Raw genomic sequence first — 40,592 nt, 5'->3', positions numbered from 1 at the left:
TCGTCAGGCCGTTGCCTGCTGATGTTTCCCGCTTCGTTCGATTTGGGAGTGCAAAGGTGGCGGTTTGTTTTGGGAAAGTCAAGTAAAAAGTAAAAAACTTTTTTCGAGCTGGTTTCGCAAGTCCAATCGCCGGGATGTTGAGAAGGGCGGGCCGTTGCCTGCCGGTGTTTCCCAGATCGGCGTGTTTCGTTCGATTTGGGAGTGCAAAGGTAGGGCGAAAAAGGGGCGGTTGTCAAGCCCGGCGGCCAAAATAGTGGGAACCGCCGGGCGGGCGGGCAGGTAAGTAGCTCATCATACGCTACTTACCCGTTCATAATTTTTTAAACTTTTTTGGACCTTCGTTCGATACAGGGTCTATTCAGCCCGGATCAGGCCCGTCAACTGCTTCAATTTGGCAGTCCCGCCACGCGGTGCCGGCATATTGGGCCTCCCAGACTGTATATTGCATACTTTACCTGTGGCTACGTTTCTTACTCCCGTAGTCACAACCCATGTATGAAGATACTCCACACCGCTGACTGGCACCTGGGCAAACGCCTGCAGGACTTTCAGCGTATTCAGGAACAAAAAGAAGTGCTGGCCGAGATTGTCGCGCTGGCGGAACAGGAAGATGTAGACCTGGTTGTCGTGGCGGGTGATCTGTTCGACACCTTTAATCCTTCAGCCGAAGCCGAAGATCTACTATATAGTACACTGAAACGGCTGGCAGCAGGCGGAAGACGCCCGGTAATCGCTATTGCCGGTAATCATGACAATCCCGAGCGTATCGAGGCCCAGGACCACTTTGGGCGTGAATGCGGCATTATATTCGTTGGCTACCCCAGGACGCAGGTACACACACACGTTCTGAACTGTGATGCGAGCCTGTTACAGACCCAGCCCGGTTTTCTCGAAATTCAGCTTCCCCGACACAGGGCACCCGTTCGATTGCTGGTAACTCCCTACGCCAATGAGTCGCGGATGCGGTCATACTTTGGTGTTCAGCAAACCGACGATGCCCTCCGGCAGGCGTTGCAGGCGCACTGGACATCGCTGGCCGATGCTTATATGGATGCGCAGGGCGTCAACCTGCTTGTTGCGCACCTGCTTGTTATGAAGCGGGGGGGCGAGGTACCCGAAGAAACGGGCGATGAACGCAGTATTCTGCAGGTGGGGGGAGCGTCGGTGATTTATTCCGATATGATTCCGCCCCAGGTGCAGTACACGGCGCTGGGGCACCTCCACCGTCAGCAGTCGATTGGCGGGGGGCACGCGCCGGTTGTCTACAGCAGCAGTCCGCTGGCCTATAGCTTCGCCGAAGCCGATCAGGAGAAGTACGTGATGCTGATCGAAGCGGAACCGGCCACGCCCGTTGTGGTAACCCCTATTGCGCTTAAGGCGGGCAAGCGCCTGTTGCGAAAACGTTTTACGCATGTCGATGATGCCATAGACTGGCTGCAACAGAACCCAGACTGCTACCCCGAGATCACGCTGCAGACCAGTAGCTACCTAACGTCGGAAGATCGGCGTCGGCTCGCGCAGGCCCATGACTCGCTGTCGACGGCCAGCATCATTCCCGACATACGCGATGTCGACGCACCCAGCAACACCAAAGGCCAGACCGTTGATCTGACTCAGTCGATGGAGGCCCTGTTTGTTGACTACTTCAAATCTAAAAATAAAGGTCAGGAACCCAACGAGCGGCTGCGGCAGCTGTTTGGCGAGATTCTGGCTACCGACCCCGAATGATTCCGCTTAAATTATCCATCCAAGGACTGTATTCATACCAGACATTACAGGAGGTCGATTTTCGGCAGCTGACCAGCGCCAGCGTTTTCGGTATTTTCGGAAAGGTAGGTTCGGGTAAAACATCGCTGCTGGAAGCGATGAGTTTTGCCTTATATGGTCGTACCGAGCGCCTGAACATGCAGGACCGGCTTCTGTATAATATGATGAACCTGAAATCGAAGCACCTCATCATCGATTTCGAGTTTCAGGCCGGCCCCGACGGGGAGCAGTATAAGTTTGTGTACGCAGCCAAGCGACATGCCAAGCGGCATCAGGATATTCTGGCCGGGGAGCGCCGGTCGTTTAAGCGGCAGGGCGATAGCTGGACGCCCATCGGTAACGAGAAGGAGGACATCAGCATACTGTCTGAGCAAATACTGGGCCTCAACTACGACAACTTCAAGCGAACCATCATTATTCCGCAGAACCAGTTTCGGGAGTTTCTGGAGTTGAGTCCCACGGATCGGACCCGGATGATGAATCAGCTTTTCCGACTCGATCAGTACGATCTGGCCAGTCGAACCAGCAGGCTGAAAACGGCCAACAACACGCAGCTCTCCGAGCTACGGGGTTTGCTGGCTCCGCTTGCGGCCATCACCGAAACCAGCATTACCGACGCCAAAACGCAACTGGCCGACCTGCTGACTAAACAGCAGCAACAGACAGCACTGACGTTGACGCTGGAGCCCGCCCGCCAGCAGCTACTGCAGGCGCAGAAACTGCACATACAGCTCGACGCGGCTACCCTGGAACTGCAGGAACTGGATCGGCAAAAACCTCAGTTCGACGCGTTGCGGCAACACGTCCAGCGCTACGAACAATGTCTGCTGCTGTTTAAGTCCGATCTGGCGGCCCTCGACAAGAACAGCCAGCAACGCCAGCAGGCAATCACCGTCTGGCAGCAGGCCACTCAGCAACATGAACGCCTGATCGGTAGTCTGCCTCGCCTGGAGACCGACTATAAGGCTGCCCAGCAGGCTTATGACACGCGCGATCAGTTGCTGCAGCAGCGCGATGAGCTGGATACAGTTGCGCAAATCCGGAACTGGCAGATGATTGTCAATACGCAGTTGGACCGCTACCAGAAGCACAAGACCTCGGCCGCCGATTTTCAGAGCCAACTGGACCGGATGCGACGGGAGAGGGAGGAGCAGCAATTGCGGCTTCAGACGCTGGCTGTCGACGACTCGGCGCTTACCCGCCTGTATGAAGCCAAAGAATGGTTCACAGTCTATGAGTCGCTGAAAAAACGGACCGACAGCCTGAAGGCGCAACTCGACGACTATGATAAAAACATTAATCAGCTAAAACAGGCGAAAGACGCAGCCCTCGTTGGATTCAAAGAAGACTGGCAGCAGCACTCACTCAAAGACTTACCCAGCCACATTCAGGATGCCATTGAGCAGCTGGAGCATATCCGGGCCGAACGGGCCGAAGCCTACCGGGCCATCAGTGTACAGGCCGAGCTACAGGCCTACGCCAACGCACTTCGGGATGGAGCCCCCTGTCCGCTGTGCGGATCGGCCCATCACCCGGCCGCAGCCCACCTCATGGCCGACGATGCGGCCGTAGCGCGGGCCAGAGAATCGCTGCAAAAGGTCGAGGAGCGCATCAAGGCGATGCAGCAGCTACAACTTACCATCAATACCCTGCTTCAGCAATTGCGGGCCGAACTGTCGACGGGCAAAAAGCTGATTCAGGAACGGGGTGAACTGGTGGCCGAGCAAACCCGACACGAGGACGCGTTTGTATGGACCGAATTTTCGAAAGAGCCCGATGGTAGTCTGACCAAGGCCATTGCCAACCTGACCGACCGAAAAAACCAGTACCGACAGGCCCAGCAAACCATCACCGACCTGACCAGCCAGATCGAGCAGATCGACCAGAAGCGGCAGGAAGAGGAAACGAACATGACCAGAATCGAAACGGCTGTCTCGGGTCTCAACGGGCAGATCAAGGATCGGGTCGAATCGCTGGAGCATTTTAAATTCGACGAAGTGGCGGAGTGGGATGAAGCGCAGCTGACCGACCTGCGCAATAACCTGACCCGCGATTACGACCGCGCCAAAGCCATTTTCGAGGCAGCTAACAAAGCCCGGCAGGAAGCCTCAGCCGAATTGGCCCGCCTTACCGAGCTAACCAAACAGCTACAAATTCGACTTGATGAACTCGACCGGGATCAGCTGGCTCTTGACAAAGCCGTAGCGCATAATCTGGCGCACACAGGCATGGACCGCGACGACGTTGTTCAGCTGCTTCAGCAGGCTATCGATGTGGAGGCCGAACATAAACGACTTAAACAGTTCGACGATGGGCTGGCCGGTTACCGTAAACAGGTAGCTGATTTGAGCAAAGCGCTGCAGCAGAACCCATATGATGCCGACGCCCTGCGTACCCTCGAGGCCGAACTGGCCAAGCTAAAAGGAGAGCAGGATGCCCTGAATCAGCTGATCGGGCAGGCCCACCAGACAGTCGAATCGCTAACCCGCCAGTGGGAGCAGAAAAAGACGTATCAGGCCGAGCACGATAAACTGGATCTGCGCCGGCAGGACCTTGAGGATATGGAAAAGCTGTTCCGCCAGGCAGGTTTTGTCAATTATGTCTCGTCGGTATATCTGAAAAACCTGTGTGAGTCGGCCAACGAGCGCTTTTTCAAACTGACTAATAATCAGCTACGGCTCGAACTGGACGAAAAAAATACGTTCCTGGTTCGCGATTTCATGAACAACGGCGAACTCCGGTCGGTGAAAACCCTGTCGGGTGGACAAACTTTCCAGGCGTCATTATCGCTGGCGCTGGCTCTTTCCGACAATATCCGGCACCTGACCCAGGCCACGCAAAACCTGTTTTTCCTCGACGAGGGCTTCGGTACCCTCGACAAAGATTCGCTGCAAACCGTGTTCCAGACGCTGAAAGCCCTGCGCGCCGAAAACCGGGTTGTTGGCATCATCTCCCACGTGGAGGAACTACAGCACGAGGTCGATCACTACGTACGAGCCGAAATAACCGACGAAGGCAGCCGCATCCGCTGCAGCTGGGAGTTGTAAACAAAAAGTCGGGGCTGGCCAGGTAATATGGTTACCCAGCCAGCCCCGATTCTTGAATGAAGCTATTCTATTCCTTGGGCTCCTGATTGACCATGTCCATTACGGCTTCCGAAATCCCGGTCATCGAGAAACCACCGTCGTGGAACAGGTTCTGCATGGTCACCATGCGGGTCAGGTCAGAGAACAGCGTTACGACGTAATCGGCACACTGATCGGCTGAGGCATTGCCCAAGGGCGCCATTTTCTCGGCAAAATCGTAGAAGCGGTCGAACCCACCGATACCGCCACCAGCGGTTGTCGGCGTCGGCGATTGCGATACCGTGTTGACCCGAACCTTGCGGTGCTGGCCGTAGCGGTACCCAAAGCTGCGGGCAATCGACTCCAGCACGGCTTTCGCATCGGCCATGTCGGTATAGAAGGGGAAGGTACGCTGAGCCGCCATGTAGGTCAGGGCCACTACCGAACCCCACTCGTTAATAGCGTCGAGTTTGTAGGCCGTCTGCATCATTTTATGAAACGACAGCGCCGAGATATCGATGCTTTGCTTAAACCAGTCGTAGTTCAGATCGGTATAGGCTTTACCTTTCCGGATATTGGGGCTCATGCCAATCGAGTGGAGCACGAAATCGACTTTACCACCCAGCACCTCCTGCGATTTGGTGAACAGGTTTTCGAGGTCTTCAACTGACGTGGCATCGGCCGGAATGATTTCGGCTTCGCACTGTTCGGCCAGCTGTTTGATAGCGCCCATACGCATGGCAATAGGCGCATTGGTAAGCGTGAACGTAGCGCCTTCTGCCTTTGCTTTCAGGGCTACCTTCCAGGCGATTGATTTTTCATCGAGGGCACCCGAAATGATGCCGCGTTTTCCGTTTAATAATCCGTAAGCCATACCTGCTCTAGCACAATTTTACGGGCAAAGATGCCCTTTTTTTGGGGATTGCCTGCTGTCAACGAAAAGCGGTAACCGAAAATCTATACTCATTGGCAGGTGAGCCGGCTGAGTATCAGCGGACTGCTGCGGCCGGGTGGGGCGAGCCGGATGTAACCGGCATGTGCAAAACCTGCTCCATAAACCGCGCCGTGGCCGTGTAAACGCCAGCCAGATCGCCCGAGGTGAAATGCGAGGCAATCACGTGTTCGCCCGCCTGCGGAAACGCCTGTTTTTGCTTCAGCGCAGCGGGGGTACCCAGCTGATCGAACATCGTCAGCATGGCGGGTACCGACACCACCTTGTCCTGGTGGTCTTCGTCCTTATAGTAATAGCCCATAAAGACCGGCTGCCTGATGCGGCCGAACTGCTCCGGCGTCATCCAGGTTTCGAGCATGGTCTGCAGCGTCAGCAAGCCGTTGGTGTGGTAACTCGTTAGCCAGTAACGGGCCCGGTCGGGCTTATAGGTTGTCACCTCCACGTGCTGGTTTGGAAAAACACGCTCGATCAGCTGTTGCCCCCAGTGGCCAGTGGCTAGTTTGAGAGCTGGGTTGGCCACGGCAATGCAGGGCGAGTAGAGCACAAGGCCCTTTATTTCGGGATGATGAGTGGCCAGATACAGCGTCAGCATACCGCCGGCCGACGTACCGATTACGACTACCGTATCGCCCAGGGCTTTGCCGATGGCCAGCGCCCGTTCGGCCGAATTGGCGAAGCGGTCGGGGCTCATGTCGCGCAGGGCATCGGGCGAGTCGACGCCGTGGCCATAGGTCCGGGCCAGATACAGGTTGCAGCCAAACCGCCGGGCCAGCTGCCGGTGTACGGGGTCGCCCTCGGCCCAGCTGGCTGAAAAGCCCGGAATATATACCAGGCTGTAGGGAGTTTTCTGCTTGCGGCTGCTGTCGGCCCACACGATACGGGCGGCATTATCGGGACGCAGATTGGCCCGTTGCTCGACCAGCGCCAGCTCGCGCTCCATGGCGGGCAGGTCGGGGTTCAGCGCTACAGGCCTGGGCGTTACCGGGTCGAAGTGTACGACAGGCCCCGCCATAAAGGCAATGGTGAGCCCTACCACCAGCAGGGCCGCTACAGTCAGCAATCGTTTCATACATATTCGCGAATGTCCATTCGGATGCGCCAGTCTTTCGGCAGGTAGTTGTTGACCCGTTGCCCAACGCCTTTCATCCAGCCCAGGTTGAGGCCGTTGAAGCGGGCCAGCAGCCAGCCCCGCGCGGGTTCATCGAGTATCAGGTTTTCCTTTTTGAAATAGTGGAGGGCCTGTTCGTACGATAACTCGACGCCGGGCAGGTCTTTCCGGATGGCCGTGCTGAGCGCCAGCGTATGCGACGGCACAAAATCGTCGCCTTTGAATTCACCCAGGTCGAAGCCGAAGCCTTTGTTGTGCAACGCCACATCGAGGAACAGAAACGTTTTTTCGAGAGATTTGGGGAGGGCCATCACGCTGCCGTTTGGTTTCTCCCAGTACGTAAAATCGCCCGGCGTTTCGAGCCATTTGCCAACGGCGGCCGTCTGGCGCGGTCGCAGCGCCCGAATACTGCGAAAGGTGCGGGCATCGAGTTTAACCGACGCCGTAAAGCCCGTTTTCTCAAACACCCCGATGAAAAAGCCTTCGCCCTTTACCCGGTGTGGGTAACACTGGTAACCAACCGCCCCGTTTACCGTTTTGGCAACCACCTGCCACTCGGCGGGCAGCTCGAGCGGCCGACTGCGAAAGCCCTGTTCGGCCAGATACCGCAGGTTGTCTTCGTTTTCCTGATCGTTATAGGTACAGGTGCTGTAAATGAGTATTCCGCCTGTGTCGAGCAGGGGCGTAGCGGCCGCCAGAATCCGCTTCTGCCGGGCCGAGCACAGCTGTACGTTGGCTTCCGACCATTCGCCGATGGCGTCGGGGTCTTTGCGAAACAGGCCTTCGCCCGAACAGGGAGCATCGACCAGCACCACATCGAAAAAGCCCGCCAGTTTCTGCAGGTCTTCGGGATCGTGGTTGCTGACAACCACGTTGGGGTAGCCCCACTTGTCGATATTTTGCCGCAGCACCGCCACCCGGCTCCGAATTACTTCGTTGCAGATCAGCAGACTATCGGCCGACAGCATGGAAGCCAGTAACGTGCTTTTGCCACCCGGCGCTCCGCACAGATCGAGCACCCGCAGGGGTCGATTCAGATTGACCGTTTGCCGCACTGCCTCGTAAAGCAGCATCGACGAAGCCTCCTGCACGTAGTAGGCACCCGCCTGAAACAACGGATCGACGGTAAAACTGGGGCGCTCGGGCAGGTAGTAGCCGGTGGAGCACCAGGGTACGGCCTCCAGCCCGGCCGTATCGACCCCCGATTTGCGGGGGTTGAGCCGAATACTGACGGGAGCGGGTGTCGACAGCGCCTGCCGAAAAGCCGGGAAGTCTGGGCCCAGCTGAGCCTGCATTTCCTGTTCGAAGGCAGGGGGCAGAAGGAGTTCATTCATGCCGTAAAAGTAGCCATTTGATGCCGTCTTTTGTTGCCCCGATGCCGGCTGGCCAGCCGGTGCCGATTTGGTTACGCGTTTCTCTATATTTGCTTCATGTCCTTACAAAGCCCCCCGTTTTCGCGCATCACTACGTTCATCTTCGATATTGATGGCGTTTGCACCGATGGCCGTGTGTACCTGCCCGCTTCGGGCGATGTGTACCGAACCTTCGATATCAAAGACAGTTACGCCATTGCCCAGGCGCTCAAAGCTGGCTATCGCGTCGGCATTGTCTCGTCGGCCCATTCCGACGGGGTGCGGCAATGGCTCCAGACCCTGCATGTGACCGATATCTTCATGGGCGGTCCCGACGATCAGAAGCTGAACGCCTATTTGGGTTACGTCAGCCGCGACCAGCTCAGCGAAAGCACCATTCTGTACATGGGCGATGATCTGCCCGACCTGCCCATCCTGAAACGCCCCGATTTGCTGGCTACCTGTCCGGCCGACGCAGCCTCCGATGTACAGGCCGTTTGTCAATACATTTCGCCCAGCCCGGGCGGGAGCGGGGCCGTTCGCGATGTGATCGAGCAGGTCATGCGTAGTCAGAACAAGTGGCCTGTCGCTTAACATCACCTCAGCTAATACACCATGAAACTCGCCCTGTTTACCCTTTTTCTGGCTGGTGCTGTTCTGCAGGCCCGTGCGCAGCCCAAAGCCCCCATCACCCTGGTGATTCACGGTGGAGCCGGCACCATTACCCGGCAGAATATGACCCCCGAGAAGGAGAAAGCCTACCGGGCCGTGCTCAACCAGGCCCTGCAAACGGGTTATGCTATCCTGAAGAAAGGAGGCAGCAGTATGGACGCAGTGGAGGCCACCATCCGGGTTATGGAAGATTCGCCCCTGTTCAACGCGGGGAAAGGCGCGGTGTTTACGCACGACGGCAAAAACGAAATGGATGCCGCGGTTATGGATGGTAAAACACTGAAAGCTGGATCCATTGCGGGCGTTACCACTATTCGAAATCCCATCAGCACCGCCCGACGCGTTATGGATAAATCGGAACACGTGATGATGGTAGGCCCCGGGGCTGAAGCCTTCGCCAAATCGCAGGGCATGGAGATCGTCGACCCATCCTATTTCTACACCGAAACGCGGTGGCAGGGGCTTCAGAAAGCGCTCAAGGATGAAAAAGTGGAGCTCGATCACTCGGCCCGGCCGGCGGTCGATACAATCCGCAAAACAGGCTCCCTGCTCCGTGAACAGATTTTTACGGAAGGCAATAAGTTTGGGACCGTTGGCTGTGTAGCCCTCGACCAGGCCGGCAATCTGGCGGCCGGCACGTCGACAGGTGGTATGACCAACAAGCGTTACGGCCGCGTGGGCGATGCCCCGCTTATCGGCGTGGGTACCTATGCCAACAACGCGACCTGCGCTGTTTCAGCAACGGGCCACGGCGAATATTTCATCCGCTCGGTGGTTGGCTACGACATCTCGGCACTCATGGAATACAAAGGCTTTTCGGTGCAGAAAGCCGCCGACGAGGTGGTGATGAAGAAACTCGTTGAACGCGGGGGTGAAGGGGGCGTTATTGCGCTCGACCGCAAGGGCAACCTGGCCATGCCCTTCAACTCCGAAGGCATGTACCGCGGCTACATCAAAGCCGACGGCAGCAGCGAGGTGCTTATCTATAAGGATTAGGTATCGGCAGCGAACAGTAACTATAAAGGCGCTGGCAGACGCAGACGGGTTCGACCTGCCTCGGTTGCCAGCGCCTTTTGACTTTGCCTGATTTACCAGTTTCGGATCAGTTCACTGATCTGCTCGAACAGGAAGCGCGTTTTGGGCCCTACCTGCCCGTCGCCGACAGGGTGGTCGCCAACTTGGGTAATGGGCAGTACTTTCTTGATGGAACTGGTCGTGAATACCTCGTCGGCCTCGTAAATTTCCGTCAGGCGTACAGGCCGTTCGACCACGCTGAAATCGGCCTGCGCCAGTTGCATGATGGTTCGGCGGGTGATGCCGTGCAGTATATTCCGGCTGGGCGTTATCAACTCGTCGCCCCGAATCAGAAATACATTGCTGCGGCTCAGTTCGCTGATTTCTCCGTCTTTGTGATACAGTACATCGGCCGCCCCCGCCGATCGGATGGCTTCGGCCAGCAGAATCACCCGTTTGTAATCGGTACTTTTCACCTCGGCCATTTCGCGAACGTATTCGTCGAGAATGACCTTAATTCCCTGCTCGTACTGGATGGGCGGCACAGCGTGTACGGGCTCAGACAGAATCAGCAGGTTTGGTTTCTGAATGCTGATACTATCGGGCGAATACCCTCCTGTCAGCACGAAACGAATACCCGCGTCGGTCCCACCATTGGCTTCCAGCAGCTTCTGCACGATCCCGTAGGTTTCCTCTTTCGAGACCGGCAGGGGCAGGTGCATCCGCATGGCCGAATTCTGGAATCGCTCCCAGTACCAGTCCCATTGGAACGGTCGTCCGTTATAAGTCAGGAAATAATCGAACAGCCCATAGCCGCGTAGCAAACTCAAATCGGTGATACCGATGGCGAGCTGCTCGGTAGGGGCGATGGTGCCGTTGAGATAGCCGTGGTACATAAGCCTAGCGGTATTGATAACGAGGAACAAAAATAGCGCAAACACCCGAATCGCACCGGACTTCGGTACTGCCCCCGTCTGATTCAAAACCAGCCAAACGGGCTTTCTGCCTTACTTCTTAAAAAAAACCGGGGCCAGATCCTGCGATCCGGCCCCGGTTGGTCTAGCCCAGTTTTTTGTACTTGATGCGGGTTGGCGTGGCGTCGGTACCGAGTCGTTTCCGGCGATTCTCTTCGTATTCGGAGAAGTTGCCTTCGAACCAGTACACCTGCGAGTCGCCTTCGAACGCCAGAATGTGGGTGGCAATCCGGTCGAGGAACCAGCGGTCGTGGCTGATGACCACGGCACAGCCGGCGAAGTTTTCGAGGCCTTCTTCCAGCGCCCGCAGCGTATTCACGTCGAGGTCGTTGGTCGGCTCATCGAGCAGAAGCAGGTTGGCGCCTTCTTTCAGCGTCATAGCCAGGTGAACCCGGTTGCGCTCTCCCCCCGACAGCGTACCGATCTTTTTCTCCTGATCGGCGCCAGCGAAGTTGAATCGACTGACATAAGCGCGGGCATTGCTTTGCTTGCCACCCATCATGATCCACTCGTTACCCCCCGAAATGGTTTCGAATACCGTTTTGCTCGGGTCCAGCCCGTCGTGCTCCTGATCGACGTAGGCAATCTGCACGGTGTCGCCCACGGCAAAGGTGCCGGCATCGGGCTTGTCGCGGCCCGTAATGAGTTTGAAGAGCGTTGTCTTACCGGCACCGTTGGGTCCGATCACGCCCACGATGCCCCCCTGCGGGAGCCGAAAGCCCAGATGCTCGAACAGCAGCCGGTCGCCGTAGGCTTTCGCCACATCATCGGCCTCGATAACCTTGGCGCCCAGCCGGGGGCCGGCCGGAATAAAGATTTCCAGCTTCTCATCGCGCTGTCTGGCGTCTTCGTTGAGCAGTTTTTCGTAAGCACCCAGGCGGGCTTTCGACTTGGCCTGCCGGGCCTTTGGCGCCATCCGAACCCATTCCAGCTCACGCTGCAGGGTTTTCTGCCGTTTCGACTCCGTTTTTTCTTCCTTGGCCAGACGCTGTTGCTTCTGATCGAGCCACGACGAATAGTTACCTTTCCAGGGGATACCTTCGCCCCGGTCGAGTTCGAGAATCCAGCCAGCCACGTTATCCAGGAAATAGCGATCGTGGGTTACGGCGATAACCGTACCGCTATACTGCCGCAGGTGTTCTTCAAGCCACAGTACCGACTCCGCATCGAGGTGGTTGGTGGGTTCATCGAGCAGCAGTACGTCGGGTTGCTGCAGCAGCAGCCGGCATAGGGCTACCCGGCGTTTTTCACCACCCGACAGGTTGTCGATGATGGCGTCGGCGGGCGGACAGCGTAGCGCGTCCATAGCCCGCTCCAGTTTCTGATCGAGTTCCCAGGCGTTGTAGTGGTCCAGTTTCTCCTGCACCTCACCCTGCCGGGCCAGCAGTTTATCAAAATCCGCATCGGGGTCGCCGAATGCTTCGTTGATCTCGTCGAACTCCTTGAGCAGCGAAACAACTTCCTGTACGCCTTCTTCAACTACTTCACGCACGGTTTTACCAGACGTAAACTGCGGCTCCTGTTCGAGCATGCCAACCGAGTAGCCAGGCGAGAAAACCACTTCGCCGGTGTAGCTTTTATCGATGCCGGCAATGATGCGGAGCAGTGTCGATTTCCCCGATCCGTTGAGTCCCAGAACTCCGATTTTAGCGCCGTAAAAAAAGGACAGGTAGATGTTCTTTAGGATTTGTCGGTTGGGCGGAATACTTTTACTGACGCCCGCCATCGAGAAAATTATGGTTTCCTGACTCATTAATTTCTAATAGATTTGTGTTGGCAACTACCCCAAAATTAACCCGCAGCGCAGCCTTAACCAAGAAACAAGAATGGAAAACGCTTCACTGGTAGATGAATACGGTTACGTCAAAGACGGAAAGGTATTTTTGAAAGGCTACCTGGAATACGAAGATCGCCAGATCGGCGAAGTCAAACGCACCGAGCAGGAAGCGCTCGATTATTTTAAGAATCGCTTCGTTATTGCCGAGAGTAAGGTAAGCCAGCTGGAGAAGGACATCGAGGAGGCTCAGAACAAAGGGTCGTATCTGACCAAGCTGGTACAGCTGCGCAAGAAACTCATCGGTTTCGATGCGCTGGGTGATTTTCCGCCCCTGCTCGAACGGCTCGATGCCCAGCAGGCTATTCTGGCCGACCTGATTACGGTTAACCAGCGCAAAAATCTCGAGATCAAGAAGGCACTCATCGCCGAAGCAGCCGCTCTGGTCGACAGTACCGAATGGCGCGAAACGGCCGATGCGCTGCAGGAGATCAAAAACAAGTGGATCAAGACGGGGCCGGTCGACAAAGCGGTCGAGCTGGAAGTTGTCAATGAATTCCAGGCGCTGCTCGATGGTTTCTTTACCCGTCGGCGCGAGTTCTTCAATGAACAGAACAAGATTATTCAGGAGCGGCTCGATAAATACGACGAGCTGATCCGGCTCGCGTTCCGGGCCAACCGCCTGGGTGATCTGGACGCAGCCTTTCAGGAAGTTCGCAAACTCAACAACGCCTGGAAACAGGTGGGCGAAGTTCCGATCAAGAAGAGCGGCAAACTCTACAAGCAGTTCAAGAAAGCGACTACTGCTTTCTACGCCAAATACAACGATGCTAAAGGTATCGTCATCGAGAAGAAAATCGATCCCCGCATCGAAGCCCAGATGAAAATGGCCGACGAGGCAGAAGCTCTCTCGCGGCAGCAGGACATCTTTGCGGCTGCCGAGCGCGCCAAGGTGCTGCTCAACAGCTGGAAAGAAATTCGGGTACCGTTCAAACTCCAGGACAAGTCGATCAACGACCGTTTCCGGGCTGCCTGCGACAAGATTTTCGAACTTAGCTACCTCGGCCGTGTGCTGGCGCGCAAGTATCCCGCTTTCGACCTCAAGAGCCAGAGCGAACAGATCCGGACCAAGATCCGGGAGATGGAGTACCTGGTGAAACGGGAGAAAAACGATTTGCAGTTTGCCCTGCAGGATGCCGAAGGCCTCGACCCCAACAACGATGCCGATAAGCAGATACTGAACAAGATCAACACCCAGAAGCGCAAGATTGCCATGAAGGAAGTGATTCTGCGCGAATTCCAGAAACAACTCGAAACGGTCGGCTACTAACCTACCCGACACACTACGCAAAAGGCGGATCGGCAACTACCGATCCGCCTTTTTTGTTAGTATAGTATGATTACGAAACCGCAACCAGCCAGCCCATCGGAAGCCGATTTTCGGGCGGCTATCATACCCGGCAAGTTTGTCCGGATCGAGTACCTGACCGATCTGAACGAGTTCATCAAGACCGATGTGCTCCTTAAAGCCCACCAGGTCGAGAACGGGGTAGACATCCTCGAACTGAGCACGGGCGAACGGGTTCCCCTCGACCGTGTCGTTAGCCTGAGCGGTCAGCTATCGCCCAATTTTCCCGGCTACGGCAACTACTCCTGCGACTGTTAGTCGAGTCGGTCGAAGCCGCAGTAGGGTACCAGCACCGCCGGAATCCGAATCCCGTCGGCCGTCTGGTTGTTTTCCAGAATCGACGCCAGAATGCGGGGCAGCGCCAGGGCCGAGCCATTGAGTGTATGCAGTAGCTGCATTTTGCCGTTGCTGTCTTTGGCCCGTAGTTTCAGGCGGTTGGCCTGGTAAGTTTCAAAGTTCGACACCGAACTTACCTCGAGCCAGCGCTGCTGCGCAGCCGACCAGACCTCCATATCATACGTGAGTGCCGACGTAAAGCCCATGTCGCCCCCGCATAGCCGCAGCACGCGGTAGGGGAGTTCGAGCTTCTGGAGCAGCCCCTGCACGTACAGACTCATTTCTTCGAGGGCCGCGTAGGAGTTCTCGGGCCGCTCGATCCGGACAATCTCGACTTTGTCGAACTGGTGGAGCCGGTTGAGCCCCCGCACGTGCGCCCCCCACGAACCCGCTTCGCGCCGGAAACAGGGCGTGTAACCCACATTCCGGACGGGCAACTGCTGCTCGGTCAGGATAACATCGCGGTACAGGTTGGTGATGGGCACCTCGGCTGTCGGAATCATGTACAGCTTCTCCTCGCCAATGTAGTACATCTGCCCTTCTTTGTCGGGCAGCTGCCCCGTTGCGTAGCCCGATTCTTCGTTGACGACGATTGGGGGCTGCACTTCCATGTAGCCCGCGGCCAGAGCCTCGTCGAGGAAGAAGTTGATGAGGGCCCGCTGAATCCGGGCGCCTTTGCCTTTGTACACGGGGAAACCCGCGCCGGTAATCTTGACGCCCAGTTCAAAATCGATCATCGGCCCACCATCACCGCCGTATTTTTTGATCAGCTCCCAGTGAGGCTGGGCACCCGCGTACAGTTCGGGCTTCGATCCGTGTTCAAGCACGACCTCATTGTCGTCGGCCGAGCGGCCTTCGGGCACGCTGCTGTGGGGCAGGTTCGGAATCGTGAACAGCAGACTGTTGAGTTGCTGCTCGATGGCGCGCAGTGCCTCTTCGGCCGCTTTCGAGCGGTTTTTCAACTCGGCCGTCTCGGCTTTGGCTGCGTTGGCCTCGGCCTGCTGACCGGCTTTCATGAGCGCCCCGATTTCTTTGGCTTTGGCGTTCGACTGCGCCAGCGTATCATCGAGTTCACGCTGGGTATCGCGCCGTTGCTGATCGAGTGTCAGCACCTGATCGATCACGTCGGCGGCATTGGCAAAATTGCGCTTGCGCAGCCCGGCCAGCGTTTGTTCCTTGTTATCGCGTATGAACGAAAGTTGAAGCATAATAGATCACAATAAAAGTCGGTTGACGTGCTTTACGGGCCGATTCAGGCCGTAAACAGGCCATTGTTCAAGGCATTCAGGGCATCGGCTTTGTATTTGCCGTGTACCAGCAGCGACAGGTTGCTTTCGGTACCCCCGTACGACACCATTCGGATAGGGATGTTTTTCATGGCGTTGAATACCCGCACCGCCACGCCTTCGTTGTCGGCACTGAAATTACCCACAATGCAGATAATGGTCTGGTCGTAGTCGGGTTCCTCGAGCGTGCAGAACTGGCTCAGTTCATCCGAAATTTCCTGCAGCCGCTCGGTATTGTCGATCGTTACCGACACCGATACTTCCGAGGTGGCCAGCATATCGACCGGCGTTTTGTATTTCTCGAAAATCTCGAAAATCCGGCGCAGAAAGCCATAGGCATTCAGCATACGGGTCGAGTGAATGTACAGCGCCGTAATGCCATCTTTGGCCGCTACTGCCTTGAATACCGGGCCACCCTGGCTGTTGCCTTCGGCAATGAGCGTGCCGGGAGCCGCCGGTTCCATGGTATTTTTCAGCCGTACCGGTACGCCAAACATCCGGGCGGGCGTAATGGTCGACGGATGCAGGATCTTAGCCCCGAAATAGGCCAGCTCGGCGGCTTCATCGAACGTGAGCTCGCGCACCGGAAACGTATTCTTTACAATGCGGGGGTCGTTGTTGTGCATGCCGTCGATGTCGGTCCAGATCTGGATTTCATCGGCTTTGATAGCCCCCCCGATCAGTGAGGCCGTATAGTCGGACCCTCCACGCTTGAGGTTGTCGACCTCGCCCCGCGGGTTGCGGCAGATAAAGCCCTGCGTCACTACAATCTGTTTGTCGGCATGGGGTTCGAGCATGGCGGCCAGCTGTGTCTGCGTAAACGCGATTTCGGGCTCGTTGTCGGCATCGATCCGCATAAAATCGAGCGCGGGCAGCAGTGTCGACGCTACGCCTTCTTCTACCAGGTAAGCCTGAAACAGCTGGGTGCTCAGCAGTTCACCCTCGGCCACCAGTTCTTTTTCCTGCTTCAGCGTGAACGGCTTGATGCGGCCCAGCGAGCGGATAAATGAAAACTCAGTGTCGATGATTTGCTGCCCGGCGACCCGACCGGCCTCTGTCTTATACAGCTCACCGATAAAGCTATCGTAGTGGGCTTTTAGGGCATCGATACGGCTGTTGGCATCGGCATCGTTGTTGGCTTTCAGCGATTCGCCAATGGCCAGCAACGCGTTGGTCGAACCCGAGAGCGCCGACAGCACAACGATTTTCCGAACATTATCTTCCGTGATCAGGGTGCGGATCGACTGCATGCGTTCGGGTTTGCCAACCGAAGTCCCGCCAAATTTCCAGACTTGCATTGTATGAAAGCGAAAGAGTGAATGAATGAAAGAGCGATTTTCTGGCCGATGGGCACAGCGAATGGGTAAACAGCGATACCTGACGCCTGAAGCAGCTTTATAGTCTGTTCCCCCGCCTGGGCATTACAACCGGCTATACACCTGTTTTTGCAGGCCCAGCATTTTGATGGCCGTGATGGCAGCCTCGTCGCCTTTGTTGCCGTGGATACCACCCGCCCGGTCCATGGCCTGCTGCTGGGTATTGGGTGTCAGTACGCCAAAGATGACCGGCTTACCGGTTTTGAGACTCACATTGGTGAGGCCCTGCGCCACGGCATGGTTGATGTAATCGTTATGCTTGGTTTCGCCCTGAATGACGCAGCCAATGGCAATAACGGCATCAATGTCATCGCGCTGGGCAAACCACTGCGACGCCAGCGTAAGCTCATAGCTGCCCGGCACATTACCCCGAATGATGTGATCGGCCTGGGCGCCGTGGGTCAGGAGGGTCTGGTAAGCGCCTTCGTATAAGGCTTCGGTCACCTCCGTGTTCCACTCGGAAACAAGAATCGCAAACCGGCGGTGACTGATGTCGGGCAGGTTGCCGGTGGTGAATTCGCTGAGATTTTTGAGTTCGGATGCCATGGAATAGAGAATAAAAAAAGGACAAAACCCCGATTGGCTTTGTCCTTCTGCAGTATTGATAGGTTCAGATACGCTTACGACTCGCCAACGGTAGCTTCCAGCATCGATTTATACTTGCGGGCACTGGCAGCCTCCGACGACTGACCATACTTTTCGATGATCTGTTCGTAGGTACTGATGGCTTTGTCGGTTTGTTTAGCCTGTTCGTAGGCAATCGCCAGCTTGTTGAGGTAGCCGGGCGTAAAGTATTTGTTAGGCTTGTAGTCGGCAGCCTTCTGGTAGTAGTCGGCGGCTTCGTCGAAGCTCTTTTTCTCCATGTAGGCATCGCCGATCAGGGCGTAGGCACGCGCCTGCACCAGCAGATCCGACGAGCTGAAGGCTTTCAGGTGGTCGATCGCTTCGTCGTACTTGCCCGATTTGAGCAAGCCCATACCAGCGTAGAACTCGGCCAGGTTGCCCGCGGGGGTCGAGCCATAGTTGTCGGCTACGGCCAGCAGACCGGGCGTTTTGCCATCACCGTTCAGCGCCTTTTTCAGCGAGTCGGTTTCAACCTGGTAGATCGAGGGAAAAAGTTCAGCCTGAGCCGTTTCGTCCTGGCTGCTGATATAATACCGATAGCCGAAGTAGCCAACGACCGCCAGTACGATAGCACCCACGATACCGAGCACGATGGTGCGGTTCTGCTGGAAATAATCGCCTACTTCTTCAAATTTGCCTTCTAGTGCATCTGGATCTTCAAGAAAATCCAATCCGCCATTCTTTTTGCTCATTTGCTTGCAATTTGGAGTGCAAAAGTAGGAATATTTGCCATCGCTGAAAAGCGTAAGGCTCAAAACTTTACGCAGGCGTTTTTTCGCAGACTACTCGGCCAAATCGCGGACGGCCATGACTTCTGAGGAACGAACACTCCGGATTTGGTGGGGGAGCAGCGTTTCGACGGCTACAGCCTCACCCGTCAGCGTGACAAACTCTACTTCAAAGGCTTTTCCTTCGTTGTATACGGTTAAAATAGTGCCGACATCGCCAGCTTTCAAACGGCCTCCTTCGCTGTCTTCCTGGAGTACCACAAGGTCAAATTCCTGCATACGCTACGCTACTGATTCTCGGTTGAAAACGTAAAAATACGGGTCTTGTTATGTTAATTTTAGCTTAACTTTGCCCCGCTAATCTTCTAAGGGGTGCCTTAATACAACGGGCTGAGATTATACCCATTGAACCTGATCCGGGTAATGCCGGCGAAGGGAACTGGACTAGAACTGTACATTTTACTGGTTTTACCTAAAGGTAGGTTTGGCCCCTTTGCCTATCGTCATGCTTTTTCGTGATGAAAAAAACGACGTTTGGGCGGTTTTCCGGCTGCCTGTTTTGTATCGCTGTGCTGCTCGGTCTGTCGGCCGGATCGGCGCTGGCTCAGTTAGCATTGTCGGGGGTCGTGCGCGATGCCGACGGGGGTGGACCCCTGCCCGGAGCGGCCATTACGGTAGAGGGCTCCTTCGCGGGCACGTTCGCCGATGCCTCCGGTGCGTTCCGGCTCACAAGTCTTAAAGCAACGCCTTTGTCCCTGCGCATTTCGCTGCTGGGCTATCAGACCCAAACCCTCACCGCCAACCCGGCCCAGAGTAGTGCGCTCACCATACAGCTTCAGAAAGCCGCTGTAGCGGTCGACGAGGTGGTCGTCAGCGCAACCCGCGCTAACCAGAAGTCGGCCATCGCCTATACCGACGTGACCCGGCGCGACCTCGACAAGCTGAACCTGGGTCAGGACATTCCGCAACTGCTCAACTTTACCCCCTCGATTGTCACTACCTCCGACGCAGGCGCCGGGGTGGGCTACACCGGCATCCGGATCCGGGGCTCCGACGCGACCCGCGTGAACGTGACGCTCAACGGGATTCCGTACAACGATGCAGAGTCGCAGGGGACATTTTTTGTCAACCTGCCTGATTTTGCCTCGTCGGTTAGCACGGTGCAGATTCAACGGGGCGTGGGCACATCGACCAACGGGGCCGGTGCTTTCGGTGCCTCCCTCAACATCCAGACTACCAAACTTGAAAGCAAGCCATACGCCGAGACTAATTTGTCGGCGGGTTCGTTCGGCACCCGCAAAGTCAACGTGCTGGCGGGTACGGGACTGCTCAACAACCACTTTGTGCTCGATGCGCGCCTGTCGTCGATCTATTCCGATGGGTATGTCGACCGGGCCTTTTCCAAACTAAAGTCGTTCTACCTGTCGGGCGGCTACTATGGCGCCAAAAGCTTTGTCCGGCTCAACGTATTTTCGGGCGTCGAACAAACGTATCAGTCGTGGGGCGGTGTACCGGAGAGCCTGTTGCGTACCAACCGCACCTACAACGTGTACACCTACGATAATGAAACCGATAATTACCAGCAGGACAACTATCAGCTGATTACGTCGCACGAGCTGAGTCGTAACTGGCGGCTCAATCTGTCGGGTTTCTACACCAAAGGGCGGGGCTATTATGAGCAGTTTCGGCCCAACGACACGTACAGCAACTACGGGCTGCCCAATGTCGTGATCGGCGACTCGATTATCAGCCGCACCGATATTATCCGGCGCCGGTGGCTCGACAACGATTTCTACGGCACCGTGTTTTCGCTCGATTACAATGGTTTCGGGAAGCTGACAGCCAACATCGGCGGGGGCATCAACGAATACAAGGGGAAGCACTACGGTGAGCTGATCTGGGCCCGTGTGGCGGGGGCAACCGATATCCGGCAGCGCTACTACGACGATGATGCCACCAAGCAGGATGTAAACGTGTACGCCAAGGCTTTCTACCAGTTCACGCCCCGCCTGAACACCTTTGCCGATCTGCAGGTCCGTCGGGTCAACTACTCGTTTCTGGGTTTCAACAGCCAGCTCCAGAACACCCAGCAGGAAGCCAGCCTGACGTTTTTCAACCCCAAGGCCGGCCTGACTTACAGCATCGACGACCAGCATACGGTTTATGCCTCGGTTGGCGTAGGCAACCGCGAACCCAACCGCGATGACTATACCCAGTCGACTCCGACCAGCCGACCTAAATCGGAGCGGCTGATCGACTATGAAGCTGGTTACAAACTCCAGCGCGACAAGGTAGCCCTCACCATCAATGGCTACTTCATGGACTACAAAAATCAGCTTGTCCTGTCGGGACAGCTCAACGACGTGGGTGCCTACAACCGCATCAATATACCCACCAGCTACCGCGCGGGGATCGAGATCGAGTCGGCGCTGAAACTAAGCCGAACGCTGCGCTGGAATGCAAACCTGACGCTGAGCCGCAACAAGGTTCGCAACTTCACCGAGTTCCTCGACAACTTCGATACGGGATCACAGGAGTCGCGGGCCTACACGCAAACCGATATTTCATTTTCACCGGGCGTCATTGGTGGTTCGCAGCTGCTGCTGACGGCAGCCAAAGGACTGGAGATTGGTCTGCTGTCGAAATACGTGGGCAAGCAGTACCTCGACAATACCTCGTCGGACAGCCGTAAACTGAACCCCTATTTTACCAACGATATTCGGCTGATTTACACGCCCCGTATACGGTTTGCGCAGGAACTGGCCTTCACGCTGCTACTCAACAACGTACTGAACGAACAGTACGAATCGAACGGCTATACCTACGCCTACATCAGCGAAGGACGCGTGACGGCCGACAATGGCTACTACCCGCAGGCAGGCCGCAACTTTCTGGCGGGGGTTCGGCTCCGGTTCTAGCCCATCCGTACGGAACAATCAGCCGGGGGGCTGCTCACTGACCAGCTGGTCGGTGGGCAGCCCCCCGGCGTTTGTGGGGGGTCAGGTACAAGAAAAAAGCCGGAGCAATGCTCCGGCCCTTTCGTGCGACACCAATATGAAAAGTAATAGGGTTGATTATCTGTCGTAGTTGGTATTCTGCGGATCGAAGTTCGTCCAGCCTGCCAGCCAGTTCTCGGTATTGAATGCGCCGATATACGGGGCTGCCGTGAAGAACGAGTCACCGATCTTACCACCCGTGATTGCATTCGTAGCCACCAGCAGCGGAGATCCCGATTGAGGCAGGAAGTTGGGCGTAGTCAGATTGAAGGTACTGGCATTGAGCAACAGCGAAGCGATGCTGCTCGAAGGAATAATCTGGTTCTTGCGAGCGGCCGTGTTGAAGTACGCCTGCGCAGCTGCCGTCGTCACGTCCCCGATACCCCGCACAACCGTGGTCGAGTTTGGAATCTCTGAGTTAGCCAGTACAATGCCCTGCAGCTCGAGGCTACCGTTGTTGATATTGGCCAGCGTACCATCGGCAGTACCCTCCAGCCGCAGCCCTTCGGGGAAACCGGCCATAACCGAGTTGAAGATGCTGATGGCCGTGTTGCGACGCAGGTGCATAGCAGCCCGGTATGCGCCCGAACCACCCGCCGTATTCGCATTGCTTGGCGTGGCGCTGAAGGCAAACGCACTGAAGTTGGCAAACACAGGAGCCGTCTTGGGCAGACCAGCCGTTACGGGTACGCCCGGATCGAAGTTATCTGACTCGAATGCTTCCGAACCCGACTGGTCAGCAACATTCGGATCGCGCAGGGCTACTCCAAACTGAACTTTACCCGTATAGCCGTAATCGGTATCAAAATCATCGTCGAACGTTCTGTGCGCAACCAGGTATTTGGCATTGACCGTACCGCCGAACCATTCGAAAGCGTCGTCGCCACTGTAAGAAACCTGAATGTGGTCGAGCGTCGTACCCGAGCCTACCTGATACAGGGTCAGGCCGTTGATTTCACTGTTTGGTGTTGCCGACAGGGCAACGCCCGGAAATTCGATCCGAACGTATTGCATCACGCCCGAATTGTCGTCGGCTACGTTCAGGTTTGAATCAAATGTACCGGCAATACCGCCTTCAAACGAACGAGACGAGCCTTGGTTTACAGGTGCACGACCGATGAGTACGATACCGCCCCAGTCGCCATACTTCCGCGACCCGGCCGCCTGACCCGATGTAAAGATGATCGGATTCTGCGCCGTACCACGCGCATCGATCTTAGCCCCGCGCTCGATGATCAGCGTACCGGCGTGATTTTGATTTTCAGGGTCCTGGCTCTGGTTGCCTCCCCGAATAATCGTTCCGGCCGGGATAGTCAGCGTGACACCATTCCGCACGTATACATAGCCCCGTAGTTGATAGATTGTATTGGCCGACAGTGTGGTGTTGGCGGTGATCGAGTTGGGCAGCGTCTGTACCGGCCGGTTAGAAATGCTGAAGGTCGCCGTCGATGGCGACTGCACCGTTACACCGCCCGAGGTCACCGCAATCTGGCCGTTCTGCGCGTTTGCCGGTACAATAACCGTCAGCGATGTCGGGGTCGCTCCCGTAACCTGTGCCGTAGCATTGCCACTAAACACTACCGTGTTGCTGGCGGGCGTTGAACTGAAGCTGGTACCCGTAATAACCACCGACGAGCCTACCGGAGCCGACGACGGATTGACAGACGTAATGGAAAGCGGGTCTGGTGTGGGCTGACTGTCGTTGTTACAGGCGGAGAGCACCACGGTCATCCCCATTGCTAGATACAGGAAGGGCCGGAATCGGTTGAATAACTGCATAATAAACCTGGTTTTTAATTAATTGTGGGCATCGTTAAGGTACTCGTCAAGGCACAACAACACGGCGGCCGAAGGTGTACACGCCCGTCAGGGTTACGTACTGACCGCGCCGGTAGTTAATGTAGTTCTGATCGGCATTGGCACTGCGCGATGTTACGTCTGGTCCAATCTTCCGGTCACCGTTGAAATCCTGGGCGTACCGGAAGGGAGCATTGAAGATGTCCTGGATACCAAGCCGCAGTTCAAACTGCTTTTTGATGGTTTTGCTGATATTAAAATCCACCACATGCCGCGGCATTTCGTAGGTGGTTGGATCATCGATGTTACCCACCAGGAAAATCCGGGGACCCGCTACGTTATACAGCAGGTTATACTGCCAGCCCGAGGTTGGGTGTGCGTAGTACAGACCCAGGTTGAGAAGGTAAGGCGATTGGTTGGCCAGCGCACGATTCCGGTCGGTACTGTTACCAAACCGTTCTACAGCACCGCTAGGACCGGTTGCCTCGATGATGTCACCCGTTGTTACCCGGCTGTTGATAAGCGATGCGTTACCTACGACCTGTAAGTTTTGTAAAAAGGCACTCCCCGAACCGGCAAATCCTTTTCTGAACTCGACCTCCACCCCGTAGTTCCGGGCGGAAATCGCATTGGTAAACGTAAACTGGAACGCACCTGGAATCGGGATCAGGAACGACTCGATCGGGTTGGTAAAATGCTTATAGAAGCCGGTGATCGAGATCAGTTCATTTGGGGTGGGGTAAAACTCGTACTTCAGATCGAAGTTCTGAATCGTAGCTGTTTTGAGGGCCGTGTTTCCCCGTACTTCGAGTTGACGCGCAAAATCGTAGTAGCGGAAAGGAGCCAGTTCGCGTAGTTCGGGACGGTTGACCGTTGCCGAGTAGGCCACACGAAGATTTTGCTGCTCGGTTAGCTTATACGTAAAGTTGACCGATGGCAATGGGCTGAAAATGTTGTTGTTGACCAGTGCCCGGTTTGCGTTGGCCAGGCGCAACGTCTGGTTGTAAAACTCGCCCCTGAAGCCAAGCGTCAGATTCGCCTTAGCACCAAAGTTTACATCGCCCGACACATAGCCAGCAGCATACGTGCTCTGACCGTTGTACGAGTCATTGTCGACGGTACCATCCTGCAGGCTGAAACTTCCTTCGCGGCCGGTTACGTTTTCGGGAGCAAATGCTTGTCCAACGCCCAGTGCACTGATACTGTTGATCAGACCGACACGTTCGTAGCCGTAGAAGCGGGCGGCAAAATCGCGGTTACGATGTTCACCGTAGAAACCGGCCCGGATGCGGTTTGGCTCCCGGTCGCTGGGACTACCCAGCGTGTGTTCGTAATTACCAATCAGCGAACCGACCTGCTCGTTGAGTGCCGAGTAGAACCGACCTACGTTGAGTGGGTTTGGCTGAACCGGAACGTTGAGCCGAAACGGATCGGGTTGCCCGTCGGCGCCGATAGATCCCTGAGTGCGGGTGTACTGAGCCCGTTTCCAGTCGGGCTCCCAACGACCTGAATAACTATAAGCCGCAATCCAGTTTACTTTCGTCAGCTCGCTCAGGGTATGCTCGCCAGACACCTGTGTGTTTGCGATGCTGCGGTTTTCAAACCGTTCCGAGTAACTCAGAATATCGACGCCATCGATAACGTAGCTGCCATTACGAACGACGGTTTCGGTCGAACTCAACTGGTTGAAGAGTGTTTTCCACTCCAGCGTGAACGCCGGCGAAAAGCGGAACGTCCAGTTGTGCAGCAGACCGACGCGGGTAGAGCGGGCGTAGCTGGCATCATTGTACTGCTGCTGAACGTCGTTGGCCGTCGTATTTTCGTACAGTCTCAGATCGACGTTGGTAGCCTGGTTGGTGACGGCGTAGTTTAAACTGGTCAGGTTGCTGACACGTACATTGCCAAGGTCGAACCGGCGACCGGTATTCAAGGCGAACCGAACGTCAGGCAACGCCGAAACCTGCCTGATACCCCAGTTATTGGGTAACAGACGAGCATATGAGGCCCGCCGGACAGTACTCAGATTGTTGAAGTCGTTGGCACGCTGCGGAAAACTGCTTGGAATCTGCTGATCTTTTCCCCACAGCCCTAACAGGTTCAGACCGCTGCGTTCGTGCGACTGGACCTGCTGCCCGGTTGTGCCGGGGCGGTAACCGATCGTCAGCCCAACGTCCGTGAAGTTCTGGTCGGGTCTGCGCTTGGTGTAAATCTTGATAACGCCACCGGCGAAATCACCAGGCAGTTCGGCCGAACCGGACTTATAGACAATCATCCGATCGAGGATGTTGCTCGGCACAATATCGAATGAAAATGAACGCGACTCTACTTCGGTCGACGGGGCGATAACGTCGTTGATCAGTACGTTGTTATACCGTGTTCCCAGCCCGCGGATCAGTACGAAGCGGTTGTCGACGATACTGACGCCGGGCACGCGCCGGATGGCGGCTGCGGCATCGCGATCCTGCGATTTCTGAATCTGCATGGCCGAGATACCCACGGCAATCGGCTTCAGCTGTTTGATTTCGGTGATGACGGCAATCTCGGTGTTGGTTGCCTTGTTGGCCCGCACCACTACTTCCTGCAGGGCGGTGCCTTCTTCGTCGAGCTCGGTGTCGATCACCGTGGTGTTGCCCGATTCAACCCGAACGTTGGGAATTTCTTTGGTCTTGTACGAAACGTACGAGATAACCACTTTTTTGGTACCTGCCGGTACATTGGCAATTGTGAATGCCCCCTCGATGTCGGTGGTGCCGCCCAGCTGCGTGCCGTCGATGCGCACCGTACAGCCAATCAGGGCTTCTTTGGTTTTACCGTCTTTGATCGTGCCCCGGACAGTGCCGGTCTGTGCCCAGAGGGCGGAACCCAGTAGCGTAAAGAATAGTGTTAATACAGAACGTGTCATCGGTTTCATTTTGGTATCGCTTTCGCGTCGCAAAACTACCCGCCCAATATTACGCCAACATTAACGTCCTATTAACCATGGGTTACCATTTACTCATTCGGCAATTCGCTATTAATCAATTAATTAACACAAAAACCAGAAACCAGTATTAATTTTGTTTTAATAGAGATTGACCCCTCAACGTTCGGCCTCTGACGAGGTTGACCCCTCATTTATTCGGTCACCCCGAAGCGCTCCGTATTGGTAAAGCGTGGGCCCTCGGTCCAGAAGCCGTTCACAAACCAGTACCGAATCTGATCGCCTTCTTTCAGCAGAAACGTGGGTACCTGCCCCAGCACCAGGGGTTTAGCCGGCGCCTGCGCCGTGCGCATAACGTGAACGGGCAGATCGGGGGCTACCGCCCGCGCCGATGTTGTTCGTACCAGCAACGTACCCTGTTGTCGCAGCGAATCGAGGTCGAGCTGGCGCAACTCCGCTTCTGACGCAACCGGACTGCCGTGTACGCCGGCGGGGGTCAGCGTCAGGCCCGTCGCGTCGATTTCGTCGAGACCGTAAAACGTTGAGAGGTCGCCGATCTCCTCGACAACGCTCCGGTAACGAAACTGCCGGGCTTTATCGGTATTCACTTCATAACGGTTGATTCCTACATCGACCCGCACCGGCCGGCCGTTGCGCAGGGTAGTGGCGTTTCGGATCAATACATCGAACAGCGTACGGCCATTTTCGGGAATAGCCGCGTAGTCGGCCGGGCTTTCCTGGCGGTAGCTGTCGTCGGTAAGCGCCTGCAACGCCGTCAGAATAGCCACAAAGTTCAGCTGCCGGATAATCATTTTTTCCGGGTCGCCCTTGTAGCCGCCCGATTCGATCAGCACCAGCGTGGTGCCCCACTTCTGAATGTTATCGCCGAAGGCCCGGGGCTCGAACTCATCATCGTAGCGGGCTACCTGGCCCGGCACAAACTGCTGCAACGCCCGGTTCATACCTACAATGAGCTGCATCGACCGCCGGCGCACCTCGTTGACCGACCGGGCCTGATCGTAGGCCGTAGCCAGAAACGACACAACTGCCTGTTTGCCGGTGTTGCCGACACTGTAGCGCGGATTCTGGTCGTGCAGGTTGAAGCCGACGAGTGGTTTCAGGGTCTGCTGCAGGTTTTTCAGCAAGGCACCCTCGGGGGTTTGTAGCCGGAGGGCATCGCGGTTCATGTCGATATCGCTGGCCGTTCGGCGTTGAAACCGCTCGGCGCCATCGGGATTCAGCATAGGCACCGCGTACAGCGTCAGTTTGCTCAGGATTGCCTGCCGCAACGTATCGAACGCATCGCCATCGGCGCTCAGAAACCGGAACAGGTCGAACAGGGCCATCGTCGCCGTTGCTTCATCGCCGTGCATCTGCGACCAAAGCAGCACGTTGATGGGCCCCGTGCCGGCCTTCACCTGATAGATAGCCCGTTTCTCAAGCGACGCTCCGATCTGGGTAATGGTGAGGGGCGCCTGGTTCCGCAGCGAATCGAGCAGGGGCACCATGTCGCTGTGTTTGAACCGCCGGTGCGTCAGCGCCGACTCCTTATATATACTGTGGGCATCGAAAAGCCGACGCGCCATATCCTGAGCCGAAGCTGCCGTTGCTGTCATAAAAAACCACAAAAAAACTGCGCTCATCGGCCGCGCTAACTGGCTTGCCTTGCGGGCCATCGGAGCGACAGACAGAAGCAGTTGCATACAAATCGGTTAGAGTTTGGTACTGAGCCACAGGCCCATTGCCGATGCCAGCAGGCAGAGCAATACATTGAGCGCTATGTTGAGCAGAGCCGCCACCAGTCGCCCCTGTTGCAGCAGAAGCACCGTGTCGTTACTAAAGCTGGAGAACGTGCTGAGTCCTCCGCAAAAGCCAACCCCAAGCAGCAGCCGCAGGGTATCGCCCCCGGCGCGGCTGGCCGCCCAGCCGGTTACCAGCCCGAGCACGACACTGGCCAGCACATTGACCGCCAGAATAGCTACCGGAAACGGCGAAATCAGGAGCGAAGCCGGTAGCAGCCGACCCGTCAGGTAACGGAGTAGACTACCCAGCCCCCCGCCAGCCATCACCAGCACGTACGGATGCGCGAGTACACTTCTCATGCGGGCAAACTTACGAAAAAGCCCTGCCCAGCCAACGTACGGGGCGCAGCAAGGTCCTTTTTCGCTATCATTGCAGCCTTACTCCTCCTGACCTCCCGGCCATACGCGGCTGGTTTCCTATGGCCAAACACGGACTGAAACGATTACTGGGTGTAGGCTTCGGCATTGCCGTTACCATCGGCGGCACCATTGGCACGGGTATCCTGCGCAAACCGGGGGCCATTGCCCAGCAGATCAGCAGCCCCACCCTCATTATTGGCGTGTGGCTGCTGGTGGGCGTTTATGCGCTGGTCGGGTCGCTGTCCGTTATCGAGCTGGGTACCATGTTGCCTCGGGCGGGTGGCTGGTATGTCTACGCCCGGCGGGCGTTCGGCAACTACGCCGGGTTTATCATCGGTGTGAGCAGCTGGCTGGGCAGCGTAGCGGCCATGGCCTTCGGGGCATCGGTTATGAGTGAGTATATCGGCCTGCTGATGCCGGTGCTGGCCGGCCGGGAGAAACCCATTGCCATTGCCATTCTGCTGGCCTTTGTAGCCTTCCACTGGGCAGGGGTTCGGCTGGCCAGTCGGGCGCAGGAAGTGATGAGTCTGCTCAAAGGGGCGGGCCTGCTGGCCTTCGTGATCGTGTGTTTTCTGGTTACACCCGCCACACCAGCGCCCCCGGTCACGGCACAGACCGTGGCCGAAAACGGGCTATGGCTGGGCATCCTGGCGGCCCTCCAGGCCGTTTTTTACACCTACGACGGCTGGCACACGGCGGCTTATTTTACCGAAGAAGACGTTGATCCGAGCCGCAACCTGCCCCGGTCGATGATCAGCGGGGTACTGCTCATTATCGGTATCTACGTGCTGGTCAACCTGGCCATTCTGCATGTGCTGTCGATCGATCAGCTGGCGGGGGCCAAACTGGCCGCGGCCGATGCTATCCAGTTGCTCTTTGGGCCCGGTAGCGCCAAGGTGGTGACGTTTCTGCTGATGGTCTCGATCATGGGCATTATCAACGCCCAGATCATGTTCAACCCCCGCGTTATCTTCGCCATGGGGCGCGACGGGCTGTTTTTTCGCTTTGTTACCTACGTCAATGCCGGCGGTACGCCCGCGTCGGCGGTGCTGCTGACGGCGGGTATGTCGATCGTGCTGATCCTAACCAACACCTACAGCAAACTCTCCGACATCGCCACGTTTTTCTTCGTACTCTGCTATGCGTCAGGCTTTGCGTCGCTGATTCGGCTGCGGCAAACCGAGCCCGAACTAATCCGGCCGGTGCGGGCCTGGGGCTATCCGTTCTCGACCTGGACCCTGCTGCTGGCGTCGCTCGCTTTTCTGGTGGGCGTTATTATCGGCGACTTTTCGAGTTCACTCTATGCCGTCGGGTTTATCGTCGTCAGTTACCCGATTTACCGGCTAATCGAGGCCCGTAGCACGCCCACACCGCGCTAAACTGGCATTCAGAAGGCTTCGTGTATGGCACGCAGCAGATCTGCCGTGCGTCGGCGCATCTCGCCGACGGGCTGGGTAAAGTTGTTGTTCATGATGCTGAAGGTCAGCAGTCGCCCCCGCCGGGTCTGGATGTAGCCACTCAGGTTATACACCCCACTCATGGAGCCCGACTTGGCCCACACGTACGGCGCGCCCGGCCCCGACCCCATACTACGCAGCGTACCCGACTGCCCGGCGGCCGGCAGCAGGCTGAAAAGCCGCTGCTGCGGCACCCGGGCCTGAATACGAGTCAGCAGGTCGATCAGGGTATTGGGCGTAAACAGATTATACCGCGACAGGCCCGACCCGTCGACCCATTTGGCCCGGCCCGCTGGTACCCGCATCACGCTGTCGAGCAGGTAGCGCCGGATAGCGGCTCCATCGAGTTTAGTATCGCCCCGCTCGGCCGAAGCCATCAGCAGCACCTGCTCGGCAAACTGGTTATCGCTCACGTGGAGCATGCGTCGATAGAGCGAATCGGTGGCCGACCCGCGCCGTATTCGGGCATCAGCCGGTTTCGGCCGGTCGATCACGCCTACCGGCCGATGTAGCGTATCGCTCAGTAGCTGTGCGGCCAAACCAGCTGACCATCGGAACGGTACATCCTGCCGAAAGGGCCGCACGGCCGCAGGCCGCCGAAACTGGTTCCGGTCTTCGGCCCGCCGAACGCCCTCGGCCGTCCGCATCGACGCCACTACCTGCGTGCTGTCGGCAAAGCGCCGGGGCCGCACGTACACAGCCGATTGCCGATCGGGCGAATCGAACCGAACTACGTTGCCGTAGATTGGCAGCGACGCCAGTTCGACCGAATAGTCGTCGTTATAGTCGTCCCACGCCCAACCGGGACCCAGGCGGGGGCCATCGTAGGTTGCCGGCGAGAGAAACAGCTGCCCGGGCTGGCTGCGCAGAAAGGCCAGCACACTGGTGTCGGGCAGGTCGGGGTGGAGCAGGAGCGGGTTGCCCAGCCCCCATACCAGCAGCGAATCGGCCCGGCGGGCGTAGGCGATGGTGGGCAGCGAGTCGGGCAGAAACAGCAGTCCGGCGTAGAAACTAACTAGCTTGGTGTTCGACGCGGGTATAAAGGGCCGGTCGGCCTGGTGCTGCAGCAGGCTCTTATGGCGAACAGGGTCATACAGCGCCACCCCCATCAGATGATCGGTATAGGCCGGCTGCGTGCGTAGTAAGCGGCTGATTTGCCGGGCGGGCGAGCAGCCTGCCAGCAACAAGGCAGCGACAAGAAGAAGACCGTAGATACGTGTCATAAACAAAGCGGGGGCCGATCGTCTGTACAAAACCTGTACGATCGGCCCCCGATGGCTATAGTTGAGCGATTGACTATCTGGCAATAATGACTTTCTGGGTCAGCGTGGCGTCGCCGGTACTCAGCTTCAAAAAGTACAGGCCCGAAGGCAGGCCCGTCAGATCAAGCTGTTCGCTGATCTTGGTTCCGCTCACCTTCAGCGTCTGTTGCCGCAGGGTTTGCCCCGTGGGGCCCGCAATGGTCAGGCCCGCTGCACTGACCGATTTTGCCAGCACGGCTTCGATCCGCATCAGGCCGGTTGTTGTGACGGGGTTGGGATACACGGTAAAGGTGCCGGAACTGACCGGCTCAGCCGCCAGCACTGGCGGTGGCGGGGGCACCTGAATTTGTAAATTGTCGATAGCCCAGCCCCAGCCATGAGCCAGCTGGTCGGAGAACAGCCGGAATCGAATCAGCACCTGATCGTTGGCCCGGAAGAAGCCCGAGCTCTGCAGAAATATCTCCCGTGGTTTATAGAGCGTTGGCGTACCCACCGTGGTCGAGTTGGTTTCGCCGGTGGTCTGGTTCGTCTGCGTCGATCGGTTGTAGGCGGCCAGCCAGTCGGCCTGGTCGCGCGAGTCGTAGCCATCGATAAACGGTTTCCAGGTACGGCCAAAGTCAGTTGAGCCCTCTACAATCACATAATCGTAGAAGTTGTCGCTCCCGAACGTCGAACCTGCGTCCCCCGGCTCGACCAGTACAATCTCGTTGAAGCGGATGGTGGCACTGTCGGGACTGGTTTTAAGCCGGATTGGGGCCAGCAGTACATATTCGGCATTGGCCTGATAGCGGAAGTCGGTACCGTTCTGATACGGGTGTTCGGAGTGGATGGCCGGGTCGGTAAAACCGGCCGGCGTAGCCAGTCCGAAGCGGTAGCCGGCAAAATCGCTGGCAGTGGCCTGGTCGGCAAAGGTATTGGTGTAGCGGTCGCGGACGGCCAGCGGTGCCACCACGCTCAACTCATAGAAACCGGTTTTAGGGCTGACAACCTGATTGCGGGCCCGCGATGAGTCGAAAGCAACCACGCGGTAGGCAATTTTGTCGCCCGCCTTGAGCGAATTGGCCGGAAATACCACCCGACCCGTGTAAATGCTGTCGTACTGAATACCATCGACTACTGGCTGCGTAAAGCGCAGCGGCAGGGCCGGCCGCGCCACGCCGTTAACCTGATATTCTACATAGGCGGTATCGACACCCGTGATGCGATCGTCGGCAATAAACGCCCGCACCACGAGCGAATCAGCGACGGCCGGGTTGATGATAAAGTTTTTGGGCTGGTTGAACTGGATAACGGGCGGTACATTGTCGGGGCCAAACTGAACGCGGTGGAGCAGCTGCGCATCGGCGGGCGACTTACCGGGGTTGGTAAAGGTTCGGCCAGAGGCATCCTGAGCCTGAAAATAATACCAGATGTCGCCCGTGGCCGTAGCTGCAGGCATGGTGTAGGTGTAAGTATCGGTAGTACCCGCCACCAGCGCGGGGCTAACCGAAGTAAACGTATTGTCGGTACTGGTGGGCGGTCCTTTGCGGTAAAACAGCTTGATGGAGTTCGGTACCAGCGTGGTGTCGCTCACCACCCGCGTTCTGAATACCACATCCTTCACGTCTTCACTACTCACCAGCGGCTCATGCAGCACCGACGTTGTTTTCCACTCCATATCGGCGAAGAAATTAATGACCAGCGGGCCGGGCGTATGAATGGCTTCGGCATTGCCAATCTGGGGCGTCATAAGTGAGTTGGTATCCTTGGCCAGATACGTCGCTTCGTCGAGGTGGTAAATACTCGACCCCCGGTCGAATACCGACGGAGCATAGATCCTGGCCTTTGTCTTTGCCTTCTGCTGTAGCACCGGCCCGTTGATAAACAGGTTGCCGCCCGTCAGCTGCCGGTAGAGGGCATTGGACCCAATGGGGTACTTGTCGGTGCTCGACACCAGCTTTTCGCCGGCGCCATTCTCGATAAAATGGTCATACACAGCCGGAAAATTAGTTACGAAATCGGCCGTAGTGCCCGTCGTTGCGTAATAACCGATGAAGCCCAGCCCATGCCCGATCTCGTGCAGCACCACCGTTACCAGATCGGTCTGGTTGGCCGGCGTTTTACCGTCGAGGCCGAAATACCAGTTGTTGTTGCGGCTGAAGCGGGCGTTAATATCCGACGAATCGGGGTTGTTGAGGGGTCGGCGGGCAATTTTTTCAGCCAGCGCAATGGGGTAGATGCCCCGCCCTTTTTGCGTGCCATCGCTGGCCAGCCGGATTTCGGCCGGTCCGGCCGACCCCAGTATGCCGGGGCTCAGCGAAACCCATTCCGCCTTGATCCGGATGGGTACGGGCGATACGATGATGCTCGACCAGATATCGACGGCATACTGAAACGCTTTCTGAGCCTCGGCCGTAAAGCCCGTGTAAGTAACGATAAAGGTAGAGGTAGCCGCAGCCCGGCGCGCGCCGGGGTTATTGTAGTTTTTGAGGAAGGTTTCGGGAGGCAGCACCCGCGTAAATTCATCGCGGTTGCTTTTGTAGCAGATCGTTGTTGGGGCCTTGAGAGGCTGCCGGGTGGCCCGAACAAACTGTTCGTAGGCCGTGGAGCGGGGCGATTTGCCGACCGGCTGGGCAATGCCGATACGCGTCAGCAGCAGTGCCAGCAGCAGCAGCCCGCTTACCCGGCGCGTCCGGGTCATTAATTGGCAGAAAAGCATGAAACAGTAGAGTTAGGCAGTCGATATGCAGTTAAGTCTGTACTGGAGCGTCGGAATGACGTCCATTGGCGTTGAGCTGGTTTCTGTGGCTCCGGCCGTATAGCCGACCTAAAGTAGCCACAGAAACCATCAAAAGAAAGCCTGTTTGCTGCATTAACGCTGCCGGCGCTCTATTCTGTACGATCGGCCCGTTTCAGCACCAGCGAAACCGAATTGAGGCAATAACGCAGGCCTGTTGGCGGGGGACCATCGTCGAATACGTGACCCAGGTGGGCATCGCAGACATTGCACAGCACTTCGATGCGCGACATACCGTGGCTATAGTCCCGTTCGAGCCGAATGCGCTCCTGCTCAATGGGTTCGGTGAAACTGGGCCAGCCCGTACCCGACTCAAATTTGGTGGTCGATTCGAACAGTTCGGTGCCGCAGCATACGCAGGCGTAGAGACCCGGGTCGTGGGCTTCGCAGTATTCACCCGTGAAGGCCCGCTCGGTACCTTTGCCCCGGGCCACCCGGTATTGTTCGGGCGTGAGCAGCTGCCGCCACTCCTCGTCGGTTTTGATTACTTTCTGAATCATATCGTTGACTGAATTAAGGCATAGTGCCTGTAAACGTAACCCAGACCAGGGCCGATTTGTGTACCCCTGTGCGTAAATTCGCCCTTACGATCTGCCCGCTGCTGACGCCGGGCCGGTCGTTACGTTATGACCACCCGACAAATTTTACAGCAATTCTGGGGTTACACTTCCTTCCGCCCTCTGCAGGAAGACATTGTCGACGCCGTACTGGCGGGGCAGGATACCCTGGTGCTGATGCCCACCGGTGGGGGCAAATCGATCTGCTTTCAGGTGCCGGCGCTGGCCATGCCCGGTGTTTGCCTGGTGGTTACGCCCCTCATTGCGCTCATGAAAGATCAGGTCGGGCAACTGAAACGACGGGGTATTCCGGCCGCAGCCATCTACGCCGGCATGCACGCCCGCGAAATCGATACCACCCTCGATAACTGCATCTACGGCAACACCAAATTTCTGTACCTCTCGCCCGAACGGCTGCGCACCGAACTCGTTATCGAGCGCGTAAAGCAGATGTCGGTATGCCTGCTGGCAGTCGATGAAGCGCACTGCGTATCGGCCTGGGGCTACGATTTTCGCCCGCCTTACCTGCAGATTGCCGAGTTCCGGGAACTGATACCGGCTACCCCCCTGATTGCCCTTACGGCCTCGGCCACCCCCGACGTGCAGGCCGACATCGTCGACAAGCTGGCCATGCGCCCCCACGACGGGCAGGGCACCCGCATATTCCGACAAACGTTTGCCCGACCCAACCTGTCGTATTCGGTGTTACAGACCGAACAGAAAGAAGATCGACTGCTCCGGATTCTGAACCGGGTGCCGGGCACGGGCATCGTTTACGTACGCAGCCGCCGGCAAACCCAGCGCGTAGCCAGCTGGCTGCAGCGTCAAGGCATTGCGGCCGACTACTACCACGCCGGACTCAGCACCCAAGAACGCTCGGACCGGCAGGATGCCTGGCTGCAGAACCAGACGCGGGTCATTGTCTCGACCAATGCATTCGGCATGGGCATCGATAAACCCGATGTGCGCGTGGTGGTGCACCTCGACCTGCCGGATTCGCTCGAAGCGTATTACCAGGAAGCCGGCCGGGCCGGACGCGACGGGCAGAAAGCCTACGCCGTGATGCTCTACACACCCGGCGATCTGGAGCAGCTGCGGCAGCGTACCGAACAACTGTACCAGCCGGTGGAGATGCTGCGCCGGGTGTATCAGGCTCTGGCCAATTACACGGCCGTGCCGGTGGGCGGGGGGCAGTTTGCCAGTTACGATTTCGATATGGCAACGTTTACCCACACCTATAGCCTGCCGCCGACCGAGACGCACTACGCCCTCAAGCAACTCCAGCTGGAAGGCTTCGTTCAGCTCAACGACAACTACTACCATCCATCGAGGCTGACCATTCTGCTCGACAACCGGCAGCTCTACGAGTTTCAGGTCATGAACCCCAGGCTCGACCCGTTTCTGAAAATGCTGCTGCGCTACTACGGGGGCGAGCTGTTTACCGACTTTATCACCATTTCGGAGTCGGCGCTGGCGCGGACGTTTATGATCAACCAGCCCGAGATTGTGGCCCTGCTCGAACAGCTGCATCAGCGGGGCGTGGTTGTCTACGAAAAACAGAAAGACAAACCCCAGCTTACGTTTCTGACCCCCCGGCTGGATGCACCAACGCTACCCGTAAACGCGGCCGAACTGAACCGGCGCAAAGAACTGGCCCTGCGCAAGGTCAATGCAGCCATTCTGTATACCGAGCACCCTACCCAGTGCCGAACCCGTCTGCTACAGGCCTACTTCGGCGAGCGCACGCAGGATCGGTGCGGCATCTGCGACAACTGCATCAAGCAGAAAAAGCAGGCGGGCACGGTCGACAATGCCGTGCGCGATGCCGTGCGGGCCTACGTAGCACTTGCCAACGGACCCGGTGTGTCGCCCAGGCAACTGGCCAGTCATTTTGCCCAGACGGGCGAAGATGTGTTGCAGCAAACCATTACCCTGCTGCTGGCCGAAGAAGAAATTCGCTACAACAAAGTGGGAAACCTGACCCTGAATAGTGCCTCCTGAGCCACCAGATTGGTAGTCAACAGGTACCGGGTCGTGCCATTCATCCCATACGCGTGCGGTTTGTCCCACGCTGTTGCGCAAGCCATCCCAAATAGCCTATGTTTGTCGGACCGGAGTAACCAGCCGGTTTCGCACTAAACCTGTTTACCCTATGAAAGCATTACTCGCTACGTTTGCCCTCCTGTTTACCCTGACCACGTGCTCACTGGCCGCTACGGTGCCAGCCGATTCGACCGGCAAAGTAACCGTCACCATCAATGGAATCACCAAACGCACGGGCAAACTACTGGTCGGACTGGCCACCGACAACAAGACCCTGATGGGGCAGGCCGCCATCAACCAGGTAATCGACGTACCGGCCGAAGGCAATGCTACGGTGGTGTTCCCCAGTCTGAAGCCGGGCCGCTACGCTGTGCGCATCGTTCACGATCTGAATAACAACGGCACCATGGACTTTTCGGGTCAGATGCCAACAGAGCCCTTCGGCTTCTCGAACGTAACCATGCTGATGGGACCACCCGAGTTCGATCAGTGTGCGTTCGATGTGCGGGACGACAAAACCGTTCAGGTAACGATGATGGAACTGTAAGACCCAGTTTGCCAATAACGCAAGACGGGCGCCGGTGGAAATCCACCGGCGCCCGTCTTGCGTTATTGCCCTGTGTTCCCGCTATCAGGGATACATGTATTTTACAGTGTTGATGTCGGCTGCCGACAGGGCCGTGCGCTGGGCCACAAACGTCGACCCGTCTTTTTTGGTCAGCGTAGGCAGTCCATTGGCCGAGAAATCGTACGAGCTGTAGAGCATGATCGAGTTGAAATCAAGACCGCCCTGGTAGTCGAAGCCATCAATTTTCCGCTCTACATACGTCTGAAAATTGATCTCGTAGCCTGAGGTCACATTGTTCATATTGACCGTTACGTAGCTGTTCCGGTCGGCGCGGGTGTGCTCATGGTACAGCCCGATGGTGTGGCCGATCTCGTGGATGGTGTTGCCCAGCGAGCAGCCCGTAGCCAGGTTTACATACTGAACGGTGCCACTGTACCCAACATTGGCCGAACAGCCCGAACCAGCCCGGAACACCACGTACCCAGCCTGATTGGTGCGTAACACAAAGCGCATGGGTGTGTTGGCCTGCCAGTGCGCAATGGCGTTCTTTACCCGATCCTGGTTGATAGCAGGCAGGGCCGGATCAATGGTGTAGTACACAACCTTACCTGGCCAGCGGCTGCTGGTCCTCGACCGGCCGGTGCCCTGTACGATTATGTCCGGATCGCTCTGCAGCTGCGACGACATCAGCAGCATGTCGCTGTCGAGTACATTTTCGCCCCCTACTTCCTGATACTGGATGGGCTGGCCATCCAGATAAGCCGTTTTTAAGACGCCTTTCTGACCCGGAAACGCTTCTTCAGCCTTCGTTACGGTTTGTTTCTGCGCAATCGGGTCGGCCCCTTCTCCATGGTCATACCATTCGGTAGTACAGGCACTCATCATCAGCGATACAACACTGGCAGTAGTAATCAATAGACGTGCGTTCATGACTATAGGGGGAAAAAATAGTTAGATAAAGCGTTACTTCGACCAAATATATGAGTCATCGATTTAATTAAACAATATGTTACCGAAAAGTTTTATCAATTAACTACATGATTTTCAACATGATAGGTTCTATAATACTGATAGACTTTACACGCAATGAGCCTGCCGCTGCGCCACACATTTTCGATTAAGTGTCTATACACCAATACATTAAAAGCGCATTAACGTCTGCCAATCGATCGGTATCTAGCCTCTGGGCAACAAAACAGTTGCGCACCCGGTTAAACCGCCAATCGATCTGCACCTATCCAACGGTACCGATCGCTTTACCAACTAACCGAGCGACTAGCCATGAGTACCACTCCCTTTCGCCCTACATCCAAAGAAATACCCGGTCAGCAGCAACCCTATCCGGCCAAACAGTCGGCCATGGACCCCGCACCGGCTACGGAACTGAACTTTTACAAGCCTGCGGGCAAACTCGCCAATAAGGTTGCCCTGGTTACCGGTGCCGATTCGGGCATTGGACGCGCCGTGGCAACTGCCTTTGCCATGGAAGGTGCCAAAGTAGCCTTCGTGTATAACCAGAACACCGACGACGCCAACGAAACCAAGCGCCTGATCGAATCGAAGGGGGGCACCTGTCTGGTTATCCAGACCGACGTTCGGGTAAAAGCCAACTGCGATGACGCGGTGAAGCAAACCGTCGACGCGTTTGGCGGGCTGAACATTCTTGTCAACAATGCTGCTTTTCAGATGGCGCAGCAGAAACTCGAAGACATTACCGAAGAGCAGTTGCGCCGGACGTTCGACACCAACATTATTGCTTACTTCTTCATGGCGCAGGCAGCGTTGCCCCACCTGAAGAAAGGCGATGCCATTGTCAATACCGGCAGTATCGTGGGTATCGTGGGGAACCCCATCCTGGTCGATTACACGGCTACCAAAGGAGCCATTCATGCATTCACCAAGTCGCTGGCCATTCAGCTGGGCGAAAAAGGCATCCGCGTAAACTGCGTGGCCCCCGGCCCCATATGGACCCCCAATATTCCCGGCACGATGCCCGTAGACGAGGTGGAGAACTTTGGCCACGAGGTCGCTCTGGCGCGCCCCGGACAGCCCGAAGAACTGGCACCCGCCTACGTGCTGCTGGCCTCGAACGATGGTAGTTTCATGACCGGTGCCATCGTTGAGGTGACGGGTGGTAAACTAGGCTAGTCTTTTCAACTCCTCTTTTCATGCACGATCATTATCCCAGCGGCACCGTACGGGCGCTGCTCCAGACCGACCAGGTAACCGACGCCACGCGGCAGGCCCTGACCGAACGACTAACAGCCCCGGCCCGACAGCCGACGTTTTTCACAGCCGACGAGTTTGCCCTGCTGCGGCAGGTTACCGACCGGCTGATTCCGCAGGATGAAGCGCGTATCGATCTGGCCGGCGGTATCGACGAGCGGCTGAGCGCCAACAAGTCGGATGGCTGGCGATACGATGTCATGCCCGCCGATCAGGACGCTTACCGACAGGGGCTGGCCGGAATCGATGAGAGTGCAACCCTGCTGTTTGGTGCCCCCTTCGGCCAGCTCGATGCGGCTCAACAGGATGCCGTCCTGACTGCCGTTCAAAACGGCACCGCACCGGGTACCGGCTGGCAAACGCTGCCGGCCGTCCGGTTCTTTGAGGAACTGCTGGCCGAAACCGTGTCGAACTATTACAGTCATCCGCTGGCGCAGGAAGAAATTGGGTACGTGGGCATGGCCGATGTACCTACCTGGCAGCGGATCGGGCTCAACGAGCGTGAAGACCGCGAACCCCTGCCCAACGCCTGACCCGTCGCCGTTCCCGACCAACCGGGACAAATCCTCCTACCTCAAGGGTGCCGGCTGGCGCCATCCGATATGACAACCAACGCGTTCAAACTTACCGACACGGTCGATGCCGTGGTTATTGGCACGGGGGCCGGTGGTGCCCCGCTGCTGGCCCGGCTGGCGGCCGCCGGCCTGCGGGTCGTGGCCCTCGAAGCCGGCAAACACTGGAACCCGGCCCGCGACTTTCCGACCGACGAGAAAGCCCAGGATAAACTGTTCTGGAACGATGAGCGCCTGAGTGCCGGCAACGATCCACTGCCGTTCGGCAGCAACAACTCCGGCACGGGCGTGGGGGGTTCTACACTGCATTATACGGCCTACACCCCCCGCGTTCAGCCCGATGATTTGCGTATTCATTCCGATTTCGGCGTGGGCGTCGACTGGCCGTTCGGCTTCGACCAGATCGAACCGTATTACGACGAAATCGAGCAGTTTCTGGGCATTTCAGGACCATCGCCTTACCCATGGGGGCCACCCCGCAAAAAAGCCTACGCGCTAGGTCCACTGCCCGTCAACGGAGCGGGGCAGCTTATGGAGCGGGGTTGCAAAAGCCTCGGCATCAAAACGTCGACCGCAGCCAACGCAGCCCTGTCGGCCGGGTACTATCAGGAGGGCGTTGGCCACCGGCCCGCCTGTGCTAACCGGGGCTTCTGCCAGGCAGGCTGTAATATTGGCGCCAAAGCCAGTATGGATGTTACCTACATTCCGCTGGCACTCGGAAAAGGGGCCGAAATCAGACCGGAGAGTTTTGTAACCCAGCTTGTGCGCGATGCCCGGGGCCGTATCACGGAGGTCGTTTATATCCGCAATGGGCAGGAAG

General features: G+C 57.0%; 31 protein-coding genes and 1 riboswitch (1 of these 32 only partly in view). Of the genes, 13 read left to right on the top strand and 18 right to left on the bottom strand.

Features of this window, described 5'->3' with window-relative positions; all coding sequences use genetic code 11:
- Positions 1-495: 495 nt before the first annotated feature.
- Together ACYVAC_RS16970 and ACYVAC_RS16965 are read left to right on the top strand one after the other, a co-directional pair.
- Positions 496-1,728: a metallophosphoesterase family protein gene (locus tag ACYVAC_RS16970; protein WP_461098950.1), complete on the top strand. Its 1,233-nt coding sequence runs from the start codon at positions 496-498 to the stop codon at positions 1,726-1,728.
- The gene (locus ACYVAC_RS16965) at positions 1,725-4,814 is read left to right on the top strand and encodes an SbcC/MukB-like Walker B domain-containing protein (protein WP_461098949.1); all 3,090 of its coding nucleotides are present in this window, start codon (positions 1,725-1,727) and stop codon (positions 4,812-4,814) included. The genes ACYVAC_RS16970 and ACYVAC_RS16965 overlap by 4 nt, the downstream gene beginning before the upstream one ends.
- A gap of 67 nt (positions 4,815-4,881) precedes the next feature.
- Here ACYVAC_RS16965 and ACYVAC_RS16960 read toward each other — a convergent pair whose 3' ends face one another.
- The 3 genes from ACYVAC_RS16960 to ACYVAC_RS16950 form a co-directional block, all read right to left on the bottom strand.
- The gene (locus ACYVAC_RS16960; RefSeq protein WP_461098948.1) at positions 4,882-5,706 is read right to left on the bottom strand and encodes an enoyl-ACP reductase FabI; all 825 of its coding nucleotides are present in this window, start codon (positions 5,704-5,706) and stop codon (positions 4,882-4,884) included.
- Between the two features lie 115 nt (positions 5,707-5,821).
- Positions 5,822-6,853: an alpha/beta hydrolase gene (locus ACYVAC_RS16955; RefSeq protein WP_461098947.1), complete on the bottom strand. Its 1,032-nt coding sequence runs from the start codon at positions 6,851-6,853 to the stop codon at positions 5,822-5,824.
- Positions 6,850-8,226 carry a methyltransferase RsmF C-terminal domain-like protein gene (locus ACYVAC_RS16950; RefSeq protein ID WP_461098946.1) on the bottom strand — a complete coding sequence of 459 codons (1,377 nt, stop codon included), beginning with the start codon at positions 8,224-8,226 and terminating at the stop codon, positions 6,850-6,852. Before ACYVAC_RS16950 ends, ACYVAC_RS16955 begins: the two co-directional genes overlap by 4 nt.
- A 96-nt stretch (positions 8,227-8,322) precedes the next feature.
- Here ACYVAC_RS16950 and ACYVAC_RS16945 point away from each other — a divergent pair, with 96 nt between their 5' ends.
- Both ACYVAC_RS16945 and ACYVAC_RS16940 read left to right on the top strand, forming a co-directional pair.
- Positions 8,323-8,838, top strand: a complete 516-nt coding sequence (locus ACYVAC_RS16945; protein WP_461098945.1) for a KdsC family phosphatase — start codon at positions 8,323-8,325, stop codon at positions 8,836-8,838.
- A gap of 21 nt (positions 8,839-8,859) precedes the next feature.
- Positions 8,860-9,912, top strand: coding sequence for an isoaspartyl peptidase/L-asparaginase family protein (locus tag ACYVAC_RS16940; protein WP_461098943.1), 1,053 nt, complete (start codon positions 8,860-8,862; stop codon positions 9,910-9,912).
- Between the two features lie 92 nt (positions 9,913-10,004).
- Here the strand turns inward: ACYVAC_RS16940 and ACYVAC_RS16935 are convergent, their stop codons facing one another.
- Both ACYVAC_RS16935 and ettA read right to left on the bottom strand, forming a co-directional pair.
- Positions 10,005-10,826, bottom strand: coding sequence for an aminotransferase class IV (locus ACYVAC_RS16935; RefSeq protein WP_461098942.1), 822 nt, complete (start codon positions 10,824-10,826; stop codon positions 10,005-10,007).
- A gap of 163 nt (positions 10,827-10,989) precedes the next feature.
- A complete protein-coding gene (ettA, locus tag ACYVAC_RS16930; protein ID WP_461098941.1) occupies positions 10,990-12,657 on the bottom strand; it encodes an energy-dependent translational throttle protein EttA in 1,668 nt (555 codons plus the stop codon).
- Between the two features lie 73 nt (positions 12,658-12,730).
- Between ettA and ACYVAC_RS16925 the strand changes: the two genes are divergently transcribed.
- Together ACYVAC_RS16925 and ACYVAC_RS16920 are read left to right on the top strand one after the other, a co-directional pair.
- Positions 12,731-14,008 carry a DUF349 domain-containing protein gene (locus ACYVAC_RS16925; protein WP_461098940.1) on the top strand — a complete coding sequence of 426 codons (1,278 nt, stop codon included), beginning with the start codon at positions 12,731-12,733 and terminating at the stop codon, positions 14,006-14,008.
- A gap of 66 nt (positions 14,009-14,074) precedes the next feature.
- A complete protein-coding gene (locus tag ACYVAC_RS16920; RefSeq protein ID WP_461098939.1) occupies positions 14,075-14,344 on the top strand; it encodes a hypothetical protein in 270 nt (89 codons plus the stop codon).
- On the opposite strand, the gene serS is transcribed toward ACYVAC_RS16920, so the two are convergent.
- From serS to ACYVAC_RS16895, 5 genes are all read right to left on the bottom strand, one after another.
- Positions 14,341-15,630: a serine--tRNA ligase gene (serS, locus tag ACYVAC_RS16915; RefSeq protein WP_461098938.1), complete on the bottom strand. Its 1,290-nt coding sequence runs from the start codon at positions 15,628-15,630 to the stop codon at positions 14,341-14,343. The genes ACYVAC_RS16920 and serS overlap by 4 nt on opposite strands.
- A gap of 44 nt (positions 15,631-15,674) precedes the next feature.
- Positions 15,675-17,006, bottom strand: coding sequence for an aspartate kinase (locus ACYVAC_RS16910; protein WP_461098937.1), 1,332 nt, complete (start codon positions 17,004-17,006; stop codon positions 15,675-15,677).
- Between the two features lie 123 nt (positions 17,007-17,129).
- Positions 17,130-17,630, bottom strand: a complete 501-nt coding sequence (gene ribH / locus ACYVAC_RS16905; RefSeq protein WP_461098936.1) for a 6,7-dimethyl-8-ribityllumazine synthase — start codon at positions 17,628-17,630, stop codon at positions 17,130-17,132.
- A gap of 74 nt (positions 17,631-17,704) precedes the next feature.
- Positions 17,705-18,400 (bottom strand): tetratricopeptide repeat protein, encoded by a 696-nt coding sequence (locus tag ACYVAC_RS16900; RefSeq protein WP_461098935.1) that lies wholly within the window; start codon positions 18,398-18,400, stop codon positions 17,705-17,707.
- A 90-nt stretch (positions 18,401-18,490) separates the two neighbouring features.
- On the bottom strand, positions 18,491-18,715 hold the full coding sequence (locus ACYVAC_RS16895; RefSeq protein ID WP_461098934.1) for a DUF4926 domain-containing protein: 225 nt from the start codon (positions 18,713-18,715) through the stop codon (positions 18,491-18,493).
- Positions 18,716-18,794: 79 nt separating this feature from the next.
- A riboswitch (TPP riboswitch) is annotated at positions 18,795-18,893 on the top strand.
- A gap of 61 nt (positions 18,894-18,954) precedes the next feature.
- Between ACYVAC_RS16895 and ACYVAC_RS16890 the strand changes: the two genes are divergently transcribed.
- On the top strand, positions 18,955-21,354 hold the full coding sequence (locus ACYVAC_RS16890; RefSeq protein ID WP_461098933.1) for a TonB-dependent receptor: 2,400 nt from the start codon (positions 18,955-18,957) through the stop codon (positions 21,352-21,354).
- Between the two features lie 156 nt (positions 21,355-21,510).
- On the opposite strand, the gene ACYVAC_RS16885 is transcribed toward ACYVAC_RS16890, so the two are convergent.
- From ACYVAC_RS16885 to crcB, 4 genes are all read right to left on the bottom strand, one after another.
- On the bottom strand, positions 21,511-23,211 hold the full coding sequence (locus ACYVAC_RS16885) for an IPT/TIG domain-containing protein (protein WP_461098932.1): 1,701 nt from the start codon (positions 23,209-23,211) through the stop codon (positions 21,511-21,513).
- A gap of 46 nt (positions 23,212-23,257) precedes the next feature.
- Positions 23,258-26,131 (bottom strand): TonB-dependent receptor, encoded by a 2,874-nt coding sequence (locus tag ACYVAC_RS16880; protein ID WP_461098931.1) that lies wholly within the window; start codon positions 26,129-26,131, stop codon positions 23,258-23,260.
- Positions 26,132-26,343: 212 nt separating this feature from the next.
- Complete coding sequence (locus tag ACYVAC_RS16875; RefSeq protein ID WP_461098930.1) at positions 26,344-27,765, bottom strand: M14 family zinc carboxypeptidase; 1,422 nt, start codon at positions 27,763-27,765, stop codon at positions 26,344-26,346.
- 96 nt (positions 27,766-27,861) lie between these two features.
- Positions 27,862-28,251: a fluoride efflux transporter CrcB gene (crcB, locus tag ACYVAC_RS16870; protein ID WP_461098929.1), complete on the bottom strand. Its 390-nt coding sequence runs from the start codon at positions 28,249-28,251 to the stop codon at positions 27,862-27,864.
- 119 nt (positions 28,252-28,370) lie between these two features.
- On the opposite strand from crcB, the gene ACYVAC_RS16865 reads away from it, so the two are divergent.
- Positions 28,371-29,690 (top strand): APC family permease, encoded by a 1,320-nt coding sequence (locus ACYVAC_RS16865; RefSeq protein ID WP_461098928.1) that lies wholly within the window; start codon positions 28,371-28,373, stop codon positions 29,688-29,690.
- An 8-nt stretch (positions 29,691-29,698) separates the two neighbouring features.
- On the opposite strand, the gene dacB is transcribed toward ACYVAC_RS16865, so the two are convergent.
- The 3 genes from dacB to msrB form a co-directional block, all read right to left on the bottom strand.
- Positions 29,699-30,991: a D-alanyl-D-alanine carboxypeptidase/D-alanyl-D-alanine endopeptidase gene (gene dacB / locus ACYVAC_RS16860; RefSeq protein ID WP_461098927.1), complete on the bottom strand. Its 1,293-nt coding sequence runs from the start codon at positions 30,989-30,991 to the stop codon at positions 29,699-29,701.
- Between the two features lie 73 nt (positions 30,992-31,064).
- Positions 31,065-33,728 carry a T9SS type A sorting domain-containing protein gene (locus tag ACYVAC_RS16855; RefSeq protein ID WP_461098926.1) on the bottom strand — a complete coding sequence of 888 codons (2,664 nt, stop codon included), beginning with the start codon at positions 33,726-33,728 and terminating at the stop codon, positions 31,065-31,067.
- A 170-nt stretch (positions 33,729-33,898) separates the two neighbouring features.
- A complete protein-coding gene (gene msrB / locus ACYVAC_RS16850) occupies positions 33,899-34,306 on the bottom strand; it encodes a peptide-methionine (R)-S-oxide reductase MsrB (RefSeq protein ID WP_461098925.1) in 408 nt (135 codons plus the stop codon).
- A gap of 126 nt (positions 34,307-34,432) precedes the next feature.
- On the opposite strand from msrB, the gene ACYVAC_RS16845 reads away from it, so the two are divergent.
- Together ACYVAC_RS16845 and ACYVAC_RS16840 are read left to right on the top strand one after the other, a co-directional pair.
- Positions 34,433-36,364: a RecQ family ATP-dependent DNA helicase gene (locus tag ACYVAC_RS16845; protein ID WP_461098924.1), complete on the top strand. Its 1,932-nt coding sequence runs from the start codon at positions 34,433-34,435 to the stop codon at positions 36,362-36,364.
- Positions 36,365-36,515: 151 nt separating this feature from the next.
- Positions 36,516-36,953 carry a DUF2141 domain-containing protein gene (locus tag ACYVAC_RS16840; RefSeq protein WP_461098923.1) on the top strand — a complete coding sequence of 146 codons (438 nt, stop codon included), beginning with the start codon at positions 36,516-36,518 and terminating at the stop codon, positions 36,951-36,953.
- Between the two features lie 84 nt (positions 36,954-37,037).
- On the opposite strand, the gene ACYVAC_RS16835 is transcribed toward ACYVAC_RS16840, so the two are convergent.
- Positions 37,038-37,904: a M12 family metallopeptidase gene (locus ACYVAC_RS16835; protein WP_461098922.1), complete on the bottom strand. Its 867-nt coding sequence runs from the start codon at positions 37,902-37,904 to the stop codon at positions 37,038-37,040.
- A 351-nt stretch (positions 37,905-38,255) separates the two neighbouring features.
- Here ACYVAC_RS16835 and ACYVAC_RS16830 point away from each other — a divergent pair, with 351 nt between their 5' ends.
- From ACYVAC_RS16830 to ACYVAC_RS16820, 3 genes are all read left to right on the top strand, one after another.
- A complete protein-coding gene (locus ACYVAC_RS16830; protein ID WP_461098921.1) occupies positions 38,256-39,122 on the top strand; it encodes an SDR family oxidoreductase in 867 nt (288 codons plus the stop codon).
- A 20-nt stretch (positions 39,123-39,142) separates the two neighbouring features.
- Positions 39,143-39,733: a gluconate 2-dehydrogenase subunit 3 family protein gene (locus ACYVAC_RS16825; RefSeq protein WP_461098920.1), complete on the top strand. Its 591-nt coding sequence runs from the start codon at positions 39,143-39,145 to the stop codon at positions 39,731-39,733.
- A 69-nt stretch (positions 39,734-39,802) separates the two neighbouring features.
- Positions 39,803-40,592 carry the 5' portion of a GMC family oxidoreductase gene (locus tag ACYVAC_RS16820; RefSeq protein ID WP_461098919.1) on the top strand. It continues 788 nt past the right edge of the window, so only the first 790 of its 1,578 coding nucleotides appear in the window; the start codon lies at positions 39,803-39,805; the stop codon falls past the right edge of the window.

It is taken from the genome of Spirosoma luteolum, assembly GCF_054778875.1.
Note: the sequence above shows the minus strand (reverse complement) of the source record. Positions and strands in the feature narration are given on the sequence as shown.

Bases quoted from the DNA above. Each gene is read 5' to 3' on its own strand.
- serS (WP_461098938.1), bottom strand. From the start codon at position 15,630: ATGCTTCAACTTTCGTTCATACGCGATAACAAGGAACAAACGCTGGCC.
- ACYVAC_RS16885 (WP_461098932.1), bottom strand. From the start codon at position 23,211: ATGCAGTTATTCAACCGATTCCGGCCCTTCCTGTATCTAGCAATGGGG.
- ACYVAC_RS16935 (WP_461098942.1), bottom strand. From the start codon at position 10,826: ATGTACCACGGCTATCTCAACGGCACCATCGCCCCTACCGAGCAGCTC.
- ACYVAC_RS16825 (WP_461098920.1), top strand. From the start codon at position 39,143: ATGCACGATCATTATCCCAGCGGCACCGTACGGGCGCTGCTCCAGACC.
- ACYVAC_RS16940 (WP_461098943.1), top strand. From the start codon at position 8,860: ATGAAACTCGCCCTGTTTACCCTTTTTCTGGCTGGTGCTGTTCTGCAG.
- ACYVAC_RS16875 (WP_461098930.1), bottom strand. From the start codon at position 27,765: ATGACAGCAACGGCAGCTTCGGCTCAGGATATGGCGCGTCGGCTTTTC.
- ACYVAC_RS16865 (WP_461098928.1), top strand. From the start codon at position 28,371: ATGGCCAAACACGGACTGAAACGATTACTGGGTGTAGGCTTCGGCATT.
- ACYVAC_RS16835 (WP_461098922.1), bottom strand. From the start codon at position 37,904: ATGAACGCACGTCTATTGATTACTACTGCCAGTGTTGTATCGCTGATG.
- ACYVAC_RS16895 (WP_461098934.1), bottom strand. From the start codon at position 18,715: ATGCAGGAATTTGACCTTGTGGTACTCCAGGAAGACAGCGAAGGAGGC.
- ACYVAC_RS16830 (WP_461098921.1), top strand. From the start codon at position 38,256: ATGAGTACCACTCCCTTTCGCCCTACATCCAAAGAAATACCCGGTCAG.
- ribH (WP_461098936.1), bottom strand. From the start codon at position 17,630: ATGGCATCCGAACTCAAAAATCTCAGCGAATTCACCACCGGCAACCTG.
- ACYVAC_RS16970 (WP_461098950.1), top strand. From the start codon at position 496: ATGAAGATACTCCACACCGCTGACTGGCACCTGGGCAAACGCCTGCAG.
- ACYVAC_RS16845 (WP_461098924.1), top strand. From the start codon at position 34,433: ATGACCACCCGACAAATTTTACAGCAATTCTGGGGTTACACTTCCTTC.
- crcB (WP_461098929.1), bottom strand. From the start codon at position 28,251: ATGAGAAGTGTACTCGCGCATCCGTACGTGCTGGTGATGGCTGGCGGG.
- ACYVAC_RS16840 (WP_461098923.1), top strand. From the start codon at position 36,516: ATGAAAGCATTACTCGCTACGTTTGCCCTCCTGTTTACCCTGACCACG.
- ACYVAC_RS16910 (WP_461098937.1), bottom strand. From the start codon at position 17,006: ATGCAAGTCTGGAAATTTGGCGGGACTTCGGTTGGCAAACCCGAACGC.
- ettA (WP_461098941.1), bottom strand. From the start codon at position 12,657: ATGAGTCAGGAAACCATAATTTTCTCGATGGCGGGCGTCAGTAAAAGT.
- ACYVAC_RS16880 (WP_461098931.1), bottom strand. From the start codon at position 26,131: ATGACACGTTCTGTATTAACACTATTCTTTACGCTACTGGGTTCCGCC.
- ACYVAC_RS16960 (WP_461098948.1), bottom strand. From the start codon at position 5,706: ATGGCTTACGGATTATTAAACGGAAAACGCGGCATCATTTCGGGTGCC.
- ACYVAC_RS16890 (WP_461098933.1), top strand. From the start codon at position 18,955: ATGAAAAAAACGACGTTTGGGCGGTTTTCCGGCTGCCTGTTTTGTATC.
- ACYVAC_RS16945 (WP_461098945.1), top strand. From the start codon at position 8,323: ATGTCCTTACAAAGCCCCCCGTTTTCGCGCATCACTACGTTCATCTTC.
- dacB (WP_461098927.1), bottom strand. From the start codon at position 30,991: ATGACACGTATCTACGGTCTTCTTCTTGTCGCTGCCTTGTTGCTGGCA.
- ACYVAC_RS16965 (WP_461098949.1), top strand. From the start codon at position 1,725: ATGATTCCGCTTAAATTATCCATCCAAGGACTGTATTCATACCAGACA.
- ACYVAC_RS16955 (WP_461098947.1), bottom strand. From the start codon at position 6,853: ATGAAACGATTGCTGACTGTAGCGGCCCTGCTGGTGGTAGGGCTCACC.
- ACYVAC_RS16900 (WP_461098935.1), bottom strand. From the start codon at position 18,400: ATGAGCAAAAAGAATGGCGGATTGGATTTTCTTGAAGATCCAGATGCA.
- ACYVAC_RS16920 (WP_461098939.1), top strand. From the start codon at position 14,075: ATGATTACGAAACCGCAACCAGCCAGCCCATCGGAAGCCGATTTTCGG.
- msrB (WP_461098925.1), bottom strand. From the start codon at position 34,306: ATGATTCAGAAAGTAATCAAAACCGACGAGGAGTGGCGGCAGCTGCTC.
- ACYVAC_RS16855 (WP_461098926.1), bottom strand. From the start codon at position 33,728: ATGCTTTTCTGCCAATTAATGACCCGGACGCGCCGGGTAAGCGGGCTG.
- ACYVAC_RS16950 (WP_461098946.1), bottom strand. From the start codon at position 8,226: ATGAATGAACTCCTTCTGCCCCCTGCCTTCGAACAGGAAATGCAGGCT.
- ACYVAC_RS16925 (WP_461098940.1), top strand. From the start codon at position 12,731: ATGGAAAACGCTTCACTGGTAGATGAATACGGTTACGTCAAAGACGGA.